General features: G+C 44.6%; 28 protein-coding genes (2 of these 28 only partly in view). All 28 read right to left on the bottom strand.

Going from position 1 to position 57,671, the window contains the following annotated elements; translation table 11 throughout:
* Positions 1–1,558, bottom strand: partial view of a hypothetical protein gene (locus TCA2_RS18680; protein ID WP_047913119.1) — the 5' portion only. It extends 392 nt beyond the left edge of the window; 1,558 of the gene's 1,950 nt are visible here — the first part of the coding sequence; it begins with the start codon at positions 1,556–1,558; its stop codon lies beyond the left edge, outside the window.
* Positions 1,559–1,566: 8 nt separating this feature from the next.
* Positions 1,567–3,633 carry a discoidin domain-containing protein gene (locus tag TCA2_RS18675; RefSeq protein WP_047913118.1) on the bottom strand — a complete coding sequence of 689 codons (2,067 nt, stop codon included), beginning with the start codon at positions 3,631–3,633 and terminating at the stop codon, positions 1,567–1,569.
* Between the two features lie 13 nt (positions 3,634–3,646).
* Positions 3,647–8,629: a VWA domain-containing protein gene (locus TCA2_RS26330; protein WP_052512206.1), complete on the bottom strand. Its 4,983-nt coding sequence runs from the start codon at positions 8,627–8,629 to the stop codon at positions 3,647–3,649.
* Positions 8,626–10,461 carry a hypothetical protein gene (locus tag TCA2_RS18670; protein WP_052512204.1) on the bottom strand — a complete coding sequence of 612 codons (1,836 nt, stop codon included), beginning with the start codon at positions 10,459–10,461 and terminating at the stop codon, positions 8,626–8,628. The genes TCA2_RS26330 and TCA2_RS18670 overlap by 4 nt, the downstream gene beginning before the upstream one ends.
* Positions 10,454–12,925 (bottom strand): hypothetical protein, encoded by a 2,472-nt coding sequence (locus tag TCA2_RS18665; RefSeq protein WP_047913117.1) that lies wholly within the window; start codon positions 12,923–12,925, stop codon positions 10,454–10,456. Before TCA2_RS18665 ends, TCA2_RS18670 begins: the two co-directional genes overlap by 8 nt.
* Entirely contained in the window at positions 12,918–13,172 is a 255-nt protein-coding gene (locus tag TCA2_RS18660) for a hypothetical protein (RefSeq protein ID WP_047913116.1), read from the bottom strand. Before TCA2_RS18660 ends, TCA2_RS18665 begins: the two co-directional genes overlap by 8 nt.
* A 113-nt stretch (positions 13,173–13,285) precedes the next feature.
* Positions 13,286–13,732 carry a hypothetical protein gene (locus TCA2_RS26325; RefSeq protein WP_052512202.1) on the bottom strand — a complete coding sequence of 149 codons (447 nt, stop codon included), beginning with the start codon at positions 13,730–13,732 and terminating at the stop codon, positions 13,286–13,288.
* A 15-nt stretch (positions 13,733–13,747) separates the two neighbouring features.
* Positions 13,748–14,482: a hypothetical protein gene (locus TCA2_RS18650; protein WP_047913115.1), complete on the bottom strand. Its 735-nt coding sequence runs from the start codon at positions 14,480–14,482 to the stop codon at positions 13,748–13,750.
* Entirely contained in the window at positions 14,479–15,537 is a 1,059-nt protein-coding gene (locus TCA2_RS18645) for a hypothetical protein (protein WP_047913114.1), read from the bottom strand. The genes TCA2_RS18650 and TCA2_RS18645 overlap by 4 nt, the downstream gene beginning before the upstream one ends.
* Positions 15,538–15,609: 72 nt before the next feature.
* Positions 15,610–20,760, bottom strand: coding sequence for a hypothetical protein (locus tag TCA2_RS18640; RefSeq protein WP_052512200.1), 5,151 nt, complete (start codon positions 20,758–20,760; stop codon positions 15,610–15,612).
* A 45-nt stretch (positions 20,761–20,805) separates the two neighbouring features.
* On the bottom strand, positions 20,806–29,169 hold the full coding sequence (locus TCA2_RS18635; protein WP_047913113.1) for a PA14 domain-containing protein: 8,364 nt from the start codon (positions 29,167–29,169) through the stop codon (positions 20,806–20,808).
* Positions 29,169–30,614, bottom strand: a complete 1,446-nt coding sequence (locus TCA2_RS18630; protein ID WP_052512198.1) for a hypothetical protein — start codon at positions 30,612–30,614, stop codon at positions 29,169–29,171. The genes TCA2_RS18635 and TCA2_RS18630 overlap by 1 nt, the downstream gene beginning before the upstream one ends.
* 85 nt (positions 30,615–30,699) lie before the next feature.
* Positions 30,700–31,200, bottom strand: coding sequence for a hypothetical protein (locus tag TCA2_RS18625; protein WP_047913112.1), 501 nt, complete (start codon positions 31,198–31,200; stop codon positions 30,700–30,702).
* Positions 31,200–31,646 carry a hypothetical protein gene (locus tag TCA2_RS18620; protein ID WP_047913111.1) on the bottom strand — a complete coding sequence of 149 codons (447 nt, stop codon included), beginning with the start codon at positions 31,644–31,646 and terminating at the stop codon, positions 31,200–31,202. The genes TCA2_RS18625 and TCA2_RS18620 overlap by 1 nt, the downstream gene beginning before the upstream one ends.
* A gap of 15 nt (positions 31,647–31,661) precedes the next feature.
* A complete protein-coding gene (locus TCA2_RS18615; RefSeq protein ID WP_047913110.1) occupies positions 31,662–32,720 on the bottom strand; it encodes a hypothetical protein in 1,059 nt (352 codons plus the stop codon).
* A 12-nt stretch (positions 32,721–32,732) separates the two neighbouring features.
* Positions 32,733–35,954: a discoidin domain-containing protein gene (locus TCA2_RS27905; RefSeq protein WP_052512196.1), complete on the bottom strand. Its 3,222-nt coding sequence runs from the start codon at positions 35,952–35,954 to the stop codon at positions 32,733–32,735.
* A gap of 2 nt (positions 35,955–35,956) precedes the next feature.
* Positions 35,957–37,822 carry a hypothetical protein gene (locus tag TCA2_RS18605; protein WP_047913109.1) on the bottom strand — a complete coding sequence of 622 codons (1,866 nt, stop codon included), beginning with the start codon at positions 37,820–37,822 and terminating at the stop codon, positions 35,957–35,959.
* A gap of 37 nt (positions 37,823–37,859) precedes the next feature.
* On the bottom strand, positions 37,860–41,393 hold the full coding sequence (locus TCA2_RS26315) for a LamG-like jellyroll fold domain-containing protein (RefSeq protein ID WP_052512194.1): 3,534 nt from the start codon (positions 41,391–41,393) through the stop codon (positions 37,860–37,862).
* A 3-nt stretch (positions 41,394–41,396) separates the two neighbouring features.
* On the bottom strand, positions 41,397–42,545 hold the full coding sequence (locus tag TCA2_RS26310) for a discoidin domain-containing protein (protein WP_052512192.1): 1,149 nt from the start codon (positions 42,543–42,545) through the stop codon (positions 41,397–41,399).
* Position 42,546: 1 nt separating this feature from the next.
* A complete protein-coding gene (locus TCA2_RS26305; RefSeq protein ID WP_052512190.1) occupies positions 42,547–44,049 on the bottom strand; it encodes a discoidin domain-containing protein in 1,503 nt (500 codons plus the stop codon).
* A gap of 15 nt (positions 44,050–44,064) precedes the next feature.
* Positions 44,065–44,598 (bottom strand): hypothetical protein, encoded by a 534-nt coding sequence (locus tag TCA2_RS18585; RefSeq protein ID WP_047913108.1) that lies wholly within the window; start codon positions 44,596–44,598, stop codon positions 44,065–44,067.
* A 14-nt stretch (positions 44,599–44,612) separates the two neighbouring features.
* On the bottom strand, positions 44,613–45,197 hold the full coding sequence (locus TCA2_RS18580) for a hypothetical protein (protein ID WP_047913107.1): 585 nt from the start codon (positions 45,195–45,197) through the stop codon (positions 44,613–44,615).
* 51 nt (positions 45,198–45,248) lie between these two features.
* Positions 45,249–46,097, bottom strand: a complete 849-nt coding sequence (locus tag TCA2_RS18575; protein WP_047913106.1) for a hypothetical protein — start codon at positions 46,095–46,097, stop codon at positions 45,249–45,251.
* 17 nt (positions 46,098–46,114) lie between these two features.
* The gene (locus TCA2_RS18570) at positions 46,115–46,525 is read right to left on the bottom strand and encodes a hypothetical protein (RefSeq protein ID WP_047913105.1); all 411 of its coding nucleotides are present in this window, start codon (positions 46,523–46,525) and stop codon (positions 46,115–46,117) included.
* On the bottom strand, positions 46,512–46,865 hold the full coding sequence (locus TCA2_RS18565) for a hypothetical protein (protein ID WP_047913104.1): 354 nt from the start codon (positions 46,863–46,865) through the stop codon (positions 46,512–46,514). The genes TCA2_RS18570 and TCA2_RS18565 overlap by 14 nt, the downstream gene beginning before the upstream one ends.
* A 4-nt stretch (positions 46,866–46,869) precedes the next feature.
* Positions 46,870–47,262: a hypothetical protein gene (locus TCA2_RS18560; protein WP_047913103.1), complete on the bottom strand. Its 393-nt coding sequence runs from the start codon at positions 47,260–47,262 to the stop codon at positions 46,870–46,872.
* Between the two features lie 13 nt (positions 47,263–47,275).
* A complete protein-coding gene (locus TCA2_RS18555) occupies positions 47,276–53,713 on the bottom strand; it encodes an N-acetylglucosaminidase (protein WP_047913102.1) in 6,438 nt (2,145 codons plus the stop codon).
* 10 nt (positions 53,714–53,723) lie between these two features.
* Positions 53,724–57,671, bottom strand: the 3' portion of a protein-coding gene (locus TCA2_RS18550) for a hypothetical protein (RefSeq protein ID WP_047913101.1). The gene runs 2,835 nt beyond the window's last position; only the last 3,948 of its 6,783 coding nucleotides appear in the window; the start codon falls outside the window, past its right edge; the stop codon is at positions 53,724–53,726.

The raw sequence follows: 57,671 nt of genomic DNA, 5'->3' as shown, positions 1-57,671 counted from the left end.
CATCTTGATTTTTCGTATGATTTTCTATCATCATGTGATTCAATCGGATGTCTAAAATCTGTTCTTGGTGATCAGATAATACCTTCTCTGATTCGCGCTGCCCCCGATATCTTGCATTACGCTTCATGATATTTGGGTAGTGGTAATTATCATCCCTGCGCTCTACGATCACTAGATCGTATCCGTCATCTGCCGTGGCGATCCATCTTAATTCATAGAATCTCGTGAGTGCTTGTCCTTGATCATCATTCATGACAGCCTTAAGAATAATCGTATACCTCTTACGAGCATCGTAATCATGCAGTGCTGCGCGGATTCGGTATTCTCCACCGGCAGCAATCGTTACCGATTCTTGTATCTGAGTGCGCCCATCCATGTAGGTGAATGATTCTGCACCGACCTCTACCTTAAATTCGACAAATTTCCAAGCCGAATCTCCGCTATTTTTGTAGGATAGAAAAATATCATCCTTATTGATCGGCAGCTCATTCATCATAATCGAAGGATTAACTTGCACCTGGCCATCATTAGTGCCAATCCATAATTCTATTCCTGGCTTTTTCTTTGGCGGTTCCAATACGGAAACGACAACTGAATCTTCGCCGTGCGATCCCTCTACATTCTCAGCATAGAACTTGATCGTATACGTTCCAAGACGATTAAAGCTGAGTATAGCCTGCTCCCCATTCTGGTTAAGAATATCTACTCCTGTCGGAATATCCCACCGCCTGAGACTAATCTCGGCTTCTGATTCGGCAATAGCATCGAGGGCCAAACTCTCACCTTGCGACAAAGAGTGTGTACTTGGTTGAAGGATATCAACGAGTATAGGCGCAGGATCAGCGACATATATGGGCGCACTTATTGTGAAATTTTCACCTATTGTATTATTCACATTATACGTTACGTGATATGTTCCTGCTCTGCTAAAACGAGCACTATTGGTTAAATCCGTGAACGAGATCGGCCTTACAATGGTTGAGTCTGCATCATAGAACCAATCGCAATCTCTAATGGTTGTATTGCTACCGGTTAAAGTAATCTTGAAGCTGGCCGTTTCTCCAATCCGGATACGTACTTCGGGAGGATCAATTGTTCCTGATAGTGGTACATGCGGTGGCGGTGGGTCCTGATACGCTTCAATTCTGTACTCTACATAATCCTGTGCTTCAACATATCCGATGTATGGCTTTCGGTACCGGGCATCGCTTCGAACCTGGCTGATCGTTTTTCCGTCAACCCAATCCCCTATTGCCACTTCCAGATTGCTTGAATTAGGTCCGTACCGAACAACTTCTTCTATCCAACTCTTTACCCCATTATCGTAAACATAAGCAATCCCCAAGAGACTGCCGAACTTGCTTGATGGTGAGGACAACGGTGGAGCAAAGTTTACAATGCGGATTGTCAGGTTGTCTGCGCTCTGAATCTCAGGCACAATACTATAGCCTTCCGATGTACTGATACCGGTATTGCCAAGCACATCAGCGAAGTCCATTTCGTAAGGAAATACATTATCATCATCAAAATAAAATAGTACTTTTTCTATTGTTGGCATAAGCTACCTCACTTCGCTTGCAGCTGCAGACGCATTATTTTCGGCGTGATGTGTGGAATACTTTCTTCCCGCCTCATCGAAGCTCTCATCACGACTTGATTATTCTGAATAGAACTATCAATGACTTCATAGACCAACTGGAAGATGCAATTTGTTGGTAGGTAATTCAGCACGACTTGGTTTTCATAAATCGCGAAGTAGTCTCTATTATTCGGGGAGATATTGTAATACAGTGAATGCTCGTCCACGATCTTGAGACTATCCTTATCTGCCCTTACCCGTTTCTCCAAGAGGAAGTTGAATTTGCCTAGCAGGGTTTCATTAGGCAGATCGCCATCTGTAAAATCCTGCCGAAGCTGCATATCTCCCCAATGGAATAGGATTTGAATCTCACTCCATCCTGCTGCCAATGTCAAAGTTACTTCTTCATTGGACGGTACCATACGTTTACCATCTACATATACTGCATATGTTCCAATACGTTTTCTTACGCCGGATACAGTCTGAATGACAGCCAGGGATAGTGGTTCTACTCTGGCTTCTTCGCTATACACACAAGTGGTGAAGCGATAGAAATTATCGGACTTGCCGCCATTCTCACGGCGCAAATTTAATTGGTTGCCGATAGCTTGATAGTCAGTACGGATTGAATCTGGCCGGTTATCATATTGTGACTTCCATGTGCTGTTCAGCGGGATGGTGCCGTCAAACTTAATATAAGACCGCTCTCTTCTCCACTGATTAATTCCGCGAAGCAGGATAGGATTCTGGATATCGTCAAAGCTTTCTGGTAGGGTGCCGTCTTTGTCATCTTTGAGGAGCCTAAATACCTTCATGCCATTCTTTACTTCCTGCGTAGCTTCTGCTTGTCCAAACTCTATATTCTTCGATGCGCGAGCGTTAAACTCTACTGTCTTCGAATATTTAGGAGTTGTGTCTTCAGAGGGGCTGATCGGATACCAGATTAGGCTATCCAGTGCAGTTGTTTCATTCGTTAGCGCAACTTCATAATCAATCGTTGTCCCGAAAGGGATATCCTGTGAGGCGCTAAGCGAAACCATATTGATGTTATCAGAACTAAATACAAATGGCTGCGTAATTAAGGTGCCTTCGCTGAGATAGCTTTTCTTTGAAATCGAAATACTCTTTGCACCGAAGTAGTAGTTATACACGCCGGCAGAATTATCATCATGGTCCTTCTTCTCGTAGGTGAACTTAATTGCCTTCACTTTCAACTGAGAGAAGTTCCATACCGCTCGATTACTTACGGATTGCTTGTTATTCTTTTCAGGCAGCGGTGTGAATGTCGATCCATCAAGAGAGTATTCTACTTGGATCAAAACTGGTTTACCGTGATGAGCAATATACTCTATTTCATTAATCTCTTCTACACTGGCCAACCTGATCGTCAGCTCTGCTTTTACGGTGCCTGGCCCTGTCGTTTTAATTACATGCCACCAAGCTGTATTAATATTATCATCGAACGCATTGTTGATCGTTTCGATAGCAGACTGCTTTACGTTAGGTGTAAGTGCATTAAAAGTTGCTTGAGATCCTGATAGTAAAACTTTATTACTCTGCCTTTGATTCTCTTTCAATGTGATTTGACCGTTATTCAGATCAATGGCTACTGTACTATTGCCGGTATTCATCCGACTCGTATCAATGAAGTCTTCAATAACCGTATCTAGGTAGCTGCTGCCTGCGCCTGATACAAGGAGAAGCTGATCAATCTTCTTCGATAGCATCGATAGTTCATGATTGATTTTGGCGCGTTCTGTCTCGGCAAAGTTAAAGTCATTCATAATTCGAATGGTTTGATTAATTGTGGCGTCATACAGATCGCCAATGTCCTGTCTAATCATCATCACATTATCATTGTAGCTTTCGCTGTCCGACTTCTCTTTGCGGAGAACCTTACGAGGCGAAAAGGACGGAGCCCCAGGAGTATGCTCCCGGAGCCACTGCCCTAGATGATAAGTGATGGTTTGAATACTGGGATATCTTCCGCGCTGCAGATAGGACCTTACGATCTTTTCTACTGTGCGCGACAGCTGTGTCTGCCGGATGCCCATAGCTCATCACCTCTTAATTTGGAGTTGGATAATCTCTTGGTTCTTTTCTTATTGTAATATCAGATATTTTAGTTTGACCAGGGTTTTTTAGAGCAATATCACAGACGATAATAGAACGCTTCGAATTGAAGTCAGTAGGACTCAGAACGATTGTCTGAAGTATAGATCCTGTTCCTGCATCCACAATTTCAACCTGCGGTGCTCGATCAAGATCAGAAACATCCACGCCGTAATATTTATCGACTACAAGAGTAAGTGTTCGGTTAACAAACCCATCTACTGTAATGATTTCCACTTCATTATTCCAATGGTCGATCCCACTATTTCTCATATGGTCAGCATAGTCAAAGTTTAGATAAATCTTATTCGTTCCTTCAATATATGATCGATAACCCGGATACTCAGCATCCACGCGAGAGCCGTAAAATATATGCTTAGCCTCATCTCTATCAAGGTATCCGTGAAGATCCATATCTGATCTTGCGTCAGAGGCAGTGTTTGTTGGAATGCCCCATCTTAATCTAAAGAGTAAGTCGTAGCTGTTTTCGATGTTTCCTTCATCTGGTGTTGACCCTGGCGGTGGCACCGAGCAATCCACTACATTGATTTTAATTCGGCGTGTTACAGTCTTGCCATCTGTGCCGGTTGCTGTAATAACTACGTATCCAGATATGAGTTCACCTGCATCCTCTGATATCTGGCCAGAAATACTCGTGAGCTGGTTTCCGTAGTCTCCTTTGATATCAAGGTACTGTCCACCAGTTCCATCACTAAGCTGTTTTAGCGTGAACATTCCTTCACCCATCGGACCAATGATGTTGATGATAACACCTTTTTCCCTCATAGCACTTATGGCTTGAGCTGCGGTATAGATAGACATTCCATCCACTTCTTTATCGTGGAAATGCGCATCGGTCACTAAGACAAAGTGCTTCGCAGCATTCTCTCTAAAATCATAAGTGAGTGCCCCATTCACAGGATCCATAATGGATTCCAGAACCGATTCTCTTGTATCTCCTCCACCGGCCAGTACAATTGCTCTTAGCATGGATTCAAACTCTGAAGCGCTTGTGGTCAACGATGTCTTGGTAGTCGGTTCACTATAGTTAATATCGCTGTATCGCACACATCCAAGTCGATAGTCTACGTTGTCATCGTTCAGCCTTCTGATGAAGTTGTTTACATTGTCTGCAACTGAGGCAATGTGTTCACCCATACTTCCGGAGTAGTCAATTAAGAAGATAATATCTGCAATGCCACCTTCGCTGCTTCCTCCTGATCCACCTTCTCCAAACGCTCTTGAAGGAATCGTGAAGTTAAAGTCTTCGTGAAACGCATTACCATTTCGTTGATAGAACTCTTCTCCATTGAATGTCGCTTTAATCTCAGTAACTTTAGGTGCAATCTCTGCATATCCTCCAATGGTTAATGGGTCTGTATTACAATGCGTAATCTCTTCCGGATTAAGTGATGGCACAGTGACTTCAAGAATTGGATCAGCTCCTACCCCTGTTTCCGGGTCAGAGTTATGCTCTGGATCAATGGAGCAGACCTGAGAAGTAAATAAATCCATGTGCTTGCTTACAATGAAGTCTCCTGTCTTACCGATCACAGGGGCATTGCCGTAGTTTCCTGCATCTACTTCTGCCACCCATGGCAGCTCATCTAAGTTCTTCGGCCCGCCAGTCATCCAGCCGGTGTTCTTTGCTCCTGCTGTCTTGAAGTTAATATCCGAAGCCCATGCGGTTTTCGAATCATCATAGAAGTCTTTGAAGATGATGCCGACTCCCGTTAGGAAGATGTTGTTTGCGCCGGTTGCATTCCGGATCATAAGCGATACGCCTTTATAATAATCCGACCATCCTGCAACCAGTGTAACAGGCCCCGCCTTCGTCTCGATCGTCAACTCCTGAGTTACAAGCCATTCCAAAGGCACAATATTCGTCTGCATTTCTTTGGTCACGTCACTGTAATACTGGAAGATGATCTTATCTAGCATCAAGCAGTCGCGGACTGGATTCTTCTCCGGATCATAATCTGGAACGTTCGGGTTCGTTGGATCTTCTTCTGGCGAGTCATCATCTTCTGGACGGATAATATCTTTATTGATCGGACATTGATTCGAACTCCAAGCAGAAGGGAATTTGAATTTAACATAGTCACCTTTCGATCCGATCGATGGGCTTTCCGTATAGCTGCCGCTTGTGAGGATTTGATTCATCCATGAAGTATCTTTACCTGTAGGATCACCAAGCATCTTCCTGCTGTTCTTTACACCTGCGGTTTCGTAATAGATGTTGGATGCCCAGGCTGTTTTTGCATTATTGTGTTCATCCAAATAATTGACGCCAATCGAGCTGAGCTGGAATCCGTAGCCACTGCTGTTTCCTCCATCTTTAAACCATGCAGTAATCGTGTCGTCTTCTCCCCATCCGAACATGGCCGTTGCCCCGTCACCATTGTTAATTTCATACGGGAGCCAGTCGGCAGGAATATCAAACTTTTTAATGTCTTGAAGATTGGCATCGTAGTATTCCACATGCAGTGTATCGAACATTAAGCAGTCTCTCACCTTCGGTCCTTCCGGATCAATTGAGCAATCCTTCACTGTGACCGTCATGCTGTCGGATGCCTCGTTACCTTCGCTATCATAAGCCTTCACTTCAACCACAAAGCTGTCACCTACTTCATGACCAAGCGTTGGGTATCGGAAGTTGAAGGTTTGTTCATAAGGCGAAGCAGCCATCCAGAAAGGACTATGGTAGCCATCGATCACAACCGTCTCACTCATTCTTCTGAAGCTTGCCGTGCTCATTACATCAATGGATTCCATGTTCTTAACGTACTTCTCCATGAATGCGTATTGCTTAGGGAAGTTGTCTCTCAGGAAACTTGGATTGATAATGTACAATCTGTAAGCTTCAGCGAATCCTTCTGCGGGCTGCGTACATCCATAAGCAGTGACAGGTGCTTCTTTTCCGTTGTCTAGCTTCGTTCCCGGATTCGATTTATTTAGCTTGTAGTATTGTCTCATACCCGACCAGTTGATGGAGTCCCACCCGCTAATCTCTTGCCATTCTCTGTAGTCGTGCAGGCTCTTACCTATGTCGCTTGCATATTTATGGCCAGCATCAAACTTATAATAGTCCGCCCCGTAGAATCCAACAGCATGTCCAATCTCATGGATTGCAATCTCTCCTGCAATGTATGGTCGGCATGCGGGCTGATTGTTGTTGAGTGTCTGCAGGTCTGCTGTTCCTAGCGATCCTACTGGGAGCCAGTAGCTCTTGTATTTGTCCAGCGGCGTCAGCGTGTCGCTCTCATCCCTTGAAGAGTTAGACGTATAATCTGTTGGCCGGTATGCCATAAGATTGATGACACTGGCATTCAAGGCATCAGGTTCAAAATTAATAAAGGAATAAAATTGCGGCAGCTCCCCATCCTTCGCCCAAGCCGCGACACTCGGATTACCTTGAATATCATTGAAGTCGATCCAGTGATAGGTGTACGTATTCGTCTTGGCCACAAGGTCAGACAACGTATCAATAATATCTCCTGAAAGATATGAGCTTGCACTTGGGAAGAAGAAGCTGATGGCCTTGATCTTATAGGTTGCATAGATGCTGCCCAGCTGAAGCTCCGTCAATCCCGGTAAATTACTTACCGCCCACGACTTAAACGTCGACCACGGCTGAGGTAATGTGACTAGTCCTCTTAAGTTGTCTTGATGGAACTTCCATAGATAGGCATGAAAATTCTGAATACTGATATTGCTTTTGGTATAGATCGTATCTTCTTCAGGAGCAAGCGCTCGTCTAACCTTCTCCATGAAATCAAGCCATTGGTTTCTTCCGGTAAAGAAGTTAGGCTGTATATTCAGTGGCACGATATTACCTGCAGTAATTTGGACATTCCCGCTAAAGGCTTTATTTCCTGTCCAGTAATCTTGGTTAATACTTGATGGTGAGATTGAGCCGTCTACAAAATAGCTGATGCTGTTCGGCGTGTTCGGCTCAGTCGGCGTCTCCGGCTCTGTAGGCTCCTCTGTGACGATATCTTCAAGAGGTGTTCCGTTGACAAGCATAACGACTTTCGTAATTGGATACGGGCCGTCAGCCACTCCAGACACGATTAAATCATCACCATAGCATATCTCTGTTGTCTTAGGTGTGATGGTGACTTGCAGCTCATCTGGCTGCTCAGGATTAGGATCATCTTTATCTGGAATCCCATCCCCGTCTGTATCTTTATCTGGATCATCCTCCTCTTCCCCACAGTTTTCGAATCTCACATAGTCTGTGGTGTGTGTATCTCTTCCTTGGTCCGTATAAACGACAGCAATCAATTGCAGATAAGTTCTTTCTTTAACTCCCCATTCATCCAATGTTGCCTTTGGTATGACGAGTTCAATGCTCTCTTCAACACTTCCAGGATAGGTGTATTCTTTATAAACAAACTCTGTTAGCTTGCCACCTTTGTGCCGCATTTTGAATTTGAGAACAATTTTTATAATCTTCTCTTCTTCACTCGCTGTCCAAGCACGCACCTTAACAGGATAATCTATTCCTAAGCAGTACTTATCCGGATTGTCTTTTCTTTCAAGGATTCTAATATAGATGCGCCCATTACTCGAGACACCATCACTAGGGTCGTCAGGAAGATCATCTTCTGGGTCGTCCGTTCCGCCGCCTCCGCCCGGATTGTCAGGATTGCTTCCGCCTCCTGGGTTATCTTCGTCACCCGATCCTCCGCCGCCTCCTGGATTCTCTGGGTCAGTTGGATTGGTTGGATTCGTCCCACCGCCCCCAGGGTTATCTGGCGCAGACGGATCCGTAGGCTCTGGCGGATAATACGGCGGATCAACAACGTCAGAACCGCTGCCGGATTCGCTTGTACTTGCCCTGCGCAGGGAAGCTTCGCTATCGGAAGCCTCCGCGCCAGTGTATGCTTTAATCGTGAAGCCTTTTAAGAGAGGCGTTTTATTCTTCTGGGTCATTCTTCATCCTCCGGTCTTTCGAATAGCATTCTTAATCTGAGACTATATACTGGATATTCTGATTCAATATAGCCGGTCTTTGTCGTAAGTGCTTGGCTCGACTTCTCTACCTGCTGCACCGTATATATTTTAGGCGGCGCCTCTTCCCCACCACTGTTATACTCTTGATGCTCAAGCGGTGAAATCGGATACCACGTTGCACCATCGTCGATGGAGATAAAGTATTTAATCCATTTATACTCCGTTCCTGGCTGTGCATTTTCAATCATGAGAGGATTGTCTTCATCGACAGACAGCGTAATCTTCTCTAGCGGCTGCTCAAAGAAATAAGGCTCTGTTACGATCTCTCCGCTTTGCTCATACTCATAGGAGTAAACATTAATGTTTCGGATGCCGATAGTGTAGCGCCAGCCCTCGAAGCGCTCTGTGCCGATATCAATCGTCTGCTGTGTGATGCCTCTCGATAAAGAAGTAATGGCATCATCGAGCACCGGACTTGAAGCGTCTTCACCTTGAAGCGGATAGTAGGCGTTAACAGATGAATCCTTTACGCTAACTTCAACACCGATATCTTGCAGTGCCATGAGCGGACCTTCCACTCGGGGAAGATAGCCTGGCTTAACCTGCTTGGTTGCGGTATTCATGGCATAGTCAATATCGCTTCCGGCTTGCTGATTCTGCTCATAGTACTCATGGCCAATATCGGTGTAATACTTTGTTCGCTGTTCAAACAGTACAGAAATGACTTTGGCTGTTCGTGGAGCAAAATGAAATACATAATCATCATCTTTTTTATTTGACCCGATTACGGATTCTGGCATCCCGCTGCCGTCTGAAATAAGAATGTCTTTTACGATTGCTGTTCTTGCACCTTGGTTCGGAGGTGTATACATCTCAACATCTATTGCATTTACGGTTGTCGCTTCATTCAAGATGATCTGCATATGAAGCTTCAGCACGCCATTCTCCGGATCTCTTGCCCAATTCAATCTTTGATTTCCATGCACCTGATAAGCAAAGCCTAGGTTCTTGGCCACGTTCTGCTTATCATGATCTCGGATATTCACCAACTCGTATTCGAACCATGTATCCGGGTTTCCATCAAGCACGGATCCGTATGCGGCGTGATTGTTTTTACCGCCAACATACTGGTAGGTGTAGTCATTCTGAGTGTTTCCTCCGCTCACTGTCACCTCATGATTATTGCCAGGGAATCCGTTGGACTCCGTGCCGAGAATGAAGCTGTCGTAAGTCTTGTTTCCTGGAATGATCGTAACCTGTGCCACCTGACTTAAGTTGATACTGTCCGTCTGCGGTAACGTCACAATCCCGTTCTCAATACTAGCTGCCGTTCCGGTTGTGCGATCATAATCAATCTTATCGTTATTCAGAAAGTCATTGCGGTGGAAAGTGATCTTTCCGTTCGACTGCATATTAGAAGATAGAAGCTGAAGGTCTTTTAGCTTATCCTGTATCACACCGAACTGACTTTGCAGGATGCTGTGCTGTACCATGTTATGATTGAAATCCGTGTACAGCGCCCTGCCGATCAGATCAATCTCCTGATACATAATCTCCATGTCTTTTTTAATCTCATCCATCATGTTGTTGTAATCTTCTGACCATGGCGGCCCGCCTTCGGGAGCAAGCCGCAAGACCATCTGCGGTTGCCCTATCGAAGTGAAGAAGCTCTCGAACGCTTGGAAGACAGTCTGTATCAGCTTCGTATTTGTCTTAATGCTTCCATCATCGAATGCGGCTTTAGCTGCATCGAATTGTGCTTTCGCCTGCTCATACAGGAGCTGCGAATTATTCTTAATAGGTTCACTCATCTCGCACCTCTTGATCATAAGTCTGACAACGAATGGACCAGCTATATACGGAAGGTGTAACGCTCTCGTAACCGGCACTATTTCTACGCAGGATCGCTTTTAATCGAACGTCTGTTGTGAGGTAGTAATAGTCCACCACAATATCTTTCAGCTCTCCATCAAATGTGGAAATAGGGAAGTAAAGGGTGTTGCCAATTTGAGCAAAGTTCCTGCCATCGTTCTCGTTTTGGAGCCGGTTCTTATCATAAGTGCCACTAGCATAGTCTGTGATATTCTTGTACTCCACTCCGCCAACCCGGACGATAACCGGATAGTAAAGTTTATCCATGCTGAGCTGACTGCTGTCTTGTGTGTAGCGGTCATTCTGTGAGTCGTAATTGAAGATCTCACTCCGGTAAACGTAAGGAGTATGCTGCAGCGTGATCGTGTTGTTCGCATTCACGCCGTTGAAATATTCACCTGTTTCCCCTTGTGGGTTAATGTACTGCATTGGCTGTACAGTCTCTGCATCCACGTCAACGTAATAAGCCTCGTTCGCTGGCTTGTAGTCTACAGTGTAGATGCTGGAAGCAGAATAGAATGATTGCCTGATCCCTATTCTCTTTCCATCATCCGTAATGACATATTGGTCACCGCCGATTGGCACGCCATCTCTCCGGACAGTAACCGTATCTTTAGAGATGACAGGGAAGCGAAAGCTGAAGTTAATGGTGTTCTGCAGGAGATAATCATCGCCCCCAACCGAGCTGCCTAGCAGGAGTTCGCCTCTTACATAATCCTTGCCAGCCGGCATAATAGGATGCCATGCAGTTGGCTCTGGATTCTTTTTGTAGCTGATGTAGTACTCAACATCCGTGATCCGTGCCTTATCCCCATTCTCTAAATCCATATCATGATGCTTCTCCTCTGTAACAAGAGACATGCGTTTCACATTTCCGGACACGGGCAGTCCTTCAGACACGTAGATCGATCTTTGCAAATACTTCCGCCCGGTAATGCTGACATTGTATAAGCCATAAAGATAGGATAGCTTGTTGGCTGCAATATATTGCTGACTCAGTGTGCCTTCATCCACTGTAGCTTGATTCGTATTTGCACTGATCGAACGCAGAGCAAGCATCATAGGGTTTTGATAGTTACCCATTCTGACCTGCTCCATGGCTGACTTGGCAGCACTTAGAACAGACTTCGCTTTGTCGCCCTGCTTTTCAGCCCACTCTTGAAGCGCTGTGAGATATTGGCTCCAGCCTGTAAGCTGATTCTTCTTATCGAACTCAGCAATGGTTTCCCCTGGCTCCCGTTGATCGGCAATAGCATCGGTGCCGAGCTGCATAAGTTCTGCGGAACCTGCAATTTTATTCCACAGCTCCATGTTGTTCTGCTCATCTACATTCACCAGATAGTTTTCTTTTACGTAATTCTCTTGGCGAAGCAGGATACGAATCTTGGCCACATCGACCGATGGGAATTGGAATGTCATCTGTCCTACAGACTTCTTGCTTCGCTGATGCGGATTCTCATGATTAGGCGTAACGAGTTTGTAAGTCTTCCCTGCGTAATCGGAAGATTCATATCCATGAATGGCCACAATCTCAAGAGGATAAGAAGCATACGGATCAAGGCTAATCTCAGATACGGTCGTAATACCGTTCAGCCTAATTTCAAGCTCACACATTGCCCCATCCATCTCATAGCCTTCATAGTCATGTGTCCACAGATCACTGATATTTTGCGTAATCACATCATCGGCCAGAATGACTTCTGCCCAGAAGGTTTCTTGCGAACCATCTATGGCATTAGATATTGGATGATTATTATTTGTGGCCACTGTTCCGATCCGGTTCAACACCTGAATCGATGCCAGCTTTCTTCCATAGGGATTCTTAAGCTGGTCTATCGTTTCGAATGAAGCAAGCTGTAGTGAGTCACTGACAATCTCAGCACTGTATTTGTTATTTAGATATTGGCCATAGCGATCTTTTCTGAGAATTGCAAGCGATGATTCGCTAGTTTCAGTATATTGGGGAGCTTTGAATTGCTCATGGACTCCTTCTACGAATCCATCTGTGTTCTTCATTATCAATGCTTGCTTCTCAACCTCTGCTTCAAGGGCATAGATTTTCTTGCGAATGTCTGCAAGCATTGACCGTGACAACCGCTGATTATCATCCATTAAGCTGTCGATCTGGTTCGAAGCTGCAAATATTGTAGAGAGATCAAATGCAATCTCTTCAAGGTTACTGTTATAACTTCTGGAATCCGTCTTGCCGGTTTGGTGTCGAGCTTGAAAAGTCGGCGTTGCATTCGCTGAATCCAAGACTTTAAGCAGCCGTTCGAGTTCGGCTTGGAACTCGGTATCACTCTTGATGTATCCTTCTCTTTGCTTTAACTCCAGAAGCTCCATAAGCTTTTGCTTTTGAGTCTGCGGGAGCGTGGAAAGGAATTGGTCTAAATAGTTACTCATCTTTATTGTCCACTCCTTGGTTTCGGTGGTGCTGGTTTCGATGGTCGCCAGCTGGGCGGTGGCGGTTTAATTGTGCGACTTTCCAAAAAAACAATGTAGCAACTTTCACAGAAAGGACCTGATACATATCCTTTTGCGCTCTCATAGTTACAAGATAATGTGTCAGCCCAATGTGCTTTCTTGCAAGTCTTGCACTTCCAAAACCCAAGAATCCAAAAGAATAACTTATAAATAATAACACCAGCAAGGATGACTACTCCTATATTCCAAGAAAACAGTAACCAAAATAGTGGCACCCTAGCTAAAGTCTTTAACATGTCACTCCTCCTTTCGTATGTAAAGACAGCCTACGAGCTGCCTTCAATAAATCTCCATAATGATGTGTGCGTATTTCCCCTTATACGTCTTCAGGATCGATTCAATGTCATGGTTACCGATGGTGAAGTTTTCGACACAATACCCTTCAATCGTATACTCTGAATAGCCGTACCATTCCGTATAAATATCAAGCTCCCCGATCGACATCATAATCTGCTTTTCTTCTGCTTCTTCCAGCGAGACTTTCTTGTCACTCAAATAGAATCGGAGGAAAACTTCCGGTAGACAAAGGGAATAATCTGATCGATAATCATCTTCCGGTTGATGCCTGGATTCATTACAAGACGCTATCTGACCGGCAATCGTTCGGGCAATGGTATCATAGCCATCTTCAAACTTCATCCCGTCTTCGCCAGATTTCAAAATCCCCTGAAGATGTATTCGCTTCTGAACTGCATTTTCCTGATATCGACTCATTAACTCCGTCAAATATAATCCCTCACTTTAATTTTCACTACCATATGATCTGATAGAATTAGCTGTAAAATAAAAGCGCTCAGTCTCCATGTCTTCGCCTGCCGATCTGCTGATTGTCCGGCGAATCCAGTGCACATTGGTCACGTCTTGGGTTATCACTTCACCACTGTCTCTAATCATGCGTATCATCATAGTTCGGATACGGGATTCCTGCTCCCTGGCAACCTGATACAAAATCGAATCGCCGCCAAAACGCTGTAGTTCTAAGTAGCCTTCAATTCTCCTGTTTTCAAATTGCTCTGTCATTTCATATCTCAAGACTCCAGGAATAGGTACTCCACCTGCATAAATAGATACAGCATAATCGTCGAAACTTTCTTGGCGCGTATATGCATCTTCTGGCACTTCCTCGTCAGCAAATTCAATAGGATTCACTCCTGGATAATACGGAAGATCATCTGTCCTTATATTAGTCCTCAACCCATCAAAAAAGGTTCCTAATATTTCTTGAGGAAAGTTATACCCCCTACCTCTGCTTGGGATTGCCCTAGATGCTAAGAATGTTTCTTCATCTGCAGGAGCAACAGTTCCGTCGACAGATATTCTTACAGGCGTAAGTTCATGATCTCCTGAGGTAACTCTCATGTGTTCTGCAAATCCTTCACTGACAATAATACCAGCCATATTTCTTTTCCCTCGGCTAGAAGTTTCGGGTTTTTCTCTTGCATTCAATTCCTGGTATCGGCTCATCAACTCGGTCATTTAGAAATAATCCCCTCAGCCCCATCATACGGCTCGAACTCATTCGTTTCTGGATTTAACTTCTCCAGAACAAAGTGTTTCAAGTTCGGATGATCGTTGTAGCTGAACATAGCGTGAACATTTCCGTTTTGGACATCTACCTGCAAACCTTTAGGCGTGATACTTTCCAGCAGTATGTCCTTTCGGTTACGCATAATGCTGTGATCTACTGTCCAGTTCGTTCCCTTCATGTACCGGATATCTGTAAGGATTTCCGTTACGATCGATTCAACTTTCTGAACGAATGTAAGGGTTGGACTAGACTTCGATAGCATCATTTGCAACGTGTAATACAAGAAGTCTTCTGGCACATCATTAAAGTTTAGCCGTGCTGGATAAATCAGCGTTACTGGCACTTTAGGAGACTCAGAAAGAATAATCGTTCCGTTCTCATAGATCGTTCCAGTAATGGCTTCTTGATTCGTTCCAAGCACAACGCGATCCCCGCCGGCATCAAGTACTGTCACATCCCCTTTGACATACTCTACGCCTTCTTGCGGTTCGAGCTGAACCTCATAATGATTTAATGGATTAATTGTTTTATGGCTAAAAGGAAGAATGATTTCTTTTTGAGCAAACTCTACTCCTTCTTGAGCCATATCCTGAACTTGCCTAATGCGATAGTCCAGCTTTAATCCATCGTGAATTGCACTGTCTACACCGGCGATCGCATTGTTGATTTCATCTTGAATGTAAGAGTCAATCTCAATGCCTTTGCCTGGTGCATTCTCGGCAATCTCAATGACTTGTGCTTTCAGATCATCGAGCAGTTTTTTAAGGCGCTGCCCTTTAGCCGCAACGACACCGTAAGTTGCCGTATTAAGCTCTGCTAGTGCATCCTCTGCTTTAACGATTGCAGTGATGGCATTCGTGCGGTTGAGATTGATCTGAGGCAGGGCATTTAGAATTTGGCTTTTATTATTCTCCCAATCCAAAAGGTCCTGATCTAAGTTATTAATCCTCGATTCAAGCTCATTCACAAACTGCACGATATTCCTTGTATCTGTGATTGGCATACCTTTTCCTCCTTATAAGAAACAGCCCGCAGTATATGCGAGCTGCTGTGTATTATCATATCATGTAACGCATTACAATTCTATAAATTCCACTCCATCTATTTCCGTAAATTTCGGGAACATCTTAACATAGTCTACAAGAATGCCACCTTTAGCTTCCTTGCTGTTCACCTGAATAATGATGGAATCAATATTACCGTCATTCATAATGTCAGCCGTATAAATCATCCAGTCTTCACTGTTGATTGTGGCCATCGGTACTTCTGCCGTTTCTCCGTTTCGATATACATACCGGATGACAGCTGCCGAACGATCCTCCGCCTTAGACATCTTCTTCGCCTTGATATCCAAAGTGTAATCACTGTACTCCAGATTGGCTGTGGATAGCAGGATGCCGTATACGCCTCCCTCTTCAATTTGAAGGATAGAGTTGTCGCCAGTACCGAGGTCTTGCTGATTAATGAAGTATAATCCGCTTGATAGATTCGTGTTATATTCATTCAGGTGCTTGCCGTAAAGGAACTCTGGATTACCAAGCACGTTAAGATCGGTTGGCTGCAGATCATAGTATTCAATGATCGGCAGGATTCCGTATCCTTTATGCTTCGCTACAGCTGCTTGCACTTCAGCTTCACTAAATCCGTTTGGATTATTTGGAGTGGCTAGGATACTGCGCGGGAGCCGAACAATAATGACTCCATTTTCCTGATACGCTTCTCCATCAAAGTAGCCGATATCCCAATGGTAAAGTGATTCTTTATTTACCTTGGCAATGACCGCTTTAGATAATGCTTCATCCAGACCACCGCCTCTTGTCCGGGTGTCCATAATGACCACATCTTTCTTAAGGCTGGAGTTGGCTTGGACTGTTACTTTCCCTAGTCGAAGCATGGATGGATCATAGTTATAATCATCTGGCTCAAACCAGTAGTTGTCATCCGTATGGAAGATCGCTTGATTACGAGTTGTACCACTAATGAGCTGAGGTCCTGATTCCTCTTGTATCCAGATGGATGTGGGTCTTAGATAGACGTGCATTTGTCTAACTAATAATTCATTGCTTTGCTTCTCGGTCGTTGTGTACGATTCGCGCAGCGTCACATCTCCCGGCACCCATTCATGAAATCCATCTTGGGCCATCGTAAATCGGTGTCCTGGACTTGGGTTTAAGTCCAGATGGAAGAACTCTCCGCTGCGATTGTACCCGCGGTACGTGTACCAATCCTCTACATAAGCATATCGTACAATCACTTCGTCCTGATCTCGAATCCTATCGTGCAGATAAATGATACCTTTTTTCGCATCGATGTCGGAAACTCTTAGCTTACGAGACTGATTCATTCGGATCGCTTCGACTTCGAGATAGCTTACGCCAGCTTCGGATGCCATCGCAATTGGCGTGAATCCAACTTGAATCGCTTTATCATTGAGAATGACAGGATGCTCTCGATCAATCAGAATGACCGGTTCATTGTAGAACTCTTGGTTCGTATATTCCGGCACCGTATAATCCATAATGATTTCTTTTCGTTCTTCCGGATTCATCGGAGCGTATGGAATCAATTCTGGATAGGATACATAGAGCTGCGGGACTTTTTCACCAGCCTCATAATAAGGAAGGACATATCGCTTCTTCACCCTGCCGTTCTTCACCCGTACATACCAGTTGTCGATCTCCGTGTTGTCTCGCTCAACCTTTGGCTTCTCCATTTCGATCTTTTTATCATCATCAATCTTAATGGCCAACACCGGCACTGACTCTAGCTCTTCGAAAGTTGTCCACGCTACAAGGTCAGCCGTAAGCCCTTCGATCACATTTGTTGTTCCCGGCTGCAGGATGTTTTTCATGCGCATCCGGTTAACGCCTCGATTTGCCTGATCCACCTCGAAGTATTCTCGGTTCTGCCAGTTATAATGCCAGCGATAGTTCACTCGATTCTCCCGATTGTTACCCGCTGAATCCCCTCTCTCGATACGCAGAAGCAATTCATTTGCAGGAACACTGGATGAAATGTTTAGCTTCTCGAGAATGTTTCCTGTCCCGAAAAGAAGGCCCATCGATTTCATACCTTCCTGCTTATAAATCTTATCTGTTCCTTCCAGTGGCAGGGTGAGTGGTGCTCCAATCGGAATGATCGGCGGCACATCGACCTCAGCAGAAACAGAGTTGTCACCGTTAATCCGAATGTTTACGCCTTCACCGCTTGTTGCCCATATTCGATTCCAAGAGAAGTTCTGAACTTCAATCGGTATATTATCCTTCGTTAGCATTGGCGGGGTGAGTGTTACATCCATAACGCCGTCTGCCCTCATGACCGCCTTGCCTGTGCCGGTAATATTCTTGCGATTATCACTGGTTAGCCAAGGAGTACTTAACGTCCCTCCTGCCTGGCTGCTGTTCGTCACTGCCCAAATGTAGCCATCGTTTCGAACCTCTGCTCTAAGGTCTGCCGGATCACCGACAACACTTGGAGTCGTAACAGTATAAGGCATGTCATTACCATAGGTGTCTTTCATGTATTGTTCAATGAGTGGGGTTAAAATGTCGGCCGGCTTCTTGTCGGACACTTTAACCCAATCGTTACTAGTTAGCGTCACGTTCTCCCAGTCTGTGCAGAGTTCGTGAACATCCAGTTCTGTGAATTTCAGTTTAGACCATAGCGCATTCTCTTGAGAGATATTACAGATTCCGTAAGAGCCTTTGCTGTAGGTGCTGTCCTCAGCTTCACAAACCAATGTTCCTAATGCATCATCGGAAGTATCGTTACCGATGTAGACCTGGAACTTACTACCGGCAACCACGACACGAATCTTATATGTCTCCCCCGGTACCCATCCTTTCGCATTATAGTTTACGTTGCTCGTTATATTCTCAAAGGATGATCCCGTCCGGTCTGATTTGTACTGGCAGTTCGGATGCAGTGCATCAGAGTAAGGCGGAAGTGTAGTCGGGCTGGCTTTGAATATACCCTTCTTACGGTTTTTAAATCCGTAGTCTGACATGTACTTTGTCATATTCGTTTCAGCTTCATAGGCGCTGTTAAATTTATTAGGGTCTGGATTCTTGTAGTAGAGCACCGCAGATACGCCGCGTTCATCCACGAGTACGCGACCTACGCCGTTACCGTTGGCTCCTGGCTCGCGCATGAGCTGATCTTTTTCCCATAGGAAGCAATAGTACTCTTTATCATTGTTAACTCGGAACTGAATCCCGATCACGTCATCATCGTTGTGGTCGTTTACCGTAACACATGCAGAGAAAATGTAGTTCTCTTTATCTTTGTGGGCACCATTGTAGTAGCCACTGACTTCGATTTTATTTACCGTAAGCAGAAGTACATCTCTGGCTTTGTTATATTCCCATTTGCCTCGTGTCTCATTGGAGCCGATAAAGTCCCATCCTGTAAATACGTCAATCGGCTTTGCTGTGAAGGCTTTTTCGATCGTTACGTTTTGGCATACCTTCCATCGTCCTTGATAGCTTTGCGAAGTAATGATCTCTCCTGATCCGCTGGCTTCCCATGTGAAGTCTACTTCTGACTTCTGCTGTTCAGGATAGACCGTAACCTGATGTTCGATTGGGTTATTCTTCAGTTTCACATTGCTTCCGCTGGCTCCCGTCCACTTAGCAGTTGTCGTATTTGATTTTGCCTGTGCCGGTGAGCTTCCGCTTTCTGCTACAATGCTTTCTACTGATCCATTGTCTGAAGCGGTTTGAGTTGTATAGAGCAGGTTCCCGCTGGCATCTTCAATTTTAAATATGGCATCCATCGGAAGAGAAGGCATGTCTACTGGCATAATCGATTGAATGAGGCTCCGTGCGTCTACGTATCCGCCGCCAATATTCACGCCCAAGGTTTTATACTCTCCGGTAAACTCAAGCTTCTCATGAGCAAGGAGGGCGTCTGCATTCATTGTCCAATCGCTTACGTATCCAAAGGTTAATGTGCGCTGGTTGTTCTTGTCATCCAAATAGGTGGCAGACAGCTTATAGTTGAATGCGTTACGTGCTCTTGGGTCATTCATAGAACGTTGCGGTACCGTAATTTTATATCCATCCTTATCCGGATATTCCTCAATCGAATACACCTCTTGAATGTCCTCGGCTGCCCGCAGGTCTTCTGCTGTTACCTGCTCGTACGCGCCGATCCCATTGATCACTCGCAGCTTACCACCCTCAATCAATCCAACGTTCCCTTGATTAGAATAAAGCTCCACCGTTTTTGTGGTACTCTTTAATTCTTCATCTGGAGCAGGAGTCTCGACATGATTGTAGCGAACCTTAAAGGTCTGCTCTTCATCTGTATTGCTTTGAATATAAATCTTCACCCAATAGATCTTAGGATTCTGTTCAGTCGCTTGAGCATAGATCAGACGTTTAAACTCAGGTCCTAGCAGGTTTCCGTTCTCATCGGTTAGCTGAATTTGGCTGCCAGTGTAACGTATTACCTTTCCTGCTTCTCCCGGATCACTGTCGTAATGATACTTTAGTTCAAATTTATAGAACAGTGCATTGGATATTACAGTTTCGTTCTGCGTAAATCGTCTAGTGATGTTGATATTCTTGGATGGAAACCTGCTGTATGGCGGACGCATAATGATCGGCTGATCATCGGAAACCACATCAGCATAAGAGAGAACACCGTTTGCATCCGGCACAACTAAGGACTCAATCTGATCAATAGGGATTACATTTTCATTGACTGAAGAAGTATCAATCAAAGATACGTTCTCTTCTACATTGATTCGCGGGCTATGGATATAAGCCAGATTCACATCGCCAGTTGGCACCTGCTCACCCACTCTGAGAGAGAGCTTACCGTTAGGCAGCGCCTTATCAAACTCAAACAATTCAAGCCCGTAGTCTAATCGCTCATCCTTGTGATAATAAGCTACTGCTTTCATGGATCCGTCAGCTGTTTGAACTTTCTGTTCAACTCCATCTTTATAGAAAACGACTGAAATATCCTTGTGGCCTGATTTAGTTTGATAGCCAACGACCGTGACTCTGTTCGGTTGAATCCCATATTCCTGAATGTAATCATCAATCTGATTCTGGAATACTTCCTGCATGCTCATTCCACCGCAAAGCGCCTGTCCGATTGCAGCCTGATTCATGGTTTCGTTAATCGTAAAGTAATCGTCATATACAAATACCTTATCAAGTTCATTCTGATCCTTTACTGAGATAATGCATGCGATGCGATAAAAGTCTTTAATCACTTTTAATCTCCCTTCTTTCACCTATGTAAAAAGCAATAGGGGTTGTTACGCCCCTATTACCTTCAGGTAGATGAAGTTGCTTGCTGTTTCACCTTCCATACTGTAAGAAGCTGTTACAGTAATATTGCCTTGTTGCTCATTCAAAGCGGAGACTGTCCACTCTGCTTGGCCATAGACATTTGTCGTCATTTCAGAAGTAGTGATTTCACCTTTCGTATTACGACAAACGATCTTGATTCTCTCCCCAGCCACGTTCTCCCAGTTCTCATTCCGAAGCGTGATGTAGATGGTCGCCTTATCATCCTGCCCCGCTTGGATCGCTGCTTTACTGGTCTTCACTTCAAGGAAGTAGCGATCCTTCATATTAGGAACATAGAAATTTAGAAGTGTTTGGTTATTTAAGTCTTCGCAAATAATCTGATATACGCTGATCATTTCAGCTCTAGGCACCGGCTTATCGTAAACGTAGACTTCTCCTGCACGGTTCGTTGGACCGCTGTAGATTAATTCTCCATCACGATATACGTCCACATTCTTGTTCTGAATAGGATTGTTGTATTTGTCCAGTACCTTCCCTGTCACTAGAACCTTTCCTAATCCATCGGAAGACAGTGTCTTTGGTGATACATTGATATCCACAGATTTTGGTGTATCCAATATCTTGTTGGTCAAGTATAGGAAGCCCTTGTGATTATGAGTGAGCAGCGGATTCAGTGCGATTTCTTTTGCTCGATAGAACGGACTAAACGCATCGCCTTCATAAATGATCTCCATATCTTTCATCTTGTCTGGATCATAGTTCGGATGAAGAACAATCTTGGCGACATCATTATTCGGATCATGGTTGTAGTCTACAAAATAGCTGTACATCAAGCTATATTCGAAGTTCATTATATCACGGTTTCCTACATTGTTCATGAACTGAATCGATGATTTCTCTGCATCAAATACATATTTATCTGCTGAAATTGTAATGCCATTCAATTTAATTATAAGACTATCCGGATCAATCCCCTTATAGGTTAGATAGTACTTACTGTATCCATTGCCCATCAGCTCTTCTTTATAAGTCAATGTCTGCTGGATATCAATGAGCAAGCCATTCTCATTAAAGACTTCTTCATAGAAAGCCGTCTTGCGAAGAATATTTCCTTCGTTATCTCTCACGATCATTGGCGCTCCTTGCTGCGGACGTGGTTGAATGAGAAGCTGGTGATCGACCGGTGTCATCACATGGCGCGTCTTCTTCGCATACAAGTAATGTTCCTTATCTTTGAAGTAGTAATAGCCATTATGAATCATCGGGCTCCACGGCAGCGGTGTTGCTTCTTTCACTCTGGCATTCACTGCATATCCTAAACGAGGAGTGAAGAAATCAGGTGAGATCATTGCCCGCTCTGTTGCCGGATGTGACCACTCCAACTTCACGCTGGCTGTGCCTTCGTTCTCGAAGTAGTTAGCATTGAAGTCGTACCATTTGCCTCCCTGCAATTCAATACTGCCGACATGAGTCGTTGCAGATTGCAGAACCCACTTATCAATGATGAGTTTCTTATCGATCCAGAGTCGGAAGCCATCATCCGATGTGGAGTAGAAGGTGTAGGTTCCTGATACTGGTGCATAGATACTGCCCTTCCAGTTAATCGCAAAGCCATCATTTGGTGTCCCTTCATCGGCCGGCTGAATCGGATCGATGTAAGGCTCTGGCTGATCAGGACTGTAAACATCCACCGATGTGTCTGGTGGCAAGTGCCCTCGGTTGACTTCACGGTAATCCAGCCAAGCAGGTTGTTCCGGCGTGGACGCGGGACGTGTAATCACAGTAGCCGATACTTTGGCATCATCACTAGATGTAACAATACCGCTTGTCGTAAAGTGCGTCTTGTAATCACTTGTATCGTTTTTGATAAAGTACTGTAGGGATACATCACTTCGATTGAATCCATGCGCGCTCAAGAAGCTGCTTAATTCGCTGCTAAAGAAATCAATCATTCGCTGGTCACTAACTAGCATTTCCTCGGTTCGGATACTGTCCGTTAGTGACTTCATCTTCTCTGCGCTCATCGGCTTCCGGATTGTTTCCTTTAGAATTTTCGAGGTGCTGAAATTCCAAAAGTATGTTCTCGGTTGAGACATTGTCACTGGACCCCACGCTCCTGAAATCAGTGCGTCTGGTGAATTATCTACGATATCAAATTTCAGTACATCGTTGGTGTAGACTTGAATGGACTGCCCTACTACTCGAACTCTGATCTTATTCGTTTGATCGGTACCATACGCCCAAGGCTCTGGCAGGTGAGCAAGCTTCACTTTGTTATATGACAGAAGCGCAGTTCCATATTGAGATGGGTTCGTACAGATGTTTCGATAAACAGCCATCCCTTTCGTGTCCATCCCATTGGCATCCCACTCGAATGAGTAGAAGTTTTTAGTGGATGGATTGAACCTAAAAATAGCTCCATACATATCGTCATCCCCGGAGCCAATTTCCTGCACCATGAACTCAAAATCATAGTCTGTCATATCTGCATGCTCAGGGTTATACCATCCGGATCGGTAGCTCTGGTTAGCAAGGTTTGTTACTTTGTCGTATCCAGCTTCCGGTGGTCCATGCCAATCCCCTACATTCGATCCGATGTTCTCGTCAAACTTACTCCATACACCTGTGAAGTTGCTGGTGTCGATGACTTCAGATGAAGGATAACTGATCTCCATCTCAACATTCAGATTGAATTTAATCTGATCTGGAATGACGGCCATCATGCGGAAGCCGGCAGGCTCCAGGCTCTCTGTGAACGGTGATTGCGTTCCCCAATTAAAGTTAATGAATGGATCGACGCGGGACATTTTCACATCACCCAAGTAGTTTTCTTTCTGAGGATCGAAACGCTTGGCCACTCTGTAAGACTGCAAGTGAATCCAATCTTTAGGCATGAGCAATTCTTTATCCACTGTAAGAACACGACCGCTGATGCTGTATTTCGTTTCATCCAGCTTCGTTCCATTTAGATAAACTTCCGGAGATAGCTGCGGATCATTGGCTAAATCAAATGTGTTATCAATCTCACCAACACCGTATCTGATTCGAATAACGCCTGGCGTTACATAGCTTCCTCTGATCTTAAAGGTCTGACCATCAATGGAGTATCCGTTTGTTGTACTCTCCGGAATCTCCACATCATTCTTTCTGACTGACAGCACCTTGTAAGGCGGCACATCATACATCGGGAAGTCTGTTTGCATAGGCAGCTCTTTGATCTTGATTCCACCTGCAGAGTAATTTACCTCAATGACATCTTCGTTCACGATCGGCGCTGTAATAATGACATCCTTACGATCCATAGCGAAAGCTGTAATTGAAATGCCGTTCACTTTGACCGAAACAGAATCAGGGTCTGGTACATAGCTCAGGCTCAGCACCTTACGTACATCGGTACCAATGTTAGTTGTCACCATGTAAGCGGTCTGTGCATTCCCTTGGTTGAATACGCTAATGGTCCATGTCCCCTCAATCGGCAGCGTGAAGGTCATCACTTCTGCATGCCCGCTATCTCCAGAGTGCGTGTACTGTCTGCAGCTTAAGAAATCGGATGCAGTTGTTCCTGAAGCAGACCAAGTCCCATTCATGTATTTAACACCAAACTGTTCACCGTTCGGCGCAGTCACAAGCAGGTCAGGATACTTATTTCCAGTATCAATCATGAAGTTCGATGCGATCTTAAGGATTGGCTTTCCTGCAGGAACATATACTGTCGCTACCTCGAACTCCGTAACTCCTTGAATGGTTCCTCTCACCGGCGCACTGCCGGGAATGAACGTTTCGGATGCAGGTAATCCTGGCGTATTTACTGGAGCCACCGCTTCTTCAATGACAAAGACCTGCTCTTTGATTTGGAAGTTACCGCCGACAACAAACTTCTCAAGCAAGTTCTCAATCTCTTGTGGGTAGCGATAGTACGTTCCCAAGAGTCCTGAAGAACTTCCCTCTGCTTGAGTTGGCCAGACAGAAACAAACGGATTGTTGCTGATGACTTCAACGCCTTCGATAGAGACATTATCATCATAGTCTTCCTGATCCTCCGGATTGATGGAGATTGGATCGCCTATGGTTGTTGTCGTATTCAGATCTGCATGGAAACCTCTCTCATCTTCATGCCAGCCCGTATACCAATCGGTATGCCAAACGTAAGCGTCTTTGAAATCAGAGCTGAACGTAACCGTCTTTCCTCCGGCATCGATGCTGTAGCTCACACGATCGTCGCTAACTTCGATATACGGCCCTGTAATGTTGACCATATTCTCAGGGATGAACACTGTGTTTGTTGGAACCCCAATCATGTTTGCTCGCCCAGCTGAGTCTCCGAAGAATGGACGCTTGCCATTAACTTTTCCATATCCAATTTCTTTCCCCGTTGTATAAGGGATGTATCTTGGATCTTCATCACACTTCACCACAACGCGATCATTCTGACGATCTGTCTTGATGATTGGTTTGCCGGTCAACTGATTAATAGGAAGTCCGCTGTTGCGGGTTGTGATTCCCGGCTGGCTTTCCCAATACATCCAAGTGAATGTCTGCTTGCCGATAGGCTCCTTATACAAAAGATAATGAACGTTGTCATAGATGCCTGGCATCGGTGTGCTTAGATACGGCTCGATGTAATGTTCATGGCTTGGCGGGATATCAACGAAGCTGTCTTCTTCACTATTAACGATTCCTTCATTCAGGATATCGGCAGGGAATATCCCCTTGTACCACTCTGTTGTTTTGAGCATGAGCACATCGGACGGATCATGATGAATGTCGACTGCTCCGCTGTTCTGCCACTTCCAAGCGTCATACTGCTCGTTGACGGTCCCTGAGTTATCATGGAAGGTTAATGTGTAGGTTGCCCAGTTACCGCCTACAAAGTCCGTCAGAGGCCGTCCTGCGACCCATCCTTCATAAGCAAATACATTATGCTCATAATCAATCTCGGTTGTTACAATCTCGGGTTCAGTCTCCCACATCAATAGGCGCTCTTGCGTAAAGTCTTTCTCCGCATCATCAACAGCCGGCTTAACTAGCGTAAAGGTCGGCACGACACTGCTTGCAGACATTTCCGGATGATCACTCTTGAATTTAGACAGCTCTGCTTTAAAGAACTCTTGAGCATTCGTATAGACTTCGGCAGCCGTATTCAAATCAATGTTGTCGGGCGTAATTCGAATCTGGCCACTCTTCGTAAACTTCTGCGTGATCGGCTCTCCTGCATTAGGCGGATTGTTGGACTTCACCACGATGGCTCCTGTGACAGATGCCGTGATACTGCCAGCAGAGCTATCCGTTAATTCGCCAGCTACTTCTGTGACTTCATATTTCTGTGATGGCGAGCTGAGTTTAGATACGACTTGAGTCTTCACGTATTCTCTACCAGAAGAAGAGATCGTTTTACTTCCGATCCCCGTATATTTGTCATAGCCGGTTTCCGGAATGCGCCCTTCGATCTGATTCCATTCCCGCACACGAATCCCATGGAACTGAACAGCCTGAGAGATATTACACATCCCAAAGCTTCCCTCTTCCCAATCCGTATTGAACTCGAATATTTTTGCATAGTTGCCGCTTAAGCTGTGGCGGACATGAAGCTCTACCTTCTTACCCATGGAGCGGACCATCATGCTCTGCATGACATTGAAATCCCATCCATTGCCGCCGCCTAGATCATTTACATTAACCCGACTCATTACTCCATCGGTTACTTTGTAGACGCGTCTATGCTGTGTCTTCCACCCCATGCTCTGCGTATATAGCCGCCATTCTGATTCGGTCTGATAGCTGGCTCCTCTTACAGATCGCGCGTTCCATTGTTCCGGTGTCCCAGTGTAGATATTGAACCCTTCCAAGTTGTCGCCTGTACGGTTTGAGTTTCTTGCACGCTCATGGCTTTCAATCAGCAGCATGTAGAAGTTTCGCTTATCTCTTGCTTTGAAGATCAGTCCGATAAGGTCATCGTCTGCAATGCCTGATGAGTCGCCCGCAATTGGCTTGTAATCAAACTCAGCTTCGTAGCTAGTGTAGTCATAGTATTTCTTTGCCACAACGCCACTGAACCGGCTGAGGTTGTATGTGTCATAGACGTATCCGCTTCCGAGTCGCCAAGACAACGCGGTGCCGCTACCGATGAAGTCTCCTTTGTCTCCTCCAGAAACGAACAATCCTTTTACGTCACCTTCATCATTCACTTCCACATTTGCTTTCCAGTTGACGGCGTACTCCAAATCCTTTTTCGTAACTTGCCCTTCCACGGACATTTCAACCTCATAGTCCTTGATTGTTTCAAGCTTGCGGTCTTCTTTGATCGTAAACTCGAACTTCTTCGCTGGATAAGCATCAATGCTCACCTTGAATGGAGACTCGTTATAGGTCACGTAGAGATCGCCTTTATACTGAACGCTGTATTGGAATGCGATTTCTGGATAGATCATAATGGAATGGCGTTTCTTCCCGCGCAGACGTGCTGCATATTGGAATGGCTGGACGCTGTTTTCTAGCTGAGGCTTTTTCACCAGCAGGTCGTCTTGATCCCCGATCCCTGAGTGGAAAGCATAGTTCGGATCTTCTTCTCCGCTTGTCCGGGTATACATGCTCGTCAGCATCCCTGGGCTCTCAATATAATTCGGATCTTTTTCTACATCCGTCCATTGTTCTGGAGAGTCTTCTGTCGGAATATAAATCGATCCATCTACTGCCTCGGTGCTGAACGCTTGAATCCGGTTCTCGGATACATCGACATAAATCTGTTGCTTCAGATCCCCTGCTTTGCAGATGATTGTGGCTCTGCCATTCGTGATAGCTTCAAACACAAGTTTACTTGCGCCTTCATCTACGATATTAAGGCAGCTGTTTTGCTGGATGTCCCACGCAATCGGCCGGCTGCGACCATCATCATTTACGATAGCGGGATAGATCGATTTTCGCTCTCCTGGCGCCATGAGTATATTGGTTTCTGCAAAGTGCAGGATGGGTTGCGTCTGTCCTACGATATGGATCGTGGCTTCAGCTTCATTATCATAAACGCTTGCTTTAAGCCGGACGACTCCTGATCCATAACCACCAAGGATGACACTTCTTCCCTTACTATTCTCCATCTGAACAAACTCAGTGCCTTCTAAAACACTCCACTCAATTAAAGAGTCATCATGTTCCATGCCGGCCGATGTGTTTTGATATTGAGCAGAAAGAGATAGCTTATCGCCTTGAACGATCGTAGCTTCTTCAGGCTGAACATGGAATCGATACAGGTGCTTATCCCGCACCGGCAGCTTTATGGTTGCCTCCACCACCTCCCCTGTCTTACTAACAAGACGAACCTGCATTATTAAAACACCTGCAGTATGAGGAATGATACTAAGCGTTGTCGTATCTAGTTGAGATTCTACTTCTCCGCCCTGCAATTCATACTCGCAGGTGGAAGTTTCAAAGACATCTCCATTCGTATATTCTGGCATCAAGTGGATTTGAAAAGGCTGACCTACATAAAAGTTTTTGCTATCCAGAGAAGTATGGATAATCGCTTTTGGCTTCTCTACTCGGATCGGTGTTTCAGCAATCAGGACCCCTGCATAGTTGATACGAATGCTTGTTTCGCCAACGCCCATGCCTTCAATCCAAATCTTGTCTTCTTTAATTGAAGCCACTCTTGCGATATTCCGGTTATCGATGATGCCTTCAATTAGATTTAACTGTATGCCTGAAGCACTTTCAACATCAAGGAAAAGCGGAACAGGGATAGTCTCTCGGTGAGTGACAATGATCTCATTTACACTTATGCTTCCGATGACATTCTCAATCAGAGAAGCATCAAAACCAAAGACTTCAATACCCTCCTCAGAAAGCTCCATAATTACATTCTCTTTATTGCTGATAAGTTCAAGGGATCGAATATCATAGCGAAGAGGGAACTCTATTTCGCTGTTGCGTTCAAGCAGCTGCTTCAGCTCAGTACGATTTAAAGTCTTTGCCGTTTCCTTAGTACCGTGAATGTTAGTGTCGATCTGCTCTGCTGTAATCCATTTTGTTTCGGTTGCAATCGGCACAGCTGCTCTGGATTCGATCCAAGCATAAACGGAATCAATACTGCTCTCGTTCACCACGATGGATACATTCGGGTCTAGTGAGATAGCCGTATATCCTTGGATGACATCTCCCTCTTCGAGTTCAATAACTACGCCATCTAATTCGATATGAGCTTTGCTATCATAGTTTGTGTGCTGCTGATTAAGCACTCCACGCCCCTCATATAGCTTATCGTTATATCTATCTCCATTTGGCTTCTCTACGTCAGCATAGACGGCGAAATGAAATGGGTGTTCCCACGTTGGGATAATCTCTGCTTTGATTTTATAATCGAAATTGATTATGGCCATTAAAACTTCTCCTTCGCTAGATCTAGTCTGAATGTGTAATCGTCCCAGACCTTGATATCTGAATCCCAAATGTTTGGAAGATACCCGATCCCCGTCAGGTCTCTGCTGATCGTATCCCAGTATCCTTCATCCCAATTGAATTTCCCCCACATCACAGGAGCTACTTCGTTGATGTAATTCACCCAATTGATTAGCTTGTCTGTGGCTTGCCCATCTTCACCGAACATCATTTTGTACAATTCTTCATCCTGTTTATCGTACAGCTGATGCTTGAAGACATCTTTGATGATGGAGACGGTATGCTCTTTTCCTTCACGGAAAGCCTGAATCATGATGTTGCCGAACCGATCTACTGCGTACATGTTAGGTTCAATCTTCTGGCCATCCACACGGATCGTGCGGTGGTCTAGTCCGCTGCCTTTGATGTACAAGTTCTTCGTATCGTCTTTCCACACGAATCTCCGGATTAAGCCAAGCTCGCGGCCGAGTGCATGGGTTAGCCCCAGCTCACTGTTGTTTGCCGGGTAACGGAAAGCATCTTTGATGCGCTCACGATACTCTGCATTCCGCTCAAGCGTCAGGCGCTTCACGCCGACTAAAAGCCCGAACTCATCAAAGGCATTCCAGATTAAATGAGGTGTCGGTGTTGATCGGAAGCCCTGCCGGTTATCAATATTCTCGACTACACCTAGAATGGTTTCATATCGACGAATGGAGTACATGACTCGAGACTCGTAATCAATAATGACGCCCTTCTGCTCCATGTTATAAAAGAACTCTTTTAGTGAGCTTAAGATGGGAACCGGCTTACGAAGGTCAGCATTTTCTTGATCATAAATCGTTAGACTGTCTGTAGATGAAATCTTAGGGATTGGATAGATATAAACCCAGTCCATCATGTTCGGGTCAAGCGTGTCGATGAATCGCTGGCGGCGGATATCTTTAAGATCACCCATGCCTCGTTCAAACTGCATCCCGAAGTAGTTTAAAAATCTTTGTCCAAGACTGAACTTTTTCCCGCGCAGCGTTGTCCATGTAGGAAACTCATCTGCCATGTACTGTGTATATTCTGAATAGAAATATTCGTTAAGGAATAAGCCAATCGTCAGTTTTTTTCCCACGAATGTCGCTTGCAGAGTGCGCCCATCTTGGTCGCAGTCGGTCTTGACCGGCCGCCAGTTACTGATACCATCATGGAAGCAAACTACGGCATGTGCGGCATCTGAATCACTCAGGCGATTGGAATACGGAATTGTGACTTGGATAATATCGTCTCCGGTCTCTGAGGTGATCTGGTACTGAAGCGGGGTCTTCTCGAACGAGGCGTAGTCTCGTTCTTCCGTAAACACGTTGTCATCCTGGAGGTCTTCCAGTACGGCGAGGGTCGCAGAGAATGGCTTATTGCTCGCGAAAAGGACGCCATCGATATCCAATGTATAATCCACATCATATCCCCCTTTCTTTGTAATACGTTACATTATTACATTATAAAGCCTGTTTACATTTAAAGAAAGAGTGCATAGCGAATTGCTACACACTCTTTGCAAGGGTATTTTTGATCTGAACAATGTAGGGCGATTTTAAGATATCCATCGGAGTTACGTCCTCATCTTCGAGCTGCGGCACCAGATTCATTCCGATGGCCGCATACGCGGCGTCAATTACTTCCGAGCAGATGTACCGATTCTTGGTGTTGAGAGAAACTTCCCACTTGAGATACCGACGTAAGATGATCTCGATGATCCGCAGCCAATCATATCCCTTTATGGTTCTGCACTTCTCTTGGAGGAACGTCTGCATCTTTAGCTTCTCTGCTGCTTTTAGTCCGGTGTTGATCCGGTATAGGTCGTAATCGGTATATGGATTACTTACGATCCGCATTCGCTTGAAGGCATCGATCTCGCAGATGTGGTTCTTTCCGACAGCGATAGCGACATGGGAGAACTCGGAATGAAGGACTTCTTTGATGATGGGAGACACCATAAAAGTGTCTCCGCGTATCATTAAGATGTCACCGACCTCGAAATCCATTAGATCACTCCGATGGTGCTCTTCTTACGGTCGATGTGTTCTGCGCGGTTCTGCAGGAACTCGGCCGATTTGGCCTGCGCATAGCTCATGTAATCGAAGAGCCAATCTGCTTTTGGTGTGGTGCCATCCGTGATCTGGTGATTGCCTAGAATCACTTGAAGCGCGTCTTCTACTTCCTGATCCTCTGCGGTAAGGCTCATGCCGGACAGTTTCTTGTTGGTGATACGCATGAAAGCAAACAGAATAAACTCCAATGCAGATGTGCCTTGGTTCGGCTCGATCTTCTCGGAAGACATCTCGAACAGGACATTAGATACTGCTGTTTTATCGTCATCAGACAGCGTGGCATATACTCCCGGATTCATTTCGCCGGTTTCAATCTGCCGGCGAATATCCTCCTCGCGTTTTACTTCGTCTGTTACCAGTGTGAATCGCTCTCTTGCCATAGTCGATCGTCTCCTTTAGGACCAGGTGAGTCCGTAGTTTAATAGTTCTGATTTGTCTGGCATTTCAATTCGGGTCCGGATTTTTGTGCCAGCAGGTGTGTTTCCTCCGAAATAAAAGAGCTCCCCCGGGTTGATCGGTTCCCACGTCACTCCGTCATCTCTTGAAATAAAGTACTTTCCGACTTGCGCGCCTTCACTAGTCACCTTATAAAGCTGCATTTTATTGACTTCCATGCGGTTTAGACCTGACGTCGTTTGAATTAGACGGTAGTATCTGTATTTTACGGTGTTTACGAAATCAATTAGATAGGTTCTGTAGTAGGCCATACTTGCTGGAAGCGTCGCCAAATTCTCGAAGGTTTTTCCATCCATACTGCCCTGTATCAATCCGCCTTGCGGTGTACCATAGCCCGTCGTAATAATCTCCAATTGATTGGCAGCCTCCGCATTTGTGCCAAGATCGATCATCAACCAATACGGAAGCTTTGCGTTGACGCCCCCCATAAAATAATTACTTGTTTCATCAAAGGCCATCCATGCCTGATTAGACGAATATGTTTGGTCGTATGCACTAGCGACATATGGAATCGGCCTAATATTGCTTATCATCGTTGGAATCAGCGGCGTCTTCTGCGGCATATTCTCTTCAGTAACGAGGATGGCCTTGCTCGGCACAGCATCAGCAGTCTCAGCCGTGCTTGTGATAACTGCTGTGCCGGACACAGAGCTCACTTTCCCGAGTGTTATGTCCAGTGAGAAGTTCGTGCTTTTCGCAGCATCAATTCCAGAGTCGTCTAGGAAGTCTTCAAAGACCATGTTTGCCAGTTTGTAGCGCTTGGACTTTGCGATCACATTCAGTCTGGCGTTGGCTTTCATGATATTGATGGTATCCTTAACGATTATACTGTCTGCTAACCGAACGACACCCTGGATATATTTCTCGGCTAGGTCGATTCTTTCCTTGAGGTTATGGGCCTGTCCCTCGACGCCTGCGCCGAGCGTTGTATCCCGAGTTTTCTTTTGATCGGAGGCCGCCTTGTTGGCGACCCCGTAACTAATAATATCCATGCTCATTTAAAATCCTCCTTACACCCAGGAATATGATAATGCTTGAACCTCTTCGCCGTTCCTTAGAACAGCTTTCACCCTGAGCATCTTGCCCTCTGGCATGCCGTCTAATTTGGTCAGAGCATCTGGCGATACTTCTGTCCATGTTCCGCCATCATCTCTTGATACAAAAAAGTGGGGCTTTGAGATCTTTAGGTTATTGTATATCACCGAAATCCCACTTAGGCTTGGCGTTATCGTGTGAATCTTTTGATTTACGTCCAGTTTTCTGATCTCAAGAATATCGGTCATATTGTTAAGCTCCATGTAGAAAGCTAGACGAAGCTTGCCACTGCTCACAAGATTAGACCAGTCAGATGCAGATATCGCATTAACTTGTGCCGGCGTCATTCCGCTGGATTTTACAGCTGCCATATCTGCAATATTAACCGTTTGGAAAGATGGAGCTTCAATTAACCCGATCTCTCCAATTGCTACATAGTACGCTCCGTTATTATCTGAGATGTTTAATCGATAATAACGATATATACCACTATTGGAAATTTTGAAGGATCTCTTTTGCGCTTTTGTCCAAGATATCTGGTTAACTTGCGTATCAAGTATAGCCCAATTTGCATTGTCATTTGACCCTTCAAAGGTCCAAGATTTTGGTGCCGTGGTTTCTTTGTCAGCTTGACTATCGTTCCAATTTCGACAAGTAACAGAATATTCCGATATTTTTTTACTTCCACTGCTGCCTAGATCAATTGATACCCATCCGACCTTATCATCGCTTATCCAGGAGTCGGTATAATCAGTTACTGTTTTATTGAATGCCTTCCATGGCTGATAATTACTCGCACCAGTCAAAACAGAGGATGCTTCAACCAGGTAAGGAGCTGGCGTTGAATTAGATGTCATCGCTGGCAAAAATTCTCCGCCACCTTTAAGCGTTTTCCAGGTAAGCCCACTATCTCCACTTAGCAATACCTTGAGATCCGTGCCGACTGGTTTTTCATACATTTCCAGAACCGCGATGCCGACATAAGCAGTTCCGAAGGATTCCGTAATATTTAGCCGGTACTTCGTGTATGCAACATCATTCGCAAACGAGTAGGTCAAACTAGTTCCTCTTGGACTCCAATCGGCCCACGCTGCTAAGGCCTGCCGATCTAGCACATCCCATGTGATTCCATCATTACTGCCTTCAAACGTCCACGTTTTTGGTGATAAGCTTTCCGTGTACGGAATGATCATGTATGAAGTGATGACCTTGGCTGTAGGAAACTCGTAAGCAAGCCAGCCTGTTAATACATTCGATGCGGTTAACCATGATGACGATCCGGCAGTACGAACGGAGTCAAAGGCTTTGTAAGCTTCGCTTCCAGTTTGATACGTACTGGAGCTTGCTTTACCGCTTGGAGCGGTATTGCTTGTCATGAGCGGTATAGCATTTTCAGGTTTTTTATTGACAATATCAAGTCGCACTTTATCGATTTCTCCCACGGTAAGATCGCTCGTTGGAATAAGTAGCTGCCTGAAGGGGATTGCTGTTATGTCCATCGTTCGACTCGGAGGGGATGGATTACCAGTCATCATTTGTAGCTCGACTACTTCCCACATTGAATTAGTCATTGTATCATTAAGCAGCCGCCAGTAGCTGTGTGCGCCGAATGAGCCGATTTTAATTTCGGTCGTATTTGCTGTAATCCCTGATACGGATGTGGCTGTCGTCCACGCTGCCCCATCGTCAGAGTATTGCACCTTAAATGCCGTCATAAGGTTATTCGACATTTGAATAACGAATTTCCGAATTTCAATCGGGCTTGGGAATTGATATCCAATCGCCCCATTTCCGATTGATGTGGCGTGAGTGGCAACCCATTTCGTGTTGCTGTTGTTATCAAATGCATAGGACTCTGGATATGATGATGAGCTAAAGCTACCAATTGCATATGGTATTCCTGCCACACACTGGTTTTGAGAGTAGCTTTGGATTGCTCCAACTTCATCGGTCCACACTAGCAGATCGATATTCTCAGAATTGAGCAATTGAATGGCTGCATGATCAACCTTTGCTAGGTCTGTATCGTTCATACCGTCTGCATCAAACATCGCCTTGGTAACAGGAGTTGTTCCTACTACCTCCCATCTGGCTGGCTGCTCGGGATAGCTTGGTGAATGCATTTCAAGCTCTGGAAGATAATAAGAGTCGCTTCTTCCGGACTTCATATTTATGCGATACCTGTTGTAGCTCACTGTATTGCTAAATAAATAGCTTTTTATATCGCCATTCACCCAGTTTGTCTGCCCATCTTGAGAGTCTAATACAATCCAGTTTTCCCCATCAAATCCTTCGAAATCCCATGATAATGGCAAATAGCTGGCGTTTTGTCCTGCATGAATTACATATTTCGAAATTAAAACAGGTCTCTGGAAGTCATATTCTACCCAGACTGTCAATGCTCCGGATGGAGATTGATAAACACCAGTTTCCGTACCATCAAATGCTTTCCATGCAGCATATCCTGTTTGTATATGATAAGCGCTGGCGGAAACTGCACCAGATGGAGCTGTATATGAAGTCATTCTTGGTATCTGGTTGCTTCCCGCAACTGCAGGTTGATATGGCATATACTTCTTAATATCCGATCCATCTTGGAAAAGATATTTTGAGTTGGCGATTTCCAAGACGATAAATTCAATCTTACCTACGCTACTATTGGTCGCACCTGTAGATGTTCCAATACTAGTTCCACCTCCAGCACCGCCAGCGCCGCCGCTTAGAGAGCTCGCGCGTTTTCCGTTTTTACCAATACCATTGGGTCCTGACCATCCAGCATCTCCGCCCAACCCATAGCCAGAAGAGTTGGATGTGTTGCCATCTCCGCCATGTGCTCCATCGCCACCACGGGCACTTACAATGAGGGCATCGTCTTTATATACCTGAGTTGCCCCGCTGCCGCCACCGCCTCCTCCTGGGCCCAATCGTCCTGGCGTGTATGAACCGGTTCCTCCAGTTATTCCAACCTGTCCTACGTAACAGCTAAATGATTCCTTAGACGCCACCTTCACATCATAGTACGTGATTGCCCCATTCGTCGGTGCAACATAATGGTTTCCGGCATAGCCGCTGGAAGCCGCGCCACCTACAGGACCGTAACATTGAATGCGGACCTTAGTGACGCCATTAGGTACCACCCAGTTTTCTTTTGCTCCCGAGTATGGGACGGTAAATACTTGGCCTACTTTAACTGCCATTGTTAGTTCACCTCTATCGATTTAAGCTCTTGAAACTCGGACTTCTTAATCTTCCCTCTGAACACGCTACCTGAATCAGCAAAGCTTGAATCCTTCTGCATATCCGATCGATAAAAGAAGCGAAATTTAGCTGCCCCGTCAAACTGGATATACGGATTCGTTTCAAATCGATCTACCTCATCTGAAGTGAAATCCTGAAGCGTCTCATTCGTCGTGGTCGTGCCCGACTCCATGTCGCAACGGAATTTAATATATCTACCGTTTGGAGAAGCAACAGACCCATCCGGATTCAATGGAGTATACGGCGTAAATGCAACGCCATCCTCGGAAGTAGAGGATGATACCTTCAGAGAAGATCCGGTCGGAATATCTGATAGCACTGTAACCTGGTTGAATGATTTATAGTTATCGCCCATGTCGATAACCGCTGTTTCATATGTCCCTGATGTCGCATAAACCTTCTGGCTCGTTTCTCCGACAACATGAAGGTTAATTGCACCATTCATAAAATCCGTGCCATTCATTGTTCCAGAAGCCAAATCAGGTGATTTGGTGCTTGTGGATATTCCAGCCGACGCTTCTGAAAGCAATAACATCTCCGGAACTGCGTCAAGCTTTTCTGCTACTGTGACAACTTCCGCTGTGTCTTGATTATCAGACACCGATATTTTTTTCAATGTACCATCATACGCATACCCCGTGGATTTATCAGTGTCAATACCCGACAAGTCCGCGAAGTCGTCAACAACCATATCTGTCAGCTTGTATCTGGCTTTGTTAAGAAGCGCTGCAACCCGGAGATTATGCTTGTTCAGATTGATTGCAACCATTTTTTCCACTTCGGATATCCGCATATTGATTGGACGGGAGCGATACGTGATCGATAGTTTGCTGATGCTCAGCGTCTTTCCACTTGGCGCCGCAATCTTCACCTTAATGTTCGTATTGAATTTGGAGTTGATTATACCACTCGATCCGAGCGCTTCGAATCCCCTTCCTGTATCGATCGTAACATCTGCAGTCGAGAAATCATCGTTCACATAAATTGGCTGGGCGCTGCCTTGCTCATACAACTGCGTGCGGCCAACGATAAAGGTATATGTGCTGCTGCTTGTATCGCATGTTTGCACAAAATAGAATCGATAATACCGATAATTATTGGCATTGGCAAACTGGAAAGTTTTCGTAATCCTAGTAGACCAGTTTCTCCAACCGCCCCAATCAGCCGCGGTGGCGGTTCTTGTATCGATCGTGGTCCAAGATGTGCCATCATTACTTCCTTCAAGCCTCCATGATCCTGGCATTGAATTAGAGTACGTATTGGTAGTGGAATTTTCCACCCCGGTAGACATTGTGTATTGTGTAACGTTTTTAGCAGAGCCCAAATCAATCATGACCCATGAGTTTCTAATCACACCACCAGACGATCTCCACGCGGCGCTTCCCGAATCAGAGAACATAGCATAACCAGAACCACTCGATGCGGTAGCGACCTGCGGAGCCGGTGCTGTTCCAGATGTCATACCTTGAATCAGAGGGGTATAATCCTCGGCTTGTAAGACTTTAGTCTCTATTCCGATTTTAGATAGTGATACGGCGTCTGGAATTTCGATCTCACCAATCCAAGATCCTGCTCCAGTCAGGACACCGTCAGCAGCAAGGACGTTATTCATTGTCCCGGCTTTCCACTGATCATCAGTGCTGATTAAATACGTTGCTGCATTCTCTCCGATCTTCCTGGCTTCCAGTGCCTCCAGCCTACCCTTGACATTAGCAAACGATGACTGGACACCATCGCCAAGACGATCCTTTACTTTCTTCATCTCTCGTTTTGCCTTTGTTGCCTTTTGTAGCGATATAATATCCATTAGATCACCTCTTATAAATTGGGAGTAGGGAAAGCCCCTACGCCCAAGAGTAAGCCAGTGCCGTAATATTCGAACCGGCAGCCGGCAATGTTACTTTTATTTTCAGCTTGTTGCCTGTGTCATTTGAAATGTCAATCAGGGTATTCAGCGCCCCAGTTTTCCATGTGCCGCCGTCATTCATAGAATAAGCGACTTGCACATCAGATGTTGCGTCAGCCACAATCAATAGCTGTTTCCGATATGAATTAACTTCTTCGTATGGCGTTACAATCACACCTGAGCCATTATATCTCTTGTTGATTGTATCATAGTTTGCCGTGGTCAGCGATGCGTCTATTCCACCATTTGTCTCGAATGTATCGATCACCAGGTCATATAGACTGTATTTTTCTGAGACAAGTAAAGCATTACTCTTAAAATTGAGCTTTGCCATATTAATCGTGTTGATTCGCTCCAGATCCTCAAGGCGCCCTTTGATTGTAAGTTCATCATAAGTCACTTTTATCGACTCAATGTAAGGCGTTACAGTTGTGACAGCATTAGCAGTAAAGCTAATCTCATCTGCGTATACTTCATCCTGCAGGGATTCCATTTCAAGATAATAAGCGAAACGGATTGTATCTGAGGATTGAATCAGCATACTCCACTGATCACTGTTAAGGCTGTTGAATATTTCTGGTGTCATTCCGCTTGTCTTAACTCCTGGAGCATCAGGCGTGACCGTAATCCAACTCGATCCATCCCATGCCTTCCAAGTCTGCCCTTGATCAATACTTGCAATAGCCTTAATTCCAGTAGCATTCAGGTTAATAGAATTAATGCCTTCTTCAGGGATTTCAATATCGCCTACTGGCATTATTATTTTCTCTTTAGGCAAAGCCACTGTGTTTAAAACTGGATTGACTTCTGTATAATCCGTCCAGACTAAAACTTTAGGAGTGGAAGAAGTTAAAGATAAAATGTCCTCATTCTTAATGATTTCTAAATCATCCATTCCATCTAAGTCAAAATAATCTTTTGCAGCAGGAGTCGCCCCGACTACTTTCCAGAACTTATCTCCCTTTACTGGCGAAGCATCTGCAACCCAAACTGAGGATGATGTTAGATGTCCATCATTATGGTTATCTGATTTATCAGCAATAGTCATTCCTTCTCCTTCTTCAAAGTCCCAGTAAGCTGCCAATCCTACTTCTTTTCCAGTTAAGAGAACTTCACTATTTCTCTTTATCTCATCAGGAGAAAGCGCTCTTGTCCAAATACTAACCTCATCAATAAATCCATTAAAGAGGTTTAATCCGCTGGATTCACGACCTAGATTTAGTTTGTAATTAGAAGCAGCCTGCGGAAGAACAACATTATTCTGAACTCCGTCGATAACCCCATTAACATAAACAGACAGGGCAGTTCCTTGTAAGACCACAGCAATATTGACCCAAGTGTTGACGGGAAGCAATGTCGCACCAGCTACCGATGAAGTTCTGAATCCGTTATGAGTGGCGCCTTGAACTTTACCTTCGGTAATTGTTAACAGATAGGAAGCATTCCCTAAGCCTGCTGCTCCCCATTTAGAGATAACACTCCCTGAAATACCGCTGGCATTTAATTTAACCCACGCTTGCAGCGTAAAGTCTCCACCAATATTCAGACTATTGGAAAGAGGAGCCTCTACATATTGGCTCCCTGCTAAATTTACAGAAGATTGATTCTCGGCAAATACAAGCCTTTTAATCTCTTCTCCATCTTGTATAAGGAACTTTTGAATGATAGGTGGCGGCTCGATTTCTAAGACTGGTCTAAATCCCGGTGCAGCACTAGACGTAGCTGATGCGCCCATTGCAGTTACAGTGCCGCCTCCTCTCAATGTTCGGTAGGTCGCACTGTTGTTGTGAGTTGTAGAAGTCCATGAACCATAAACACCATAATTCCAAACATTATTATCTCCGGCTGTAATTGCCCCGTTTAATGAAGAGTTGACGATATATATATCCCATTGGTTATCTTTATTGGCAGAACTATTACCCCCAGTCATTAAACGCACTGTGCCTTCGCTGCCATTATCAGAGACAAGCGCCTTAACACCGCTTCCAGAGGCAACGCCCGAGCTATTTAATTCATTCCATGTAATATTAGTTTGAATATTTCGGTCTGCAATAAGAATCTTCTTGCCATTCCAATCTTCAACCATAATGAAATAGAAGTCTCCATTTGGCACAGATGGGCCAGATGGCGCTAGGAAATCGCCTGTCTCTTTCCCGAGATTACTAAACGCTCCCACCGTCCCGCTGGTCGTTACAACGTAATTACATCTTATGCGCTTGCCTACTTCAAGATTAGCAACATCGGTTGCTTCATCTGGATGTAGAAGGCGGCCATCAGCTTTAATATCAACAGCATCAAAGACGATTAAGCCCGTCCCTGTAATCTCAACTACATGCTCATTACTGTCAGAGAGAGTTTTCTCGTAGGCTAGTCTTTGTTGCATTAGTGTATCTCTAATAGAGAAAACCTCTTCGACACCATCTATTCGAACTATCACATTATTTGAATGTTTTGTGTTTGTTTTAGCAATAATGCGAATGCGATCGCCCGTAAAACGAAATGATATTACATCTGTGTCTACAGATGCGTTATTGCAGACTCTGGTTACACCTTTGTATGCTCCTGTATCTCCTGCGCTATTTGCAGTCCAGCTCCCTTTATATTTAAAACCTGGATACTGATCATCATATCTCTTCCATCCATCCTGCGGTGCAGTTAGCGCTCCTCCTATTAAAGGAAGTATGCTGCCATCTCCATCAATATCAAACGCATTAAACTGTGAGTACCAATCACTCCCTGTGTGGGTTGTAATTGTTGCTACATGATTTGAGTCGGTGAGATCAAGTATTTCAAATACTACTTTATTTGACTCATTAGCAGCCGGAAGCAGTTCATATTCTACTCCATCAATATCTAAGACATCGAAAACATTATAATTATATAAAAGTCTGAGCTTCGAGCCTGAAAACCTAAATTTTATTGTACCTGCATTATAGTTAATATCACTTGATACTCTATTGGCAGCATATTGAATAAGCGGATCATTGTTCTCTATACGCTTCCATCCAGCTTCCGGGCTGGTTAATTGGCCACCAATCAATACCGTTAAATATCCACCTTCATCAATATCAATAGCATCAAAATAGAAGTACTTAGCAATAGAGTCCGCACTAACCTCAACGGTATGGAAGCCTAAAGGAAGCCCATTCTTTTCATACTGTAATGCCTGAAATAAAGTGCTACCCCCTACGGAGCTAAATGTTTCAGATATACCATCTATAGTGATTTTTACTGATTCATGATAATCTTCTGTGTTCGAATTGTAGCCAATCCATCTTATTTTAGTCCCATAAAATCTGAAGGATACCTTCGCATTCGCATTAGCTGATCCATTATATAGCCCGGATCCACCGTAATGACCTTCATTAGTTGAGCTTCCCCAACTTCCAGACAAAACAAATTTACTATCTGTATTGTCAATACGTTTCCATCCTGTTTCTGGAGCAGTTAATGTTTGTCCTATTGTTGCCATATATTACACCTCCTTATATTCAAGCACTGGACGGAATCCAACTTGAATGTTGGCATTATCAGAACTATAAGTGTTATAGAAAGCGACCCCATTAGATCCGCCTCTTATAACTCTCCTAGCTGCTGATCCTGAGCTTATTCCGTCAGAACCGGTGTCTTGTGTCCATGTCATACATTCAGCAAAATGAAATATGTCATTTAACGTTTTACCTTCTTGTATTCGGCTCTCTGGATATTTTGTGATATAGCGATCCCATTCATTATTGGTCGGCCAAGCTCCCTGTGGTGGATTCTGTTCAGTTAAAGCTTTATTTCCTTCAGAATCCGCGAAGGCAACTCCACCTGTAAGTGTTCTAATTACTCCTGAGACTTCGAATAGCTGCATCTCTTGAATAGAGAGATATGTAGCATCTCCACTATTAGCAGACACATTAATTCGATATTTGGAATAAACCTTTTTATTTGCAAATGAGAAATTCATGAATGCATTGCTCGCCCACCCAATAATGCCAATTCGTTGATCGAGAATAACCCATCTTGACTCAGTTTCATCCCATGCTTCAAATGTCCAGTCTTTAGGGCTTCTTAATAGATTTGAAATTTGAGGACATACTGCGTATCCTGTAATAACCCTAGGCTCTGGAAAATCATATTGTAACCATCCGCCTATTGTTGAATTAGTCACCCAAGCATTGCCTGCATTCGAAATATTGCCATCAAAGGCTTTAAACGCGGGTTGTCCAACCCATTCACTGCTGGCACTTGCCAATCCACTAGGCACAGTATTACTGGTCATCACAGGGATATTATTTCCACTATTCCATGGAACCCCTTCTATATGCTTTGTTTTATTCAGATCATTCCAGCTTCCGGTTTGGCCTGTTAAGCAAATCCTATCCGCAATAAGGAGCCCCTTGGAGACTTTGATAAAATAAAAATATCCTATATGAGCATCGACACCATTTGATGAGTAAGTTAATCCAGTCAAAGGCATCTCTTTATTAATCCCGGCACCGTCATTTAATTCGTCAATTTTCCCTAAGTGATTAAATATTCTACTGGGGTTCACTTGTAATCCGCACTTAATATAATCCCCTATTTCCATTTCGGCCACTTTTGTTCTCAACAGACCTGTTGTTGCTGGCGCTGCCATATCACTTCACACTCACTTTCTCTATAGACTTAAATGCCGTCTTATCTATTATTGCAGAATAGATAGCTCCACCTTCTGTGACGGATTCTTGATTCATAGTTTCTGAATAAGAGGTTTTTAGTTGCAACTTTCCATCAGCAATTGTTTGATCATTGAGGGTGAATTTGTTTTGATCGCTAGACTGGTTGAAGTCAAAAGAGGTAGTTTCTCCTTGCGCTGCTCCAGCAGAGATGCTGGCTTTAAATTTTACAAACTTAGTTTGAGGCATCGTTGTAATTGGCTGATATGAATCGAAGTTTATCCCGTCTTCAGAGCCTGCAACTTGAATATCAACTTCACCTTTACCTTCAATGAGCTTTAATTCTCCGATGTTAGTATAGGAACTTCCGCCGTTGTTGTTAAAACAGTACACCCGGTAATGAGTATATGCTGTAGAATTATCTACCTTAAAGTCTCTGGAGACAAGATATGCCCAACCTGTTTGATTTTCTTGTTCATCAAGCACTATCCAATTCGTTCCATCGTTGCTAGCTTCAAAACGCCAACTTTTTGGAGCACGATGCATTTGGTCGTTTCGGGTTGTAACCATTCGATATTCATTAATAACAATCGGCTTTGTGAATCTGAATCCAAGCCATTGATTTGTTGTGCCTGCTCCTTGCCATCCCATTGCACTTTCAACCTGGTCAAATGCCTCAATGAGTGCAGCATTTCCAAAGTAAGATGAGCTTGCAATAATTGTCCCAACTTCATTAGATATTGCTGTCATTGGTGGTGTTGCAATTAATCCTTGTATGCCGACAACCTGCCTTATGGCTTCTAAAGTAGAAAGCCATCCTTCTCCAAGATCTGAGATTCCGGACTCCCAGCTTCCTTCTGTTACATAGGTGTTCTGAAAAGCTCTTTCATACATGTTTACACCTTTTACTGCAACATCGCCGCCGCCATTATATCCAACCATATCCGCCATCTTATAATAACGGTAGTAATTTTCATTTACGAAAAAATGTTCCTTGCTCGTCAATGAATTTTGCACACCGGAATAAAGAAGGTCGAAATTCACATTGTCATTCGAACCATATAAATTAAAGGATACCAAGGTAAACCTCCATTGACTCCAGCTATGCTGACTTCCATTTACCCACATTTTTTCTATTCTTTTTTGATTCCCTGCTCCTGCATCAAAAGTTAGAGTAAGCCCGTTAGCAAATTGAACAGAGGTAACTACTTGCCATCCTGGCTTATAGTCATCCCCAATTATCTCGCCAGCCTTTTTTAATCGAATAGCGCCTGCAATATATTCGGTCTTATCAAAAGTTCCCTCGGATAAGATTATGCTTTTTGAATTAACACCCTTAGCTTTTGCCGCTTGTGCTTCCAGCCAATCCAACCGTGCATCGACGGTTGGGAAATGGCTTTCAGCTTGCGGCGCAACAATGCTCTCACTTAGCTCTTTAATCTGATTCATTGCTTGAGTTGCTTTACCAAGTGAAATAATATCCATTGATGTCCACCGCCTTTATACGATTGTGGTAGTTGTTGAAATGCCTGTGATGTTTCCAGTGGCAGAATCATAAGTGTAAATCTTCTTGATCGTCACGTTCTTGCCTTCCGGATCCGTATACTTTTTCTCCGAATAATTCAAGATGCCGTTAGCAGCATCCGTATAGACATAATCAATCGTGAAAGCTACATCGCCTGTGACGGTATGCTTATTTACGTTACCGCTTGTATCATAACTGAATACCTCATTGAAATTACCGTATTCACCAAGCATATTAATCTTTGTCTTTAGGTCTTGAACGTCAGCTGCACCTGCAGTTAAATCTTCGATACGCTCTATGACGTTCTTTCCGGTAGACTCTTTATCATCGACCAGGGCTTGAATTAAAGCTTGGTAGGAATCATCCAATCTCTCGACTGTAATATCCAATCCAAGTTCTTCAATCTTTGCCGCAAGGGTTTCTTTACCGAAACGAGAGTTCTCAATATCCACCAGAAGCTGTCGAATCTCAAACGCCAGGTCTTCTCGTAATATTTTAGTAGTTGCCATTGCTTATTCCCTCCTTATGCGTTCACATATAGTAAGTCGTAGTTCACAAGAATTTTGGCATTTATCGGCGGCGCCTCTACCATAGTGATCTTGTTTCCTTCGATCACATAATCCTCTTCTTCCCCGCGGTCACGCAGTATGCCGTTTAAAAACACCAGCTCTGTATTGCCTCTTGGCGTTCGGCTCAAGAAAAATATCTTGTTCACTCCATCTATGACGCCGATTGGTTTCTCACGATAGGCATGGAAATGATCGACTACATATGCAACACCCTGCCCTTTGCCTGCCATGCGAAGCTCGACAATATCACCGTCTACAAGTGGCTCTAGGAATCGTATCTTTTTTTGATCAAATTCAACGTAGTCACCATTGAATAGTACAGGGTCAACAGTAGGGACTGCCTTTTGACCATTGAGGAAGACAAGCAACTCTCCATCGCCAGGCTGATATGGCTTGCCTACGGGAATATCTTTCTGTCCTGATTGGGGCGTAACAAACTCATAATATGGTTTTCCAATCCCATTTAACTGCTCAGCTAAGCTGCTCTGTTCCGGATCTTGCGACCGGACCTGCTCTACACGAATGCGATGGATCGCCATGTGTATTCCACCTTTCTGTTTAGTTTAGTACATTATACCGAACCAAACAACCTATTCTATTACGATGTCTATCGGTGTTAATAGCTCATCTTCTAGGATGCTTTGATTCGTAAGCAAAGCAGGTTCATCATTCAGGTAAAACTTCTGAACTGTGAAGTCTGCCACTTTTCTGTCAATGTCCATCACCTGCTGAACAAAATCGTTATAAACAAATCCTTGGCCTAGATCGAAATTGCCAAAGTATTTAATCAATTCGCCTCTAAGACTGATTCGAATTTGCTCTCGTTCAGATGTAGTTGCTAGATCGCTAAAGCTAATTTGCAGCCTTAACTCCAAGTTAACCGATGCAGGGAAAACTATGTTAGGTCGAATGCCAAAACACTTTGTCTTATCAATTGCATCCTCTACACCGGCCATGATCTGAGATAAGCTAAATCCATATTGCGGGATAATCGTAAAGCTAAAGCTTCCTGTGCCATGTGTGTATTCTTTTCCGATGCAGTCGGCCACTCCCGGCACTGTCAGGATAATTAAGCGAAGTGCCGCATAGTTTCCCGAAGCTGCAACAAGCACTTGCTGAGATATCTCATACCGGTACGTCTCTTTATCAAGTGGAGCTGTGGTTATTGAGCCATCACTGTTTACCGTCTCAACCATTCGACGAGGATAACTGAATAATGCACCGATCAGATCAAGATACTCATCGTCTGCTTTGCTGAGAAAGCCCATATTTAACGTTTCTTCTGCAAAGTCGTACAGGTTAGGAAACTCATCCTTCATGGACTCCAATAAGGATCTTGCAATAGCTCCCGGCTTGTAGTTCGTTATCGGCGTATTTCTTGATAGAATTGTCATTGCATCTGAAAGAATTTCATTTGCAGTACGCTTAATTAACGCCATTTTTCTTTTTCACCTCCTTACAGATTGGTGCTTTGATTCACAACGATCGGCGTATCTTCGCCAGCATCCACGAAGCAAAAGAAGTCGATAGTGTAGATATCAATCGGCACCGCCCTAACCTCGACATCTCCTGCGGCAAATCTGCCGTCATAAGTTAATGTCTGCAATAGCTGTGAGACGCCCTGATTCGCCGTATCCCGTGTGTTCGGTTCTCCTTCCAGCAGTTCTAGGTCTCCGCCTATCTGCGGGTGAGAACGCCAATCTCCAGTCTGTGTACGTGCGCGATTGCTAATGTCCTGACGTGCAGATTCATAGTCGGATGTCATAAGCAGATCGACTAAGCCGTCTGTATCAGGCTGACCGGCTATAAGATCGCCATCTATACCTTCTCCGTAAAAAGAGATATCCTTCTCGTTATACTTGGCCATTATTATTCCCGCCTATCATGTTCAGAATCTCTTCATATTCATCATTAATCGGATTAAATTCCTGCGCTCCGCTAACCACTTTAAAATCATCCGTAAACATCCGAATCTTGGGAGCATATAATCCGAAGGTCATGGTTGAAGGATCAAGCCTGAACCCGAGATTGTAATACGAAAAACCCTCTAAAACACCACTGTCCCGCGCCAGAATACCGGCGCCGGACGTGTCATTAATGATACCTACATCTGCATTTTTAGCATGTGATGACTGCTCAACCATTTCATCAATGTTCTGATCGCTACTCATCATAAGCTCTTCTAACTTTATCATCCAATTTTGCAATGCATTACACCCCCAAACTACCAAAGAAGTCAGATACACGGAACTTGAGATTGTTCCAGAAGAGATCAAGTTGTCCTGGTTCTCGATAGTAAGCTGTGACAATCGGCTGCTTACGATCGCCATTTATAAATTGAACCCATACTCTGTCATTCTTTTCAAGTCCTTTGTCAATAACCCCCTGAGAATACACGAAGCATGGTACTCCATAATATTTAATCGTCCGACTTCCGTTAGGCACATCAATATCAACGGTGTGTCTGAGCTCTTTTGAGATACTTGAAGCATTCGGATAATACTCTGTTACGTAGCCGATCAGCCCCGAAGTGCTCTTATCAAGAGCACTTTCAGTTCCCTGCTGGCTAATTCTTCGGCTGACATTCCCCTGTTCCATTGGCATCGCTTGTCACTCCTTAATTCGAACGCGGATATGATAAATGTAAATGGTTGTAATGATCGTTCCGCTGCTGAATAGTTACGTTTGGATACTTCGATTTCATTTCGGCTATGACATCCACATCTCCATGAATGACACCACCGAATCCGACTTGAATGGCAAGCTCGCAAAGAATCCTTAGATTCTCTTTATCCTTGCTGCCTTTAGCAAATCGAACCTTTCCACCGATGTATCCTGCATTTGGCGTATCAATGTCTACGCCGTATCCGGTGCCGTGCCAGTTCTTATCTCCCTCGCGGAATGCACTTGTAATGCAGATCGTCTCTCCGGTCTTTTGCTTATATGCTTTCCCTAATGCTTCAAGAAGATCGTAACTGGCTTGACGGATATAAGGTGAGGAAGTCACCATGGTTAGTTTCATATACGTCAGCGGTTGCTTCTTAATATTGATACAAGCAGCTGCGGCTTCAGAAGATGATTTCAATCGATACTTCGCTTTCCCTTCATTTCCGTATACGACCGGCTTTTCTCCCTTAGTCTGTGCTCCATTCATAACGGAAGGGGCTTGAAAGTTCGGGTCATAGGATGCGATCTTCGCCATGACACCTGCAATACCTTTAGCCCAATTCTTGTCCGTAGCATATTTGATGTTCATACCCTCAAGTGTTGGACCATTATAGTACTTACCGCCAGGCGTCAGATAATTATCTTTAATCTTATTGGCTGCATAATTTACGCAATCGGCAGGACTTGCAAAGGTGTATGCACTCTCGTAAGGACTACTGTCATAAGCACCGTAACCGAATAGATTGTTCTTATCTCTAAATATTCGTGATGTACCCCAGCCCGTCTCCCATGCCGCGTGTGCCGCAAGGTAGAGAGCATTGATTACTCGCCCGCCTTCATTCGGGGTACCAATCACTTCTGCAAGCGGTGATGGAGCTGCGGGAATCCTGCTTTCCAGATCAACGAAAACTTTACCGAGTCCAGCTAGTTTTCCTTTTCCAGCAAAAGCTTTATCAATTGCCTCAGCAGATATTCCGCTTGGCTTGTTTAAATCTAGTGTTTCAAAACTTGTTCCGTCCGCATTGCTAGCTGAGCCGAAGGCATTCTGCAAATCCTGCATCGTCAGTAGACTGGATTCTTCCTCCGGATAAGATGCGCCTCTTTCATTTTCTTCATCGTTCTCGGCAATCTGTCCCTCCATAGCGGCACTGGCTTCCTGCCTGTCGATCTCGTATTGATCAGCAATCTCTTGATTAAATAAGACCGGCTTCCGATGAGCTTCGAAGAAGTTTTTGGCGAACATGTTCATATCAATTTGATTACTGCTTGATCCAGAATCGAGCGCCATGTTATACATATCATCCATGCTTCCAGCATCTACTGCACCATAGCGGCTTACATCTGCACCAAGGAATCCAAGTAAGACGGATCCTACAGGGCCTGTAAGAATCCTTTGCCATGTATCCGGGGAGTCTCCAATGACTGAGCCTTGGTGTCCATTGATTCCGGCTGAGAACTCAACCCCTTCTTTTCGAAGAGTCGCAATAATGACTGCCTGCCGAGTAAACAAGAAGCGCTCGACCCATTCAGAGATACCTCTGGTGATTACTTCGGTTATTGCAAACTCGACTGCGAATCCAATCCATCCAACCGGACCGAGTGCCGCAGCACCGATACCGAGGATGCCCTGAATACCCCTGCGCCCCCACCTGGCTCCTTTACCAAGGAACTTGGCAGAAGAGAATATCGCTTCGGACGCAACATTCTTCAGCTTAGCAATTTTATTTAAGTCAACTCTATCATATCGCAGAAACCGTCGATTAGACAAAGCGCCGTCCAGCTTATCAAAGAGGTTCTGACCATCCTTAAAGGTGAAGCCTTCGATTTTCGACATTAATGCTTTTAATAGTCCGCTTTTTTCCCATCTCTTTTTCATTTGAGAAGATACTGGATGGTATTCACGGACTTCGCCTGTGATCGGATCAACTTCGTAGATCGGACCTGATCCGCCTTTGTACTCTGTCGTCTTTCCGCTATTGATTACATCCGTTGCTTTTTTATAGAGGGAAGATGCTTTGCTCTTCATCCAACTGGAATCCCACTTGCCCATCATGGCATTATACCGGCGCTTTGTGGACGCCCATAGTGCATTCATGATTGGCATGGTGCCTTGGTAGCCCCGGTTTCTCATCATGTTTCTCAATAAGATAAGTGTGAATGCTTGTAGGGCTGCTGATCCTGCTGTAATCCATAGTCTTGTCATCTTCGTATCCGAATTAACTACACACGCATCTGGTTTGATCATCGTGATGTATCCGACATCAAAGTTCATGATGTGGGTGACTTCTCTCACTTCAAGCGGACCACTCATATCTGTATAAGTGTCATATAGATAAATTTGATCATGAGGCTTGGTAGATGGATCGCCCATCACTGTGAGATATCCGTCATACATTTCTTTGACCATATCCCGTAGGCCGGCTGCTGCAATACGAATTGCCGTGTACTCATCGAAGTACCACTTGAACGGCTTGTTTAGGAAGTGACCGATCAGAGGAATATTCTCAATCAATCGAACGCCTTGAAGGTTGAGCTGAGTGTCGATCTGAACCGTGCGCTGTTTCTCTGGCCAGATGTTTGTATCCACATAAATGAAGTCGGTTGTATCCATCTTGCCTTCATCGTAGTAGACGCCTTGCGCCACTGTATACATATTCTCATCCGTAGCCGTGATGCCGTTATCAATGATACTTGTCCAGCTGTCATATATATGAACCTGGCGGAATGGCTTACGAAGGATCTGGATTCCTTCAAAGTCGGATTCATCCTCAGACAATTTGAATTTGAAAGGATTAAATCCGTAGTCGCTCTCAGCAGCATTGATTCCCTCTTCTGAAGGAACGAGCAAATACTCATATCCAACAGGGAAGTATGGCTTACCATGGAAGATGGTATTCCGGAAATCAAATGGATGTACTGCTACGATAAAGTCTTCTCCAACGGACGCAGTGATATTAAGGACATCCCATACGGTTTTGTCGTATAGATTAATGTTAATCCCTGTCTCATCGCTATTGCCTATTCCAAAGAAATCTCCGAGCTTGCTCCAGAAGCCGTTCTGCTCTTGCTTGTACTTCCCTGTAGTCTCGTAGATATTCATGGTGATCTCATTCTGTGGACGATTTGCCAGTTCCCACCGCCAGAAATAGTTAATCGGTTTTCCCGGCATCCCAAAGTGCATGATGCCAAGGGAATGCTGTGCATAGGCAGCGTTACTTAATCTATTCGCATAAAAGTTCATTAGCGCGCCTTGGTTGTCCGTAAGCAAGGAGTCGATGATTTCTGTCGGTTCCTGCGTACTGTAGATGAACCCTCTGGTCTGCTCGTCTGGTTTTGCCTTCAGCTTATTCGTCAGCTCGATCCCGTCATCCTGAGCCACGATGGTAACGGTATCCCCATCGTTCTGTACCTGTGTAACCACGCCATTCATCATCGTTGGCATATTCATTGGATTACTTCCATATCCCATGCGGAAGTGAATGCGGGCGCCTGTGCGTAGGTACATGGATTTATACCAAGAGGTATCCGAATATCGAGAGTTCCCCATCAAGTCTTCTGTACGCCCGATCCCGATCCGATTGCTCTCTGCTTCCCTAGCAGCATTACCAGGAATGAATAGCGCCTGCATGAGGTCACCTGTGCTGGTATGCGTCAAGTCTGTTGATTTAATCGCATCCGTCAGCTTGCCGAATACATTGGCCATCTCCATAACGAGTGTACTGGAAGCTAGCTTCCGACTATTCGTATAGGTGATATCCGTTACTGCTCGGTACCCGAAGAATTGGTCAGACATCTTAACGGCACCCATGAATTGCCCTTCATCAATAAACATTAGGAAAAACGTAGGAAAAGCACGTATCAAGCGGCCTCTGCGATCATACTTAATCGTATCGTGATACATCTCTCTGAGCGTTGTCTGATCATCCATAAAGTCACTTTCGTCCAGAATCTTTTCCTTAAAGGTTGGCTCTGCACTATTCATGCTAACGGACTTATAATCTGCAACTGGCAGCTTAGAGTAATCTGCATCGATCGTGGAGCTCACCTGCAGGGCTTCAATATTCTTCAAGATCTTTTTAATGAGAGCTGTTACGTTTGCCGGCATCTTCTTGTTGGAGCTGGCCAGCAAGTTGTATTCACGAGCATAGCCTAAATAGGAACACAACGCATTCACCCATTTAGTTCTGGCTTTATCTGTAAGACCAAATGCTGCTGCAACATTATCATTTGGCGCTTTAACCGAAGCCCGTTCCAAATAATACTTAAGGGAAGCGATCCCTTGCTCCACATTATATTCGATGTTGTTGGCTAGACCGTTCGGCTCGCCCATCACAGGACTCACTCTCATGACGCCGATATACTTCGCATTACGCAAGTAATTCGTATCCTTGAAATATTTCATTTCCTGATTCATCATGATTGGAGTATTGGTGGCTGTTACAGTGATGCCGCCAAGGTCTTTGTTAGCCCCTTCGCCCACATAGTAGAACTGTCGGAGCTTCGTATCGAATGATTTAGCCAGAGCTACACAAAGTCTTTGATCAAGCCCTTGATCCTTGGCTTTCTTCCGGATGATTGTCTCCACATCGGTTGTTGACATGTTTGCCGTATCGGTAGAGTCTGGAGCAGCTGTCATGGCGCTTGCATTCTTGATTAGCAACTTCTCCCGCTCGATTGCAGCTGCCGTATTATCATCTGGCGTAATCGCATTGCCTTTCACTTCACCTTTACCGCCCATATAGTCCCTTACCTCGGCAGTCATTTCCCCTTCATCAAAGAGCTTTCCTACCTGCTCTCCAAAGTCAACAGGGTCTGAATAGATGAGGAAGAAATCAGGATCTACATAGATGCCGTCATTCAGGTTCCTGATCTCAAATCCCGCGTCCGCTACTTGAGCATACGTGGGTAATTCAAGGTCGGGATATACTTCTACACCCTTCATCATCTCTTTAACCTGTTGGTCATAGACGGCTTTCTTTCTTACATCCAAGCTCATGAATCCACCGAAAGGATCTTCTCTCAGCCATGGCTTATCATCCAGATTCCACCAAGCTCTGTCGGCCCATCCGATCTGCCAATCTACCCCTTTAGACAGCCATTCAGTTTCAGCAATACGCCGCTGTGCCCGATTGTACGAACTCATTGTCAGCGTAATTCTGTGAGCACCTGGTTGCCCTTCAACTGTAGTGGTTTGAAGGTCTTCGATGATCATATATCGTGCACCGAATAAGCGGGCGATTTGGTGATCGAACTGAATGAATCCATTGGACACTTCACGATGATATTCCCGTGCCAGATAGTTTGTTCTCTGAACAAGTGAAGTTATTGCGCCCAAAGCCTCGTCATCTTCAGCAAAGAACTGAAGAACGAAGAGGGTGTCTTGAGAGCCTAGATACTGATGCGTTGGAGATTCGTGCATCTGCAGCTGAAGTGGCGTAATGACATTTTCATATCCTACACTCACATGCTCCATAGTTAAACCAGGGATATCCCAGTTCTCCATGAAGATGTTCATCTCGCTAATGACTTTGTCTTTCTCCCGATCCCCTCGATACATCTCACCAATAATATCTCTAAAAAGCTCTTCATCTTTTTCGTCCCTGAATGATCCCTCCCATACAGGCAAGCCGTCTTCGTCATAGCTGACAGCTTCGCTTGTGCGTTTAGGCATCGGGACGCCATCGATCCATTCATAGTCGCCTTCGCTGAAACCGGACTGATCCATGTCTTCTTGATAAGCATGAATGAGCTTGTTCCGACTCTTTCTCCATTTACGGATGAATTGAAGGTCCTCTTCAGAAGCAACTTTGAAAATATACTCGTTATTCAAGTCAGTCTGAAGCGGCTCGTAATAGATGATAAGATTGGCTGGGTCTGGCTTTAGATTGCGTTGGTAATGCCAACGAAATAATGGCCAGTTAAACATTTCGTCAAACGTTCGCTCTGAATCATCCATGATATAAGCGAATGGATTAAAGGCGTACATTGTAATCTGCGCCTCTAATGAGTGAGGGAACCCAGCCACGGATTGTACGTTAACACTTGCAATAGTAACAGCATCAATCTTGTACGTGTTATTTAGTAAGATATTCTCGATCGGCAGGAAGGGGCATTTTCGAACCTGTGCCAGTAGTGGACGAAGTTCGTTATTGATACTAACAATATCCGGAAAGAATAAAGTTAGCGTAATGACTTGATCGGAATATCCGCTTCCTTTTACAAAGCTTCCCCTGCCGCGCAATACATTAATTTTTTCTTGTCTCATTCGCCGCTGAACATTAATAGCAGTCGGGGGAACATAAAACTGTGTATCCCCCAACCGCAAGAAATGGTCACGCAGGCTGCCATAGAGGGCGTCTCTATCGTCATAACCTAGCGTTGTTGCCATGCTTAGCCTCCTATGAATATTCCTCCACTTTATCCCTGTACCAGTTTCGAGTCAGCCTGTTCGTATTATCTGTATGGTTAACATTCATGTTGACCTTGCCACCTTGATAATTGGACTGTTGCATCCCTTGGTTAACCATGCGGGAGAAGTTTTGGGTATTCTGATTGTTGCCTTTTGCCGACACTTGAATATTTGCTCCGCCCGAAGGAAGAGTGGAATAATCAAGCTCTGGCATAGCGGGTGCCGGAACGCCTCCGCCGTAGTTTGGAGCTTCATCTGCTGCACCCACTATTGGCGAATTGTAATGCGTTACAGGTTCGCTATCACTAAGTGTATTGTAACCTATAAGGCCTGCAAGCGCTAGGGCTGAGCCTCCTAGAATCATTTTATTTCTGCCACCGTGAGGGCCATTAAAAACAGATTCCATCGCACTCTTTACCGCTTCGTTTGCACGCATGCCTAGCATACCGCCAGTCATATCTTCGAATGTTTCTGAGAATACGCCAGCTATTCCTCCTGGACGCTTTGTCGCTTTCTCAAATATGCCAGGGTCGTTAGGTTCCACTCTGAATCCGGAATCCGACATGTCGAACTCTGGATTCTCGATACCGGCCAATCTTCGGATAAGTCCAAGCCCAGCATTAGAACTTCCGCTTTCATCATTGATAGCATCGACAATACCGCTGACACCGACACGATCTACACTGACACCCGTGCTTGTCCCGAATTTCTTGTAAGGACTGCTAAGGCCTCCATCTTGTCCGTGGATCTTCTGGAGTTCACGAATTGCAGTCTCATGTCCTGTCGTTTGACTTTCACCATCTAAGAAGAATTGCCTGTCGAACTCGTAAACCTTTTTCCAGTCGGAATCAGTTCTAGCGCGGTACAGGCTATTAATGAAGTCCATCGCACTGTCAATCTCTTCGGCACCGTGCTTGGATGAGATCAGTTTCTGCTCTAAGTCTTGTCCGAAGTCATAAATGGCTTGCCGTGCAGTCTCATTGTGGCCAAGGTAGGTCTTGGCTTGCTGACGCATGGCGTAGTTAAGGTTGGAAGCATGACCGATTACCATCTTACCTGATTTCGCTGTAAGCTCGGAGCGATCGTTCGCTGCAAACTGCGTGAACTCACCGTCACTACTCAAATTCGGAAGGTCGAAATTTCGAGCCCCTTCATCACCAGAAAACTTATTAATCAGCTTATCCATTCTTTCTGTACGCTGCTTCTGCTGTTCATTGTAAATCCTGCCCCACTCAGCCTGTATCTTTTCATCGCTCAGCGCCACTATGTTATCGTAGTCGCCGTCAGAATCGGCTTTCATTAGGGATGCTGTCAACGCAGTTACGTGAAACTCTCCTGGTCGCACATTCTCATCCATCATGAGCTGAGTGATCTGCATTGCATTATCATGGAACGTAGGATAGCGGACATTCATTGTATAGAAAGGCTTATTTGGATCGCTTAATTTTTCATAGATGCCCATCTTTCTTGCATCTTCTGGAGAGATATATGTTCTTTCGCCGTCCATCGCATCTGAAGTTCTCGGATCAATCAGCTTAAAGATACCGGTACCGGACTCATTCATGTTGGTCTTGAATACGCTGCTGTACGTCTGTCCTTTTGAAGACGTCACGTCTTTAGTCAGTCGTTTAACGTAGTCATCAATAGATCTTTGCAAGGATCCATGAGCTTCTATAGCCTCCTTGTAATTTGTAACCCCATCGTTCTTCCCGATCCTTGCAGCTCGCTCATAGATTTTGGCGATATTCTTTTGAAGCTCTCTGAAATGAATATCTCCACCTTTTCCTTCTTGAGCTGTAAATGGAATAAAGATTTTATCAATAGCTTTCCTTTTTTCAGAACCAGCCCCTCTGCCCACAACCTTGTCAATGTAGGTGTATTCCAAGTCGCCAACCTTCGGAAGCTCTAACCAGTACCCCTGCTCATTTAATCCTTCCCCAAGCATTTGAGACACATGAGATCGGTCAAATATAGTTCCCATGAGCGAATGCTCATTCTTTCCATACTTGCTCGTAGGAAGGCTTTTGAAATCATTTATGGTTAAAGAAGGACCTTCAATGGATTCGGGATTCGCAATAGCGCCAAGAGCTGCTATCATATTTCTGGATTCCTGCGCGCGATAGTTTGCTTGGTTTGTCTCAAGCATCCGGCCATACATGTACTCTTTTGTAGCCTCTGCCCCCATGTTATCCAGGACCCCGTATTCACGATGCCCCCACGTAACACCTTTTATGGCGTTCTCTCCACCTGCATAGATTGGATCGTCACCTCTAAACCCAATAACAACTCTGCCTGTGCTATCAGTCATTCGAGAATAATTCTCTACTTGAGAAGCCCTAACTTCCTGAATAGCAGTCGTTAAGCCTGTGCTAGTCTTGTTATTCAAATTAATATCTGAATGAGCAAAGAGCTTATCAAAGGCGTCTGTCTGAATATCCTTGTTCGAATTAACTAGGAATCGATCCTCATTCCAATTTAGTCCAATGCCAGATTCCTCTACAGCTCTGATTGCACGTTGCTGTTGTTCTGGAGACATGCCTTGAATATGGTCTGCTAGAAGTTTGGCCTGACCTGTCATCATAGCGCCAAAGTCTTTATGCTTTTCTACATCAGGATTATAGATAGCTGTGATATCATCTGATCCTGTAAGATATCTCATTAGCTCTCTTGAGACTGTAGTGTCGGTTGTTTTTTCTCCTTCGATCATGAATTTGAACGGCTGGTCTTCAGTATGAATCCCGATTCTATTCTCATCATAATCCGTGAAGATTGTTCCTGTTTTATTTCCGTCATAGAAGACTTTCTCTTCAACGCCAGACACCGTTCTTATGCCGAGCAGATCCCCTGGATTCACCGTTGTTCTTAAATGGCCATCTTCGTAGAAAGTACTATTCCAGGTAAAGGAGTCACCCTTGTCGATAAAGGTGTGATTATCCACTTTGTATGCGTCCATGATTTCTTTAGTAAAGATAGCCTGTTGCTCGTATAATCTAGCTTTCGCCATGGAATTAGATAGCTGATCTTTAATGCGCTGACTTACACTACTATCAGCAAGAAGCTGTTCCACTCGATCGTCAAGCTGAGCTTGCGACATATAGGCAACTTTCATGTTAACGCCTCGCTGTGCAGGATTCGCATTGTTCCGTTCTTCCATGGCCGCTGTTGTAACAAGGCTATCGAAGTATGAAGGCTTTATGCCAGCTTCAAGAAGTCCTTGCCTTGTCTTCTCATTAACGTTGTAGCTGTTAAACCACTGGACAGCATTATCCCGACCGTTAAAGCTGTACGCTCCAAGTGGATGATAATCCTGAATGTTCTTGAAAGACCATATCCCTCTTGAAACATTTTCAGATTTTACGCTGCCGGCATAAAGATTTAGCCCCTTGCTTTCCGCCCACTGGTCAACTTCTTTGATCATTTCATAAGCTTTACTAGGAGAAAGATCATCAAACGTTGCATGTCGTATATTACTTCCATGCTGTAGGGCTTTTCCCAGCCAGTCTTCCCGTATATCTCTATCAAGATCAATACGTCCTTGTTCATGCCATTCTTGAATCATAGCTGGAGCCAGACTGACGTGAGATTGCTTTAAGAAGTCAGAGTCATTATTTGCCCAATAATAACCATCGTTTTGAGATAGGATATTGCGCTTGATTCCAGACAGGGATTCAATCTCACCCCGCAAAGCCCTCTTACTCATCAAGTCCGCTTCTTCATACTCATCATTTCTAATGGCATTTAGAATGTTACGCATTTCAAAAGAATCGGTATATCCTCTTGCGATCATTTCTGCAGAAGAGATAGTTTTAGTGCTTCCTCCTTCATTGACTAGAAAAGATCGAGCGTTGAGTACTTGGTTGCCAATAACATGGGTTCCGTTCTGCTGGATCAATGGAACAATGATTTCGGATGCTTTACTATGCGATTCGCCGGCAAG

This window comes from Paenibacillus sp. TCA20 (assembly GCF_000732325.1).
GTDB classification, from domain to species: Bacteria; Bacillota; Bacilli; order Paenibacillales; family Paenibacillaceae; genus Paenibacillus; species Paenibacillus urinalis.
The sequence above is the reverse complement of the archived record's forward strand: the minus strand, read 5'-3'. Positions and strand labels throughout refer to the sequence as shown.

Coding starts and splice junctions, on each gene's coding strand:
- TCA2_RS18675 (WP_047913118.1), bottom strand. CDS start 3,633: ATGGGCATCCGGCAGACACAGCTGTCGCGCACAGTAGAAAAGATCGTA.
- TCA2_RS26330 (WP_052512206.1), bottom strand. CDS start 8,629: ATGACCCAGAAGAATAAAACGCCTCTCTTAAAAGGCTTCACGATTAAA.
- TCA2_RS18670 (WP_052512204.1), bottom strand. CDS start 10,461: ATGAGTGAACCTATTAAGAATAATTCGCAGCTCCTGTATGAGCAGGCG.
- TCA2_RS18665 (WP_047913117.1), bottom strand. CDS start 12,925: ATGAGTAACTATTTAGACCAATTCCTTTCCACGCTCCCGCAGACTCAA.
- TCA2_RS18650 (WP_047913115.1), bottom strand. CDS start 14,482: ATGACCGAGTTGATGAGCCGATACCAGGAATTGAATGCAAGAGAAAAA.
- TCA2_RS18645 (WP_047913114.1), bottom strand. CDS start 15,537: ATGCCAATCACAGATACAAGGAATATCGTGCAGTTTGTGAATGAGCTT.
- TCA2_RS18635 (WP_047913113.1), bottom strand. CDS start 29,169: ATGGCCATAATCAATTTCGATTATAAAATCAAAGCAGAGATTATCCCA.
- TCA2_RS18625 (WP_047913112.1), bottom strand. CDS start 31,200: ATGGATTTCGAGGTCGGTGACATCTTAATGATACGCGGAGACACTTTT.
- TCA2_RS18620 (WP_047913111.1), bottom strand. CDS start 31,646: ATGGCAAGAGAGCGATTCACACTGGTAACAGACGAAGTAAAACGCGAG.
- TCA2_RS18615 (WP_047913110.1), bottom strand. CDS start 32,720: ATGAGCATGGATATTATTAGTTACGGGGTCGCCAACAAGGCGGCCTCC.
- TCA2_RS27905 (WP_052512196.1), bottom strand. CDS start 35,954: ATGGCAGTTAAAGTAGGCCAAGTATTTACCGTCCCATACTCGGGAGCA.
- TCA2_RS18605 (WP_047913109.1), bottom strand. CDS start 37,822: ATGGATATTATATCGCTACAAAAGGCAACAAAGGCAAAACGAGAGATG.
- TCA2_RS26315 (WP_052512194.1), bottom strand. CDS start 41,393: ATGGCAACAATAGGACAAACATTAACTGCTCCAGAAACAGGATGGAAA.
- TCA2_RS26310 (WP_052512192.1), bottom strand. CDS start 42,545: ATGGCAGCGCCAGCAACAACAGGTCTGTTGAGAACAAAAGTGGCCGAA.
- TCA2_RS26305 (WP_052512190.1), bottom strand. CDS start 44,049: ATGGATATTATTTCACTTGGTAAAGCAACTCAAGCAATGAATCAGATT.
- TCA2_RS18585 (WP_047913108.1), bottom strand. CDS start 44,598: ATGGCAACTACTAAAATATTACGAGAAGACCTGGCGTTTGAGATTCGA.
- TCA2_RS18580 (WP_047913107.1), bottom strand. CDS start 45,197: ATGGCGATCCATCGCATTCGTGTAGAGCAGGTCCGGTCGCAAGATCCG.
- TCA2_RS18575 (WP_047913106.1), bottom strand. CDS start 46,097: ATGGCGTTAATTAAGCGTACTGCAAATGAAATTCTTTCAGATGCAATG.
- TCA2_RS18570 (WP_047913105.1), bottom strand. CDS start 46,525: ATGGCCAAGTATAACGAGAAGGATATCTCTTTTTACGGAGAAGGTATA.
- TCA2_RS18560 (WP_047913103.1), bottom strand. CDS start 47,262: ATGCCAATGGAACAGGGGAATGTCAGCCGAAGAATTAGCCAGCAGGGA.
- TCA2_RS18555 (WP_047913102.1), bottom strand. CDS start 53,713: ATGGCAACAACGCTAGGTTATGACGATAGAGACGCCCTCTATGGCAGC.